The sequence below is a fragment of the Flammeovirga sp. EKP202 genome (genome assembly GCF_014534745.1).
Lineage (GTDB): Bacteria > Bacteroidota > Bacteroidia > Cytophagales > Flammeovirgaceae > Flammeovirga.
This window is the reverse complement of sequence record NZ_JACVVP010000055.1, coordinates 1-51,237: the sequence shown is the minus strand read 5'-3', so window position 1 is coordinate 51,237 and position 51,237 is coordinate 1. Positions and strand designations below refer to the sequence as shown.

General features: G+C 33.4%; 45 protein-coding genes. 9 read left to right on the top strand and 36 right to left on the bottom strand.

The window, feature by feature from the left end; all coding sequences use genetic code 11:
• Positions 1 to 607: 607 nt before the first annotated feature.
• From IC221_RS24220 to IC221_RS24075, 30 genes are all read right to left on the bottom strand, one after another.
• Entirely contained in the window at positions 608 to 1,795 is a 1,188-nt protein-coding gene (locus IC221_RS24220; protein ID WP_188171422.1) for a DUF6786 family protein, read from the bottom strand.
• Between the two features lie 162 nt (positions 1,796 to 1,957).
• Positions 1,958 to 3,985, bottom strand: coding sequence for a transketolase (locus IC221_RS24215; RefSeq protein ID WP_188171421.1), 2,028 nt, complete (start codon positions 3,983 to 3,985; stop codon positions 1,958 to 1,960).
• 165 nt (positions 3,986 to 4,150) lie between these two features.
• Positions 4,151 to 4,825 (bottom strand): fructose-6-phosphate aldolase, encoded by a 675-nt coding sequence (gene fsa, locus IC221_RS24210; protein ID WP_188171420.1) that lies wholly within the window; start codon positions 4,823 to 4,825, stop codon positions 4,151 to 4,153.
• An 8-nt stretch (positions 4,826 to 4,833) separates the two neighbouring features.
• Positions 4,834 to 6,342 carry a xylulokinase gene (locus IC221_RS24205; protein WP_188171419.1) on the bottom strand — a complete coding sequence of 503 codons (1,509 nt, stop codon included), beginning with the start codon at positions 6,340 to 6,342 and terminating at the stop codon, positions 4,834 to 4,836.
• A gap of 8 nt (positions 6,343 to 6,350) precedes the next feature.
• A complete protein-coding gene (gene xylE / locus IC221_RS24200; protein WP_188171418.1) occupies positions 6,351 to 7,772 on the bottom strand; it encodes a D-xylose transporter XylE in 1,422 nt (473 codons plus the stop codon).
• Between the two features lie 280 nt (positions 7,773 to 8,052).
• Entirely contained in the window at positions 8,053 to 9,402 is a 1,350-nt protein-coding gene (gene xylA / locus IC221_RS24195) for a xylose isomerase (protein WP_223241473.1), read from the bottom strand.
• Between the two features lie 387 nt (positions 9,403 to 9,789).
• A complete protein-coding gene (locus tag IC221_RS24190; RefSeq protein ID WP_188171417.1) occupies positions 9,790 to 10,176 on the bottom strand; it encodes a DUF4345 family protein in 387 nt (128 codons plus the stop codon).
• 61 nt (positions 10,177 to 10,237) lie between these two features.
• Positions 10,238 to 10,942, bottom strand: a complete 705-nt coding sequence (locus IC221_RS24185) for a YafY family protein (protein ID WP_188171416.1) — start codon at positions 10,940 to 10,942, stop codon at positions 10,238 to 10,240.
• 27 nt (positions 10,943 to 10,969) lie between these two features.
• Positions 10,970 to 11,248, bottom strand: a complete 279-nt coding sequence (locus tag IC221_RS24180) for a hypothetical protein (protein WP_188171415.1) — start codon at positions 11,246 to 11,248, stop codon at positions 10,970 to 10,972.
• A gap of 57 nt (positions 11,249 to 11,305) precedes the next feature.
• Positions 11,306 to 12,196 (bottom strand): tetratricopeptide repeat protein, encoded by an 891-nt coding sequence (locus tag IC221_RS24175; RefSeq protein WP_188171414.1) that lies wholly within the window; start codon positions 12,194 to 12,196, stop codon positions 11,306 to 11,308.
• Positions 12,197 to 12,302: 106 nt separating this feature from the next.
• The gene (locus tag IC221_RS24170) at positions 12,303 to 13,130 is read right to left on the bottom strand and encodes a DUF4261 domain-containing protein (RefSeq protein WP_223241472.1); all 828 of its coding nucleotides are present in this window, start codon (positions 13,128 to 13,130) and stop codon (positions 12,303 to 12,305) included.
• Between the two features lie 98 nt (positions 13,131 to 13,228).
• The gene (locus IC221_RS24165) at positions 13,229 to 13,834 is read right to left on the bottom strand and encodes a PH domain-containing protein (RefSeq protein ID WP_188171413.1); all 606 of its coding nucleotides are present in this window, start codon (positions 13,832 to 13,834) and stop codon (positions 13,229 to 13,231) included.
• Positions 13,835 to 13,908: 74 nt separating this feature from the next.
• The gene (locus tag IC221_RS24160) at positions 13,909 to 14,433 is read right to left on the bottom strand and encodes an SMI1/KNR4 family protein (RefSeq protein WP_188171412.1); all 525 of its coding nucleotides are present in this window, start codon (positions 14,431 to 14,433) and stop codon (positions 13,909 to 13,911) included.
• Between the two features lie 377 nt (positions 14,434 to 14,810).
• The gene (locus tag IC221_RS24155) at positions 14,811 to 15,038 is read right to left on the bottom strand and encodes a hypothetical protein (protein ID WP_188171411.1); all 228 of its coding nucleotides are present in this window, start codon (positions 15,036 to 15,038) and stop codon (positions 14,811 to 14,813) included.
• Positions 15,039 to 15,194: 156 nt separating this feature from the next.
• A complete protein-coding gene (locus tag IC221_RS24150; RefSeq protein ID WP_188171410.1) occupies positions 15,195 to 16,247 on the bottom strand; it encodes a DUF5685 family protein in 1,053 nt (350 codons plus the stop codon).
• A 397-nt stretch (positions 16,248 to 16,644) separates the two neighbouring features.
• On the bottom strand, positions 16,645 to 17,316 hold the full coding sequence (locus IC221_RS24145; RefSeq protein WP_188171409.1) for a hypothetical protein: 672 nt from the start codon (positions 17,314 to 17,316) through the stop codon (positions 16,645 to 16,647).
• Between the two features lie 93 nt (positions 17,317 to 17,409).
• A complete protein-coding gene (locus IC221_RS24140) occupies positions 17,410 to 17,883 on the bottom strand; it encodes a macro domain-containing protein (RefSeq protein ID WP_188171408.1) in 474 nt (157 codons plus the stop codon).
• A 91-nt stretch (positions 17,884 to 17,974) separates the two neighbouring features.
• On the bottom strand, positions 17,975 to 18,562 hold the full coding sequence (locus IC221_RS24135) for a hypothetical protein (RefSeq protein ID WP_188171407.1): 588 nt from the start codon (positions 18,560 to 18,562) through the stop codon (positions 17,975 to 17,977).
• A gap of 218 nt (positions 18,563 to 18,780) precedes the next feature.
• Complete coding sequence (locus IC221_RS24130; RefSeq protein WP_188171406.1) at positions 18,781 to 19,149, bottom strand: hypothetical protein; 369 nt, start codon at positions 19,147 to 19,149, stop codon at positions 18,781 to 18,783.
• A gap of 206 nt (positions 19,150 to 19,355) precedes the next feature.
• Positions 19,356 to 20,021 (bottom strand): energy transducer TonB, encoded by a 666-nt coding sequence (locus tag IC221_RS24125; RefSeq protein WP_223241471.1) that lies wholly within the window; start codon positions 20,019 to 20,021, stop codon positions 19,356 to 19,358.
• 86 nt (positions 20,022 to 20,107) lie between these two features.
• Positions 20,108 to 20,629: an alpha/beta hydrolase gene (locus IC221_RS24120; RefSeq protein WP_188171404.1), complete on the bottom strand. Its 522-nt coding sequence runs from the start codon at positions 20,627 to 20,629 to the stop codon at positions 20,108 to 20,110.
• Positions 20,630 to 21,257: 628 nt separating this feature from the next.
• Positions 21,258 to 21,872, bottom strand: a complete 615-nt coding sequence (locus IC221_RS24115) for a hypothetical protein (protein ID WP_188171403.1) — start codon at positions 21,870 to 21,872, stop codon at positions 21,258 to 21,260.
• A gap of 204 nt (positions 21,873 to 22,076) precedes the next feature.
• Complete coding sequence (locus IC221_RS24110) at positions 22,077 to 22,493, bottom strand: energy transducer TonB (protein WP_188171402.1); 417 nt, start codon at positions 22,491 to 22,493, stop codon at positions 22,077 to 22,079.
• A gap of 100 nt (positions 22,494 to 22,593) precedes the next feature.
• On the bottom strand, positions 22,594 to 23,145 hold the full coding sequence (locus tag IC221_RS24105) for a hypothetical protein (protein WP_188171401.1): 552 nt from the start codon (positions 23,143 to 23,145) through the stop codon (positions 22,594 to 22,596).
• A gap of 149 nt (positions 23,146 to 23,294) precedes the next feature.
• Complete coding sequence (locus tag IC221_RS24100) at positions 23,295 to 23,747, bottom strand: hypothetical protein (RefSeq protein ID WP_188171400.1); 453 nt, start codon at positions 23,745 to 23,747, stop codon at positions 23,295 to 23,297.
• A 196-nt stretch (positions 23,748 to 23,943) separates the two neighbouring features.
• Complete coding sequence (locus tag IC221_RS24095; protein ID WP_188171399.1) at positions 23,944 to 24,561, bottom strand: HAD family hydrolase; 618 nt, start codon at positions 24,559 to 24,561, stop codon at positions 23,944 to 23,946.
• 108 nt (positions 24,562 to 24,669) lie between these two features.
• The gene (locus IC221_RS24090) at positions 24,670 to 25,116 is read right to left on the bottom strand and encodes a hypothetical protein (RefSeq protein ID WP_188171398.1); all 447 of its coding nucleotides are present in this window, start codon (positions 25,114 to 25,116) and stop codon (positions 24,670 to 24,672) included.
• A gap of 91 nt (positions 25,117 to 25,207) precedes the next feature.
• Positions 25,208 to 26,380: a DUF1573 domain-containing protein gene (locus IC221_RS24085; RefSeq protein ID WP_188171397.1), complete on the bottom strand. Its 1,173-nt coding sequence runs from the start codon at positions 26,378 to 26,380 to the stop codon at positions 25,208 to 25,210.
• A 329-nt stretch (positions 26,381 to 26,709) separates the two neighbouring features.
• Positions 26,710 to 28,449 (bottom strand): SusD/RagB family nutrient-binding outer membrane lipoprotein, encoded by a 1,740-nt coding sequence (locus IC221_RS24080; protein WP_188171396.1) that lies wholly within the window; start codon positions 28,447 to 28,449, stop codon positions 26,710 to 26,712.
• Positions 28,450 to 28,523: 74 nt separating this feature from the next.
• On the bottom strand, positions 28,524 to 31,595 hold the full coding sequence (locus IC221_RS24075; protein WP_188171395.1) for a SusC/RagA family TonB-linked outer membrane protein: 3,072 nt from the start codon (positions 31,593 to 31,595) through the stop codon (positions 28,524 to 28,526).
• Between the two features lie 888 nt (positions 31,596 to 32,483).
• On the opposite strand from IC221_RS24075, the gene IC221_RS24070 reads away from it, so the two are divergent.
• The 4 genes from IC221_RS24070 (at position 32,484) to IC221_RS24055 (ending at position 39,986) form a co-directional block, all read left to right on the top strand.
• Positions 32,484 to 35,723 carry a S41 family peptidase gene (locus IC221_RS24070; protein ID WP_188171394.1) on the top strand — a complete coding sequence of 1,080 codons (3,240 nt, stop codon included), beginning with the start codon at positions 32,484 to 32,486 and terminating at the stop codon, positions 35,721 to 35,723.
• 661 nt (positions 35,724 to 36,384) lie between these two features.
• Positions 36,385 to 38,871: a hypothetical protein gene (locus IC221_RS24065; RefSeq protein WP_188171393.1), complete on the top strand. Its 2,487-nt coding sequence runs from the start codon at positions 36,385 to 36,387 to the stop codon at positions 38,869 to 38,871.
• 116 nt (positions 38,872 to 38,987) lie between these two features.
• Complete coding sequence (locus IC221_RS24060; protein ID WP_188171392.1) at positions 38,988 to 39,134, top strand: hypothetical protein; 147 nt, start codon at positions 38,988 to 38,990, stop codon at positions 39,132 to 39,134.
• A gap of 153 nt (positions 39,135 to 39,287) precedes the next feature.
• The gene (locus tag IC221_RS24055) at positions 39,288 to 39,986 is read left to right on the top strand and encodes a CatA-like O-acetyltransferase (protein ID WP_044212845.1); all 699 of its coding nucleotides are present in this window, start codon (positions 39,288 to 39,290) and stop codon (positions 39,984 to 39,986) included.
• A gap of 298 nt (positions 39,987 to 40,284) precedes the next feature.
• On the opposite strand, the gene IC221_RS24050 is transcribed toward IC221_RS24055, so the two are convergent.
• The 4 genes from IC221_RS24050 to IC221_RS24035 form a co-directional block, all read right to left on the bottom strand.
• The gene (locus IC221_RS24050; RefSeq protein ID WP_188171391.1) at positions 40,285 to 40,827 is read right to left on the bottom strand and encodes a sigma-70 family RNA polymerase sigma factor; all 543 of its coding nucleotides are present in this window, start codon (positions 40,825 to 40,827) and stop codon (positions 40,285 to 40,287) included.
• Positions 40,828 to 40,925: 98 nt separating this feature from the next.
• A complete protein-coding gene (locus IC221_RS24045) occupies positions 40,926 to 41,276 on the bottom strand; it encodes a hypothetical protein (RefSeq protein ID WP_188171390.1) in 351 nt (116 codons plus the stop codon).
• A gap of 76 nt (positions 41,277 to 41,352) precedes the next feature.
• Positions 41,353 to 42,240, bottom strand: a complete 888-nt coding sequence (locus IC221_RS24040) for a bile acid:sodium symporter family protein (protein WP_188171389.1) — start codon at positions 42,238 to 42,240, stop codon at positions 41,353 to 41,355.
• Positions 42,241 to 42,332: 92 nt separating this feature from the next.
• Positions 42,333 to 43,655, bottom strand: a complete 1,323-nt coding sequence (locus IC221_RS24035; protein WP_188171388.1) for a DEAD/DEAH box helicase — start codon at positions 43,653 to 43,655, stop codon at positions 42,333 to 42,335.
• Between the two features lie 665 nt (positions 43,656 to 44,320).
• Between IC221_RS24035 and IC221_RS24030 the strand changes: the two genes are divergently transcribed.
• From IC221_RS24030 to IC221_RS24010, 5 genes are all read left to right on the top strand, one after another.
• Positions 44,321 to 44,755 carry a nuclear transport factor 2 family protein gene (locus tag IC221_RS24030; RefSeq protein WP_188171387.1) on the top strand — a complete coding sequence of 145 codons (435 nt, stop codon included), beginning with the start codon at positions 44,321 to 44,323 and terminating at the stop codon, positions 44,753 to 44,755.
• Positions 44,756 to 44,799: 44 nt separating this feature from the next.
• Complete coding sequence (locus tag IC221_RS24025) at positions 44,800 to 45,810, top strand: alpha/beta hydrolase (RefSeq protein ID WP_188171386.1); 1,011 nt, start codon at positions 44,800 to 44,802, stop codon at positions 45,808 to 45,810.
• A 505-nt stretch (positions 45,811 to 46,315) separates the two neighbouring features.
• The gene (locus tag IC221_RS24020) at positions 46,316 to 46,849 is read left to right on the top strand and encodes a DUF3944 domain-containing protein (RefSeq protein ID WP_188171385.1); all 534 of its coding nucleotides are present in this window, start codon (positions 46,316 to 46,318) and stop codon (positions 46,847 to 46,849) included.
• Positions 46,850 to 47,048: 199 nt separating this feature from the next.
• The gene (locus IC221_RS24015; protein WP_188171384.1) at positions 47,049 to 47,507 is read left to right on the top strand and encodes a hypothetical protein; all 459 of its coding nucleotides are present in this window, start codon (positions 47,049 to 47,051) and stop codon (positions 47,505 to 47,507) included.
• Positions 47,508 to 47,589: 82 nt separating this feature from the next.
• Complete coding sequence (locus IC221_RS24010) at positions 47,590 to 49,536, top strand: acetoacetate--CoA ligase (RefSeq protein WP_188171383.1); 1,947 nt, start codon at positions 47,590 to 47,592, stop codon at positions 49,534 to 49,536.
• A gap of 227 nt (positions 49,537 to 49,763) precedes the next feature.
• Here IC221_RS24010 and IC221_RS24005 read toward each other — a convergent pair whose 3' ends face one another.
• Together IC221_RS24005 and IC221_RS24000 are read right to left on the bottom strand one after the other, a co-directional pair.
• Complete coding sequence (locus IC221_RS24005) at positions 49,764 to 50,309, bottom strand: pYEATS domain-containing protein (RefSeq protein ID WP_188171382.1); 546 nt, start codon at positions 50,307 to 50,309, stop codon at positions 49,764 to 49,766.
• Between the two features lie 239 nt (positions 50,310 to 50,548).
• Positions 50,549 to 50,842, bottom strand: coding sequence for a hypothetical protein (locus IC221_RS24000; RefSeq protein ID WP_188171381.1), 294 nt, complete (start codon positions 50,840 to 50,842; stop codon positions 50,549 to 50,551).
• Between the last annotated feature and the right edge of the window lie 395 nt (positions 50,843 to 51,237).

The following is a 51,237-nucleotide window of genomic DNA, read 5'->3' as shown; positions in this document are numbered from 1 at the left end:
AGGTTTGAAGCTGAATCTCTCAAAAAAAGATAATTATCTTTTCTGCTTAGACAGTCCGAACTACTGGGGTAACTATACATTTATGAGTATGTTTTTGAGAAACCGATTAAAAGTTAACTTTAATTTTTAAATGACTTCATACAAAAAAATGGTTCAAGGTTTATTCTATTACTACAAATAATCTGCTCACAAAATATTAACCAAAATAAGTACAAAGTCAAAAATTAATTATAGATAATTTTGAATTTGTACTTACTTTCTTAAAGTTTTATAAAAAACAAAACTCCTCAATAAAACTGAGGAGTTGAGTGCACATCTAAAAATTTATACGTTATACTAAAAAGTCAGAACTGGAAATTCTGCTAAAAAGGTAAATTGTTAATTGAATATATTTGATACCTGTTTAAATTCATCAATACAGAATAATAACACGCTCTATTCATTCTTACCTTAAGTAATGAACAGCACAAAAGTAGTAGTGCTTTATGAATCATTTATTTACTGTATATTACTATTTGGTTATAAGTATCCGACTAAAATTACCTTTAAATACCTTCTTTGCTTTTATTCTTCTAAATTCTGCTCCCTAGTATCATTATTCTATTTTTTAATAAGGCAACTGCGATAATTCTACACCTAACACTTTTTTACAAATAAGGTCTAAATCATCTTTACCTCCTTCAAAATGATAGATTGATTGCACGTGTCGTAATTTTTCATTTGGTTTTAATTCCTTTGCAGCAGAAAATGATTCAAATTCAAAAAAGGGGTAATTGCGATCTAATTCGGGATTCACTTCTCCATTAAAAATGTTCATCACATCTCCCTTATAGTTTTTAGAAGATTCCCAATCAGAACTAACGTATAAGCTGTCATTACTGAAAGAATAAGTGACGATGTTTAATAAGTTAAACTCTGGGGAGTAGCTTCCCATTATAGGTTTGATATCTTCTTTAGGCATCCCCATTTTATTTAAATATTTAGCATCTGTTTTATAAAATGCTACACCACTCTTCAAGAATACTCTGTCTTTTTGAGGTGAAAAATAATTTGTAACAGTATCCAAATCAATTGATTTAGAAGGCACAATGGCCCATTGATTATTGGAAGGGTGCATACATCCTATTTCCCAAATTGGTAAGAGACCTGTTTCTTTTTTCCATTGGTGATTGTCAAGATTTTCTAAGGTAGTAGTTGCGGAAAAGCTTACAAAAGAAACTTTTTCTGGAATCTGAATATCAAGTTTTTTTTCTATAAAATACTTTTTATTAAAAACTATTTTCCTTTCAGTTTTGACATTGAACCTTGTACCAAATGCATTATCAATTACCATTAAGTTGGATGAGATAGATTGGTAAAATGTTGTTTTGTCTGTATTAAAAGTAAGTGTATCTAGGTCAAGACTGATTTGCATATTTTCACCTGACCTTTCGACATTAGGCGGAAAAAAAATTGAAAAATCACCTACCTCTGGTCCAAACCACATTCTTGATTCTCCACCAATTTTTGACAATTTCTTTAAACCAACAGGAGATGCTATCAATTTTTTATCAAAATAACCAATACTACGACCGCTATAGCCGCTTGTTGTCGAAGTGAAAACTCTTCCTTGATATTTTGGAGAAATTGCTACAAGGTGACTTCCTTCACCAAGTATAATTAAATCATCAATGTATTTTTTCAAGAATTGAACATCTGAGCCAAATGTAGCTTCAGCGTATTTATGCTCTTTTTGGCAGCTGAAAATTGAGAAAGAAATTGCTACCAATAATATTTCTATAACATTTTTTTTCATAATAAGGTTATTTAATTATTTATCAATACCACATATAAAAAAATGGGCCCTCAAAAAAGGCCCATTTTTACAGAGTAAAACCGGAAAGGTATTTACTTGGCTTAGGTTTCGTGAATGATAAATCCCTTTCCTACATTCTTATCGCAGAATCTATTTTGCTTATTAAACCATTTCTAATTTTTGAACAATTTTCTCTGCTAAACCTTCTGGATTGAAACCAAATTTTTCGTCCAATACAGATGCTGGTGCTGAATATCCAAAGTGGTCTAAACCATACACCTCTCCCTCTACTAATTGCTCTAATGTAATTGGAAGTCCAGCCGTTAAACCAACAGATTTAACACCTTCTGAAATCACTTCATTTTGATATTCTTTTGGTTGATCTCTGAATAATCCTTCTGAAGGAACAGAAACCACTTTTGAAGAAAGATCATATTTAGATTTCAGTATTTTGGCCACTTCAGCAAGTGTACCTACTTCTGAACCATTTGCTATTAATTGAATATCTACTGATTCATTATTTTGAACAGCAATATATCCACCCTTGCTTAGTTTTGATTGGTCTTCAAGACGTTGTGCACTTGGTGCTACTTCATTGATATTTTGTCTTGAGAAAATCAAACCAACAGGACGATCAACTGATTCTATGGCAAACTTCCACGCTTCTGTTGTTTCATAACAATCCGCTGGGCGCAATGCAATAAAGCTACGTTTGCCGGAGTGATTTTTTAATTTCTCTAATAATCTTAATTGTGCTTCTTGCTCAATAGGTTGATGGGTTGGTCCATCTTCACCTACTCTAAATGAATCATGTGTCCACATAAAGATCACTGGTGTTTTCATCAGAGAGGCAATTCTTAATACCGGCTTCATGTAATCCGAGAACACAAAGAAAGTTGCACAAACTGGAATCACACCTCCATGTAAGCCCATACCTACCATAATGGCTGCCATTGTCAACTCAGATACACCAGCTTGTAAGAATGCACCAGAGAAATCACCCTTTTGGAATGCTGTTGTTTTCTTTAAGAACGCTTCCGTTTTATCACTATCTGCTAAATCTGCAGAAGCCACAATCATGTTATCTAAGCGAGTTGCCAAATGAGACATTACTTTTCCTGAAGCGGCTCTTGTTGCTGCACCATCCACTTGAGTGATGTTTGCCCAATCTACAGCTGTAGTATCTCTAGCATAGAATTTTTCTAATTTCTCCGCTAACTGAGGGTAATCGTTTTTCCAACCTTCCTCTTCTGCTTTTGCTTTCTTTGCTAAATCAGTTTTGATTTCAATTACTTTCTCATAGTATGATGCCACTTCATCAAAAATTTCGAAAGCATTTTCAGGATCGCCTCCTAAATTTTTAATCGTTTGCTCGAAACTTGCACCTGACTTTGAAAGTGGCTGACCGTGTGTAGAACACTTCCCTTCAAAATTCTCTCCTCCTTCTTGAACTGCACCTTTACCCATTATTGTTTTACCAATAATCAAAGTAGGTCTTTCAGTTTCAGCATGTGCTTTATCTAACGCCTTTCTAATCTCATTAGAATCATTACCATTAATTGTAATGACATTCCAGTGCCAAGCTTCATACTTTTTAGCTGTATCTTCTGTCGTTACTTCTTCTACAGTAGTTGAAAGCTGAATATCATTCGCATCATAGAATAATATAAGGTTGCTTAATCCTAAGTGACCTGCGATTCTACCTGCACCTTGTGAAATTTCTTCTTGAATACCTCCATCAGAAATATAAGCATAGGTTTTATGCTCCACCACTTTACCAAATCTTGAAGCTAAAAAACGCTCCGAGATAGCAGAACCAACGGCAAATACGTGCCCTTGTCCTAACGGCCCTGATGTATTCTCAATCATACGATCTACATCTACCTCTGGATGACCAGAAGTAGGGCTTCCCCACTGTCTAAACTGCTTTAGTTCTTCGATTGAATATTTCCCCAACAATGCCAATTGACCATAAAGCATGGCAGACATATGTCCTGGATCTAAGAAAAAGCGATCTCTTGCATGCCAATGTGGATCTTGTGGATCAAACTTTAAATATTCGCTGTAAAGTATATTTATAAAATCAGCACCACCCATCGCACCTCCTGGGTGACCTGATTTTGCTTTTTCTACCATTGCTGCTGATAGAATTCTTATATTATCCGCACACTTCGTTTCTATTGATGTCATTATCTTTCTAATAAAGAGTGAATAGTCAAAGTGAGAGATAAAATCAAAGTACAACTCCTCTTCATCCCTCACTTTTATTTAGTAGTAATATTTAGTATTTAATCGGCTATAAAGTATGTATAACAAGTGTTCTATGCCACATTTTATTATAGCTGACACTGTCAATTAAGCTTCAACAGTAGCGGTCATTGATTCAGCATCTTTGATAAATTGTGCTAAACCTTTGTCCGTAAGAGGGTGATTTAATAATGCCTCAAATACTTTCAATGGACATGTAACTACGTCAGCACCTACTTTTGCACAATTCAATAAATGCATTGAATGACGAACTGAAGCTGCTAAAATTTCAGTACTTAATTGCTCAGGATATTGATCAAAAATTGTTTTAATTTCTTCAATCAATAACATACCATCTTGTGAAACATCATCTAATCTACCGATGAATGGAGAAACATAGGTAGCACCTGCTTTAGCTGCTAATAATGCTTGACCTGCAGAAAAAATTAATGTACAGTTAGTTCTGATCCCTTTCTTCGCAAAATGTTTGATTGCTTTCAGACCATCTTTAATCATTGGAATTTTCACAACGATTTTTGGAGAAATACTTGCTAACATTTCACCTTCTTTGATCATTCCCTCTAAATCTGTTGACAATACCTCTGCAGAAACTTTGTCTTCAACGATATCACAGATTTTTTTGTAATGAGCAATAATATTCTCTTCTCCTACGATATTCTCTTTTGCCATTAAAGATGGATTAGTTGTTACACCATCTAAAATACCCATATCGTATGCTTGCTCAATATCGTTTAAGTTCGCAGTATCAATAAAAAATTTCATTGTTTTGTTTAATTAGATTGTAAAATATTCTGATCTATATTCAAATGCTTAACTAATTCTTTCTTCCAAAGTTGGTAAGCTTTCTTCGTTTCTTCTTGTGCCTCTTTCTGAGGGTAAATCGTCTCGATCACTTTAAGAGATTCAAACGCTTCCTCAAAAGAGTTGAAATGACCTGATCCTACGGCTGATGCTGTCGCTGCACCTCTTGCCCCATCAGTATTCACTAACTCAATAGGTGCGTCTGCAATGTTCGCTAATGTCTGTCTGAAGAGTGGACTTAAGAACATGTTGGCATGACCTGCTCTAATCACTTTTGGAGCCAATCCCATTTCCTGCATTACTTCAATACCATACTGGAATGAGAATACAATCCCTTCTTGAGTGGCACGAATCATGTCTTTTTGTCCATGTCTGTTGAAATCTAATCCAGCATAACTTGCTCCAATGGATTGATTTTCTAACACACGCTCTGCTCCATTTCCAAATGGTAAATAGATCACACCATTACTACCAATCGGAGACTGAGCCGCTAATTCATTAAGCTCTTCATAAGAACAATTGGACGCAATGTTTTTCTGCAACCACGAGTTCGCAATACCTGTACCGTTGATACATAGTAACACGCCTAAACGGTTAAGGTCTTCTCTATGGTTAACATGAGCAAAAGGATTTACACGAGATTTTAAATCGCATTTTGTATCTTCCGTTACACCATACACCACACCTGACGTACCGCCAGTAGCTGCGATTTCACCAGGATTCAATACATTTAATGACAAGGCATTATTAGGTTGATCACCCGCTTTGTAAGTAATCGGAATACCTGCATTTAACCCTAATTGAGCTGCTACTTCTTCTGTTACTAAAGAGTGTTGATCAAAAGTGTTTTTCACTTCTGGAACTAGGTTAAATGGAATACCATAATGCTCCAATAGTTCCGTATTCAGTCTGTTTTCTTTAAAATTCCAAAGAATTCCTTCAGACAAACCTCCAATTGTAGTATTAATGACTCCTGAAAGTTTCATGGCGATATAGTCACCTGGAAGCATAAATTTATAACACTTCTCCATATTCTCAGGCTCATTTTCTTTCACCCATTTCAGCTTTGATGCTGTAAAATTACCCGGTGAATTCATGAAGTTTTCTAGGCAGAATTTGTCTCCCAAAGCTTTAAAAGCTTCCTCACCTATACTTACTGCTCGGCTATCACACCAAATGATAGAAGGACGAATGACTTCCTGTTGCTCATCGACCATCACCAAACCATGCATTTGGTAAGTGATACCAATTGCTCCAATTTCGTTAGGTGTAAATTTTGCATCCTTGTGTAGCCTTGCAATACCTTGTTGAACCGCATCCCACCACATTGCTGGATCTTGCTCTGCAAAACCAGGTTGAGGTGCATCAATCTTCATTTCCTGATCAGGGTACTGTGCTGAAGCTACCACTTCACCCTTCTCATTTACTGCTGAAACTTTTACGGAAGAACTTCCTATATCTAAACCTAAAAACTGCATATCATTTGTTATTTTTTATCCCAAATTGTTTCCATTTCCTCTAATGATTTTCCTTTCGTTTCTGGAACCATTTTCCAAACAAAAAGAATGGTCACTAAACACATTGCTCCATATACCCAGAATGGAAATGCGCCGTGGAAAGTGGAGAATAAATAATCATTATCCATCATCATTGGGAATGTTTGAGAAACTATAAAGTTAAATATCCACTGGAATGCTACAGCAATTGCTAAACCTGTTGAACGGATAGCATTGGGGAAGATTTCTGAAAGCAATACCCAAGTAACTGGTCCTAATGACAGGGCAAAACAAGCAATGTATCCTAATACGAATGCTAATAACCAAACGTCAGTGTTACCAAAATACGCCGCTGTACCAATTGCTGAAATACAAACTCCCATACCTAATGCACCAATCATCATCAGTGGCTTTCTACCAAAGCGGTCTACTGAGAAGATGGCAATTACTGTAAATAATAAGTTCACTGCTCCAACCACGATAGTCTGTAACAACGCTGTATCTGTATTACCACCACCTAATTGCTTGAAAATTTCTGGTGCATAATAAAGGAATACATTAATACCCGTGATTTGTTGAAATACTGATAACGCAACACCTATACAAACAATCATCAAGAAAGGTTGCTTCGTAATACTTACTTTTTCTTGGTTTTGATCTTGATGTAAAGAGTGCTTGATTTCATTTATTTTTAATGATGCATTGGGCGAAATTTTCTCTAAAATAGTTTTCGCTTCCTGCTCTCTATTTTTCATTACTAACCAACGAGGACTTTCAGGAACTGTAAATAATAAACCTGTAAATAAGACTGCAGGAATACATTCAGAACCAAACATCCAACGCCAACCTACTGTTTCATTCCATGAAGAATCACCTTGTAAAGCGATATAATAATTCACAAAATAAACCACCAACATACCAAAAATAATGGCAAACTGATTACAAGAAACTAATCGTCCTCTGTATTCAGATGGTGCAATTTCGGCGATATACATAGGAGACAACATTGAGGCAATACCTACACCAACACCTCCAATAATTCTAAAAATAATAAAGGTTGTAAATGATTCTGGAATTGCTGAACCAAATGCAGAAATAAAGAATAAAACTCCTGCGATAATCAGTGATTTTTTTCTGCCTAATTGATTCGCTAATCGTCCGGCCATACCTGCTCCAACAATACATCCCACCAAGGCACTTGACGCGGCCCAACCTTTTTGTGCTGCTGTTAAATTAAAGAACGTTTCTAATGATCCAATCGCACCGGAAATCACAGCGGTATCATAACCAAAGAGCAGTCCACCGAGTGCTGCTACCAGAGTTACGATGAGTATAAATTTAAAGTCAACTTTTCCGTTGTTTAAAGTTGCTTCTTCAGATTCGTTGTTTTTAAGTACTAGATTCTCTTCCATTTCAGTTTCATTCTGTAGTTTAAAGTCTTTATCAGATCATTTCACGATCCTGTCTAATAAAGTGTTAATTTCTGTTTTACTCTTTGATTAAGCGTAAGGACAATTGTATTTGCAGTAATGAGTGGATATAAATGATGATTGACCACCCTTACTGTTGAACTTGATCCCATGAAAAGGGAGCTGTTTATAGTTGCTTTTGAATAGTAGTTCTACTCTGACGGAGTAGTTTGTAAAGAAAGGACAATTGATGATTGCACACCAACTGTCCTTCTAACCTTCATTAAATATACATATTAATCAGGTTCTCGAAGTATTCCTGACGACCGCTCGTAGGAACAGGTTCACCTGTTTTAATAGCAATGTTTCTTAAGTCTTCTAATGATAATTTACCCTCTTCGAATAATTTACCTTCACCACTATCGAACGACGAGTAACGATCGGTACGTAATTGGTTATATTCTGAGTTTTCTAAAATATCATTTGCAATTAATAATGCTCTTGCGAAAATATCCATACCACCAATGTGAGCGTAGAACATATCTGCAAGATCAGTTGAGTTTCTTCTCACTTTTGCATCAAAGTTAACTCCACCACCTTGGAAACCACCAGCAGGAAGGATGATTAACATCGCTTCAATGATTTCATACAAGTTGTTCGGGAACTGATCAGTATCCCAACCATTTTGGTAATCACCTCTGTTTGCATCAATAGATCCTAATTTACCAGCATCTACTGCCACTTGCAATTCGTGAGTGAAAGTGTGGTTTGCTAAAGTAGCGTGGTTTACTTCTAAGTTTAAGAAGAAGTCTTTCTCTAAACCATATTGTTTTAAGAAACCTAATACAGTTGCTGAATCAAAATCATACTGGTGTTTTGATGGTTCAGCTGGCTTAGGCTCAATAAAGAAGTTACCTGTAAACCCTTGCTTTCTAGCATAATCTTTTGCCATATGTAAGAACTGAGCCATGTGCTCTTGCTCTCTCTTCATATCTGTATTCAACAGACTCATATAACCTTCACGACCACCCCAGAATACGTAATTTTCACCACCTAAAGCGATCGTTGCATCTAAAGCATTTTTAACTTGAGTACCTGCTTGTGCTACAACGTTAAAATCAGGGTTTGTTGAAGCACCATTCATATAACGTGGGTTAGAGAATGCATTGGCAGTACCCCATAAAAGTTTTACGCCTGAAGCTGCTTGTTTTTGCTTTGCGTAATCAACAATTGCTTCTAATCTTTTCTCTGATTCCAATACAGAAGCACCTTCGTCTACTAAATCGAAATCATGGAAACAATAATATGGTAATCCTAACTTTGTGAAGAATTCAAAAGCAAAGTCCATTTTTACTTTTGCCTTTTCAACAGGATCTTTAATATCTCTGTAAGGGAATAGACGAGTACCAGGACCAAATGGGTCAGCACCTTCGCCACACATGTTATGCCAGTAAGCTCCTGCAAACTTAAAGTGCTCCTTCATTGTTTTGCCAGCAACCACTCTGTTTTCATCATAAAAACGGAATGCTAAAGGATTCTTAGATTCAGGACCTTCGTACTTGATTTTTTCAATGCCTTTGAAATGTTCTACATCACCCAAAGTTACTTTTGATTCTAAAGTCGTATTCATCATTTCTTTACTTTAAAAAAATTCTTTGAACTAATTTATTTTCTATTGTTTGTTTTTGATCTACGACTGCTATTTACCTCGAAATGCTATTTCATCACAAACATTTACACTTATTTCTGAAATGAAACCGTGTTCGCAACCGCTCCCAGAACTTTAAAAATGGTGTAAAACAAGGTTTTTTGCTTGAAAATGAAGGATTAGAGAATGGGTAAAAGTGAGGCTAAAATTAGGATGAAAAATAGGTGAAATGGCACTGCTTCTGAAACTTAGAAACATAATAAAAGTGATGTAGTGGAATTTAGATTACAATGTATTTAACACATAAAAACCACAAGTACATTCTCCAATTGAATACACTTGTGGTTCTATTATCACTTCTGCCGAGCAGCATTAAGACAAAAATACAATTAACCCCATAACATTCGCCAACCCAAAGAATATTTCAAAGGCCAATCCCTGCCCAATCTGTTTATTTGGTTTTCCATCCATTACTCTACTCACAGATCTCCCCAAGGCAAAGCCAAAGAAGAGTAGTACTCCAACAATAAAGGAAGTCATTGTTAAAGAATTAACGATAGTACCCAACCCTATAATAATACCTCCACACAACATAACTGCACTTTCTCCTCTTATTTCGTTCAACAAGTTGACGTCTTCTGAGAGTGTAATTCCTGAGTTTTTAAGAAGTGCTTTCACCGGAGAAAGTAAACGAGATGCACCAACAAAGATGAGTAATAAGCTTGAAAGAGAGAGGATGATTACTTTAAGAATTTCCATTTTATTTACTTGTTTAATGAATGATGTTGTAAAGGTAAAATGGGGTTGTGACAGCCCTATGTCAGGGGTTAGAACTATTTTTTACATATTTCTCAAAATATTCTTTTATTGTCATATCATGCGGTGTAAAATTCTCCTCTAACACCATTAGTTCTTTAATAAAATCAATTCGGAACGCTCTGAAGTCATTACGCAATCTGCAAAATGCAATCATTAAAAAGTTGCCGTTAATACTGTATACCGCAAAAGGTTCTACTGCCCTTTCTGTTGTAATATCATTAGTAGAATGGTATTTGATTTTTAGTATTTTGTAATGAATGATAGCAGATTGAATTTGCATTAAATTATCACTCGTCTTCTCTTCTTTATTATTCCCACCAAAATAAACACGTTCAGCTAGCAAGTCTGCATTTCCTTTTTGGGAATATCTTAATATAGCCTTAATTTTTTCAATAGCACTTGATACATTTTCTACAAGCGATTGGTCTTTATTTTTCAATAAAAGCTGTTCAACCGTGATCAAGGCATTGGCTTCTTCTTCAGAAAAAACCACGGGGGGAAGATGATAACCTTCCATTATAGAATACCCCTTTCCTTCTTCAGTGATAATAGGAATTCCGGATTGTTCCAAAGTACGTATATCACGGTATATCGTTCGCACACTTACATTATGTCGTTCTGCGAGGTAATTTGCTGTTACAATCTTCTTTGATTGAAGCTGAGTGATAATTGCCGTAAGCCTTGAGAGTCTTGGTTTTTCTTCCATAAAGCGAATTAAGGAAAATTTATGTAATTACAATTCTTTTTTGAATAAGCTTATAGAATCAATAACCACAATAATTGATAAAACGATAAAAACAATTGCGCTAATTGGAATCGTGATCATACATGCCCAAGGTAATACCATCCAACCGCAATTTCCTTCGTGACAATCCTGTCCAGTAATAGCTTCCGTTAATAAAGCGCCAGAAATTCCTACAAGAAATGGTGATAATCCTCCTGCAATGACCGCAAATAAAAATAGCGGTAGTCTTCTAAAGTAATCCTTTTTGGTTTTTATTATAATTCCCATTTGAATATAAATTTCAACACTAACTTAATACTATAGTTACCCCGCAACGTGTGGACTTTACAATTCTAATTTCTTGATTAATTCATCCACTTCAGAACCATATTTATTTCTAAAGCCTAATGATTTTGATTTGTATAATGATTTCAATGCATCATCTACTTTATTTAGTTCCAAATAGTATAATGCAAGATTTCGAAAAGCGTATGAATTATTGGGGTCTAATTCAATTGATTTAGAGATGTCTTTAAATGACTCGTCAAAAGCACCTATTTTTAATTGAGCATATCCCCTATTGTTATAGGCAAAGGCATAATTTGGATCCAATTTGATTGCTTTATTCAAAATTAATAATGCCTGCTGATATTCATTATTATTTAAATGTAGAAAACCAAGGTTATTAAGTGCTGTAACATTGTTTGAGTTCTTTTTAATTACAGTTTCAAGAACTTGTCTTTGGTTTTTATTTTCACCTAGCTTTGAATAACAATCAGCAATGCATAAGTTTATAAACTCACTGTTATCACTGACCTCCAAAGCTCTATAGAACATTTGTTTAGCGTCATGATATTTTCCTGCTTCAAATAACTTAACTCCGAAATATGGGAAATTTTCCTTTGCTAACTCTCCCCTATTCAATAACTGTTCAAGTTCACCTATTGCCCGTTCTAAATTACCCATTTTATCATAAACTAATGCTCTAATCATATATTGAGAACAAGCAGGTTTTTCTTCATTATTGATTACTTTATTGATATGTTGTAGAGCATCCTGATGATGACCAAGATTGAGTAAGCATATAGAAGCACCCACTAAAGAAGCTTGATAATTTGGGTTTTTAGACAAAATCTTCTTGTGAAGATCTAGTGATTTTTGGAACTCCTCTCTTGATTCTAGCTTATTCGCTTTTTTCAATAGCCTAGATAAAATAAAATTAGTGAATAGCTTCATTTGATTTTTTTGAACTAATAACTGGATTACTGAACCTCTTAACATATTTCTGCAGATGTATCGATCGATATGCAAAGAATACCTCTAACACTCTCGAATGCAGTTATTAAAATTCAATCTTTAATGTATTGCCTTCGAGAAACTTCCCCTTTGATTCACTAATTTTGAGCTTTTGGTCCGCTGACATTCCTATCGTTTCTCCGTCATTCAGGGTAACATTATATGCCAATACATAATTTGCGATGCCATACATCATATCAATTAACTCTAAATGATTTTTCGTAGAATTGATAATTTCCATTTCTTTTTTACCAAAATCAGCTAGTCCATAAGTATAAATTGACTGTTTGCCATTTTCCTGTCGTAATCCAAAATAAATCCAATTATACAATGGTAAATTGTTTTCTGACATTGAATTTGTATTTGTAAGATAAAAATCCTTTTTCAATAAAAGAGTTCTTCCTCCAATATAGAGTCCTATTGATTTGCTGTTCTTTAATACAGATGCTGCTAACTTATTAAATAGTATGTTTTCTTTGATAGGATTTTTACCAGCATCTACTATTGATAAAATAATATGTCCTTTATGTTTTTTGGTTTCTTTGTAAGCATTACTCCATAAGTAATTATATTCAGCTGTTTCTTTTACCTCGTTTCCAGGAATAGGATACGATATATTTCCAATTGCAATATGGTATCCATCTATTGTTAAAACACTAGCATCTTCTCCAGTTTCTATTGTGGTAATTTTCAGGTTCCAAGTATTCTCTAATTCATCTATCACTCCTTCAATATCTAAGGAGTTCGATTTCTCTAAAAGTATCATTCCGAGTATTGAATTACTTACATCCAATTTTTCCTTTTCTTCACCTTTAGAAAAGCTAAATAGTCCCAATAGTGATGCTAAAAGTGTAATAGTTATTATTTTATTCATAGTAATGTTTGTCTGTATTTTGATTTATGTTTAATAGGTGAGGTATTTATTAAAACTATGTTATTTGCCTAAATTATTAGCTTGCATTAATTTAATGTTTAGTTAGCTTTTTGACTGTCACTAAGATTAGTTCCAAATTTTGAAATATTTGAGTGTTGAAAATCAAACGAAATTTCTTTAACCATTTTGTAAATAGTCAATACCTCTTTTATAGAACTCCATTCATCATATAGTTTTGTTGGACTGCCTACATTATTTTTTATTCTACCACTAAAAAATTTTATTGTCCCTACTTTAAAAATTTTTCCAATAAGATTAGTTTCAACTTCTAATTTTATAATTTTATCTAAATCTATTGTCTTGAAATCAACAAAAGAGTACCCTGAACTAAACATTACTCTTTTATTTGTCAAGGCAAATGATGTATTAGAGTAATTGAATATGTTATAGAATGTTTGATATAAACCAGATAGTATTGGAGCAATAAAAACCAGCATGAAAAGCCAATAACCAGAATCCATATTTCTATCAAAATTCCCGAAATAATAAATAAAAAAAATAACAGCAGGTATAATCAATCCTAATAAAACTTGATACAAACCAACTAAGAAAAAAGGTGTAAATTCAGGTTTACTTTCCCATAAGATTTCTTCATCATTATCTTTTATTAAATCAAATTTGCTTTTGTCGTTTTGTCTTTTCATTTGTCTGTTATTCATTTGAATGATTTTGAATTTATAGTTTATGTAACAAGCTAACGAACCATGTTAGCTTAGTTTTATCTTAATAAATGTTCAATTTCATTTCCTATTATTTCTGCAAAAAACTCTTCTATACTTTCTACACATTCACAATATTTATTCAAATGGCTATACAACAATATAATTTCTCCATACTTTGAGGCATTTTTATCTAAATTGATAAACCAATGTCCACCTCCGAAGTTATAATCTGCAAAATGATAATAACTTTCACTATAGTTTATTAAATATTCATCTTTCTTCAATGTTAAATTCTTTGTTCCACCATCTGATAATATTCTAATTCTTTCTTCACTGCCTTTTACAAAAAGTAATAAATTTTGTAAATCCTTAAGTTGAAGCATTTCAAATAAACAGCCATCATAAAGTCCATTACTGATTTTGTAAAACTCTTTTAATAAAGCTGGTAATGACACGTTATGTTCTTTCTCAAACTCTAGCAATTCTTCGTCTTTAACAGGAGGCTCTTGCTCTAGTTTACAACCCTCTTCTGAATCAAGTCTTCTAATCAAGCTTTCTATTAAAAATAAAGTATTTGTCATTTTAGATATTAATTTTATCAACTTAAGAAATTCTATGAATTATTACTTTTGTATTTAATGTTTATTGCATTTAAAATTTTGAATTTCAGAAAACTTTTGACCAATTATTGCCAACATCTAATAAACACCACTGTGTCTCTTTATATTTGTGATTACACCTTGGTATTTTTACAATAGTTAAATGTGGTTTCAACGTCCCTTAAGTTTGCTGCTAGATTGTTGAAAACCGTTTCAAGGTACAGTTAAATGTATTACAAAACAAGTATAGATTGTTCGTGAGTTATCAGAGAGTGGTTCTATTTCTTTGAAGTGTGAAACTTCTCAAAACATTGATTCATTAGAGCGATGTTGAAAATTCCCCCTCTTTATCCACATCCTTATCGATATATAAAATCTCCATTACTATCTATAACATCGAAAAAATAATGCTCACACCATCTTATTAAATCACCCTTAATAACATAACTTGGTAATGAGATATTATTTAATTCAACTTCATTTTTAGTATCAAGCTTTATTGCCACAACATTAAACCTATTCCTTTTTGAATCAGTAGAAGTATTTTCAACTGACTCAAATGATATTATTTGATATTCTCTTCCCATACCATCAGTTATTTACTTTCATCTTATACGCTTTATAAAAAGTATTCAGTAATTTTCTAAACGTCATTTGAATAGCTTCAAACCTCTTGAAGGTAGCCACTATCATACTTAAACACAATCTTTTTAATCGTAGTTGTGTACTTTTTATAAATCACATTAACAATCACATCCTCCACAGTCGCATCCACCGCAATCACAACCTTCACATGAACAACAAGAATCTGTACAAAAACACGTTATCTCTGAAAAATCTAAACAACATTCCAAATCTGCAAAACCATTTGTAAACTTTGATTTTTTTGAACCCATAGCAACATAACTAATCGGTATTTCACCAATTGTTCTAGTGTAACGAGACTCTAAACTCTGTGTAAGACCTAATGATTTTAGATTTACAATTAATTCTTTTTTTGTGGATTCTAAGTAGTTTTTTACTTTCTCAAGAGAAACCTTTGAGCTTTTTATTATTGGGTTGAAATTCTTAGCTTGAATATCTTTAGGGTAATCTAATACCACATCATTAAGATAAACTAAACTACCTAGATTCCATCCAATTTTCTTCATGGTTGTCACTTTTTCTGCTCTGACATTTATCAAGTTAGCTCCAAACTCAAAACATAACTCTGTTATTCTAGCCGTTGGTTCAATATAACTATCAATAGCTAATTCAGGTATTTTTTCTACTTTTTCGTTAAGATCTAAGTAGTTGTTAACTTTCTTATTTGGAAAACCAATATCCATCAAATTCTTTATCGACTTTAAAAAAGTATCTTTATATATCAAATTTCCTAATAGAGATATTATCTTTTTAGTCCCTACACTATCATTATAATTATCTTGTAGTTTAAGGTGTGACAAGAAAATGTTCAACGAAGATGTATACCTAAATATGTCTGTCAAGTCTTCTATTTTGGGTAATGATAGACAAGATTTCTTCAATATTTGATTATTTGCCTCTGCATTATAAAGGTCATTCATTAATGATGATAAAAAGACAATATCATTATTCAAGAAAGCTCTACTCTTCAACCCATATAATTTCCCTATTGACTTACATGTACCACAATAGTTATAATGATGACTTGAAATTTGAGTATTTACCTTACATAAATTCTGTTTTAATATACCAAACATTAATTCTCGATTTTTTTTAACTTCTAAACCATATGCAGCAGATTTTTCGACTGAAGGATGGAGTGTTTCTTTCATTGATATGCATTTACTGAATACATTGTAAACTAAATTATCGTCAACTTTTAATAGACCTTTCTACAAGCATTTATAGGATCTACTTTCAAACTTCCTTCTTCTTCATTTTTGTCTTGAAACAAAAACGAAGCAAAAAATTCAAGGCTTTGAAGTCAAAAGCTAAATTCCATTTCTCTCGCCTAAATGATTTTAAACTCGCTGCGCTCAAACAACAAAATCATTATTAACGGCTCAATACATGAAATTCTTGACGCTTTTCCCTTCAAGGCCGAGGGAAGAAGTAGCAAATGAAGTGGGTAGTAAGTCCACTGGCGCGAATGTTAAGCGATAGCGTCATTCGTGTCCTACAGATCAGCAGAAATCTCCTGATTTCTAAATACCATAAATATTCGGAAACTTAGTTTACAGTGTACTGAATATCACCAGTCATTATTTTCGCAATTTCGTCAGCGTTCTTAATATTCATTTCTACTAAAATTTCACTTATTCTATTTTCAAAATGGATTTGGTCATTTCGACATATTTTAATTTCGGCCACAAGCTCTTCTTCTGATAATTTATGCTTTTCCGAGATACTTTTAAATTCTTCTAGATTTTTTTCGGTAAAATCAGATATGGAAATATACTTGTCAGTTCTTTTGAAATAAATCCAAGGATGCCCAATCCACAAGCTTGTCCATTTATTGAATGATGCATTTCCAATTTCTTCCCAATTCAGAATGTCAGATAGATCCCCACAACAGTTTGGTTCAACGATAATATTGTCATTTTCAACAATTACTATTCCGCCTGAAATACGTCCCAAGCATTCCTCAATTTCAGATGGGTCAAGATCCTGTAGTTTTTCTTCAAGAATTACCTTTAATTCAAAATCTCCAACAGTTTTCATGTCAACTAAAAATGATCCGGGTGCAATAGACTTTAGGTTTTGTAAGTTGCTATCAGAAATACATTTCAACCAATAGTTACTCCAAGCTTCAGGATCTTCAGCCTTCGTTTTAGAAGGTAAGTCATATTCATTTTTTGAATAATCCCAAGGCTCAATTTCGATTGTGTTTATTAGTTTCATATTACGTTTTAAAGCTCCAGTTCATGCTTTTTATTTCACGCAAACTCAAAGCCTTATTAATTCAATTATCCGAGCAACTTATAATCTGTTTTCTTAAAAATCGTACACAAACGTTTTTATTTCTTTATCTATCAAAGTATTCTCAATAATTGGTTCAATCTTCTCCCACTTTCCCCCTGCCAAACCACATCCAATTCTAGGCATATGAACTGAAGCGTCTAAGTCCTTTGCAACTATAGATAACTTTTCTAGGCAATCATTTACAGCTTCGTACCTTATTGGTACTCCATTACTTCCTGTTTTCATTCCTCTTTGACCAATCATATTACAGACGTATACATATTCTTCCACTTGTATTATCTGAATATTACCGAGTGCAAAATCATTTTTAGATCTTTCTCTGTGCCATTTTCGATAATTGGCTTCAGGTTCTTTCCATCTTTTGGAAATCGCTAAGACAAAACCTTTGCCCCAACCTCCTAAATCATTACAAATATGTGCTATTATCTTAACTCCTTTTGCTTGAGGAGAAGTAGCATCGCCTTTCAAATATTTTATTTTTTCCATGATGATATATTGTAGGTAACAGAAATTGGTAAACCTGAGAAAGGACAAGGTTGCCGAGACATTCTGTTTTTAGTTATTATGATAGTTTAGTTTAATAAGGAAGAATTTCCACAAGTAATTGGTTATTACTTTTCCATTTTATCCAACCGTATGTAACATCCATTTCTTCTGTAATCATGGGGTCACATTCTCTTGAAAAATAGACCTTCATCCAGTTTACATTACCAATAGATTTTAACTCTTTTATCTTTAGGTTTTCTCTTGGGCATGAATAATCAATTTTAGAATTACCATTTGGTTCATTTAAAATTGGGTTATTTGTAGATAATATTCTTTTAACTGAACATTTCTTTAACATTTCTGATAATTTAATAAATTCGAATTGTTCATTTATAGGAATAAATCCTGTCTTACTTTCACCAATATAAATCTCGTAATAACTATCTGTAACTCTAATACAAGAGAAGTGTAGTAAACCATAGTCAGGTTTATAAAAATAAGCTTCAACATTTTTAGATTCAACTGTCAATTCTTTATTATCATAGATCTTTGGCATCATTCGACCATGATATTCATAACTTTTTGTATCATAAACAAAACCAATTCCCAAAGGTGGTTTCTGTCCAAATATTTGTGTAAACTGGATTAATAAAAATAGTAAGAGCAATAATTTTTTCATGAGATTTACAACACTAATTATCTATTTCTTATAACATCTAATAAACCACGGTATTAACATTACATTTGTTATTATACCGTGACAATTATTGAATAGTAAAATGAAGTCTCAACTTTCTTTTAGTTTGCTGTTAGATTGTTGAAAGACGATTTCAATTTACAATTGAATGTATTACAAAACAAATAATTATCAACTCTTCATTTCATCATCAAATAACACTAAATTTGAGGTATTGATTCTAATGTAGAAGCCTCATGTTTTTTTCTACTATAGGTCAATCTCATTAATGGATATAAAATATTCAGTAGCTTAAAATAAGCTTTGTTGACTTTCGGATTTAAAGTCTTTAAATCTTTTGATATTACATTACTTCTCTGCCCAAACACTGGAATCCATCTGCAGCCATCATTCCTAAAACGATAGCAATTATCGTAATTCTGTGATCTGTTACAGCAGCCGATACGATGATGGAACCACCTTGACACACCTAATCCGTAAATCTCTTCTACAAATGGAAGTATACCTAAATAGTCAAAATCTAAGAATACAAACCCTCTTGCTGCCATTTCAGGTCCATAAGTGGCCATCACTGGTCCTTTCCCTGTGGAAATAGACTAGCACTAACAATCGCCTTGTGCTTTTATTAGGATCAAATCTTTCTGGAAGATATATATCAGAGATGAACAGACTGCATCACTTAAACATTTTTGTAGAAGACTGATAATTTTTGGATAAAAAAAACAGGTCATTATAACGTACTAAATGAGGAGGTAGAAGACTTTTAACCTCATTTTTAATGTAGAATTGAAAAAACAAGTACTCTAACATTTCTGCCATTATGCCGAGCAGGTTTTAAGTTCATTTGGTTCAATTCTTTTATGATATAGGGTTTAAGTTTATATGCAAAACTATTTCGAACTGAACAATTTGAAATAGATCCATCCTTTTCAATTACAAATTGAATAAATATTCTTTTGTTACTATTCTTCAACTCGCTTATCTGTAGGCCTAGTTTAGAAGTTAATTTATCACCTATTTCAACAATTTCATTTGGACTAATTGATTGATCAACAAGATTGTTTGGGTAAATTGGAATAGATTCATTTCCCGAATTAGAGTAATGTATAATATCAATAAATTTATTTTTCTTGTATAAGTAACTTACTTTGTTTCCAAGAAGATCAATTTTTTCTATTTTTCCATCAATTATTTCGGGGTTTAGAGAAAGTAATTCTCCTTTTTCTGGAAATCCATGAGATAAATCAAATAACGACCATTGTTCATATTGGTATCTTTTTGATACGTTATCATATGTAACATATCTGACGAAATAAGCAGAGTCTTTAGAAGATACAATTCCATCTAGTCCATAGTAAACCGTATCTATACTTTGACTGTTTGCTTTTGTTGCTAAGAGACTCAAAATTAATATGCAAAATTTGAAAATATGGACTCTCATAGGTTAAATCTTATGATTCCTTAAAGGTGGTGAGGTTCAATCAAGTTTTAAAAAATATCCTTCAGCTTTACGAATAGTTTAGAGTGTTATTGTTTTGATATTTTCTTACTCAAATTTCTTGCAAATTCCGCTTCCCTATAGATCTCATGACTTTTATTGGGTAAGATAGTAAATTCAAGTTGCATATTTTCCATCCATTCTATTGAAGGGCGATGCTCATCTTTTTCACCAAAATATAATTCAATTTTACCTTTTGGTCTTTTGGTCTCTTTCCTCAATCTTGTCGATGATATACTTGTTAATGATTTAATGTTTCCGGTTTTAAGTCCGAATTTCCAAGCTATAGCACCTCCTATACTAAATGCTAAAATATCAATCGGAGTTTGTTCTTTTTCTACTAGGTATTCAACTGCTAAATCGATTCCTCCATTTAAAAATTGTTGATGAAGGTGATCTTGACTATAATCTGACTTATCTACTTGTCCAATGGTGCAAGTGTCATAGAACACAACATCAAATTCAGGTTCTAAAAATCTTGTATAATCAGTTAACCAATCAGCTTTTTCTTTTCCCCATAAATCTGAAAGGATAATTAAGCGGTCTTTCATTACATCGTTTGGTTTGTTGATACTTCAATTACAGGCATTTTATGATGGAGCTACAAGGATTATTATTTTATCATTTTTTTAATCTCATTAATTTCAGACTTAAATGTAATTAACATCATATCTAAATTTGGATGAATATCATTATTTCTTGACAATTGTTCATTTGTTGTTAACCCATAAATTAATAATGTCGAATTTAATAAACTTTCTCTGATGGAATTATTCTCGTTAAGGTTTTCTACTATGCTTATAAAGAGAGTTTTAATAACTGTTTATCTTGAGTCTTCTGATATGTTTGAGACAACCCAGAAGCAGACCACCTCCTTACCTCTGTATCTTCATCAGAGTTTCTCACGAATTCAATTGCTTTTCTTCTATATTCAGGCTTATCTATCTTTAAAGCAAAAAGAAGAGAAAATACACAAGCTTTCCTAAGATACCAATCCTCTGAATCAAAGTGTTTACTAAATTCACTCTCATACTCAATCGGATTAACACCATTTTTTGCTAAATCAATTAAATAACATCCAAGACCATCAAAATCTTTGTTTGCTTCAAATTTTCTAATTTAGACAATTACTTTATTCATTATATATATATGTCTGACAAAAGTGCTGTTTTAGCTGATTTATAGATTTTGATTTTTTAATTTTTCTTTAATTATATCATACAAACCCTGATCTTCTTCATCTAACCATGTATTACTTTTAAATAGTTCTTCCTCCATTGAACGTTTCATCAATTCTTCTGCTTCAATAGGGACCCAATAGAATAATGTATCGCCTAATTCAGTTTGGAAATTCGATTTTATCATCATCCACGTATCAATAGGTGGGTTATCAAAAGTATCTAAAAATCCCTTTCCAATGTCCTCTGCATTTCCATCAATATTTGACATTCCAAGCTTTTTACATGCTATTCTACCAAAATCAAGAGGTTTTTGAAATTGTGGTAATCTTTCCTTTATTCTAATTCTAAGAGATAAGTTTAATACAGGAGTTATATCCTTTTTATTATTTAAATGTGTTGTTAACTGTCCGTAATCGTCATTATTAGAAAAATCATATAGTGGTTTTCCGTTTACTATTGGATTTGTTTTTCTTAAAACTTTGTCATTACGCTTCTTATTGAAATCATGACCTTGAATAAGATGAGATGTCCAAGAACTAGTTAAATATATTAATCCGATTAATTTATCAATCTCATTATTAGTGAGGGTTTTATTACCTTCTTTACACCACATTTTTTAAAAAAATCTACTCAAATATTCACTCTTAATTTGATTGAAGTCAGGTTCTTGAGCAAAACAACTCGTCAAAGTGACAAAAAATAAGAATATTGTTCGATACATCTTTTATTGCAATATTATTTACTAATATATATGCTACACTAGAATTAGCAGGTACGTCGACCAGTGGTTGTAGATTAGCTATTATTAGAGTATGTTTTAGTTATAAGGGAGTTTAAAGACAATTGGTAAAACTAATCTTTGCTTAACATTATGCCCTTTCTTTTTATTTTTATGAGTTCGTGCTGGAGTCCATGATGAACACACTGATAAAATTCTAATAGCTTCATTATTACATGATTCATTTAGGCCACGTACTACCTCTATAGAGTCATCAATAACTTGACCCTTTTCATCTATAATAAACCTTACATAAACTTTACCTTCAATTTTTGAATCTAGTGCATCTTTTGGATATTTTAATTCCTTACCAGCCCATTGATAAAACTTACCCATTCCCCCTTCATATTTCGCAGGAACAGCTACTTCTTCAAATATTTGATCATCCTGCCCATAAAGAAAATTACAAGCAAATAGAAGAAAAGCTATAAAAAAATACGTTTTATTAGTTCTCATTTTTGTCTAAAAGTGTTAATTTATTCTTTGTAGAGTAATGACTAATAGTACTATTAATCACTACTCTAACGTTGAGTATATGCAAAGACAGCTGGCATTATTAGTCAATCCATTGGAAAGAATTAATCGTTATACCTCTAAAGCAATCGTCCAAACATCCATCTGGCACAAATCCGCATAAAGTCATCAATCCATCTAATTCAGTCTCAAAATGCAATGTATTATTCTCCTTGTCTACTGTTAAATATTCACTTGCACACGAATGATAGAGGTCATCAATGGTTAATGGATTTGCACCTTTTTCATGACTACCCACATTAGTCTTTGTTTCAGTATACGTGTCGATAATTTCCCGTTGTCCATCTGTCTCATTTGTTTTGAATTCTTGGTAAATTCTCGAAGTCACTACGCCTTCTTCTATCTTTAATTCAGTTGTACTACCGAATCCTGTCCATGAAACGAAAGTTGTTTGGTATATATATGAGTTACCATTTTTGTCTTTGAGCTCAGTCCATTGTTCTAAACTCTCGTTATAAGACAATCCACTTTCACCTTTTAAGGTTGTCAATACTGATAATTCTTCGTCATTACTTTTTTTACAAGAAATCATGATTACTGCAAAAACCAAAAGTAAAATTCTGTTTGTTTTCATATCTTCTATTTATTATTGATTATTAGTCTAAAGACGTTTATTTATTGTATTTGATTACGTTGCTTGCTGCTAACGACTCGAGCATGGTGATGCAGGCAGATTGCGTCACATAATGCCTGTGAAATATGTCCCTTGCTGGGCTTCGTTTTCTATTTTAAATTACTCCAAATTATTTCATAGTCTTTTAAGGTAAATCTTGGTAAGAAGTTGAAGATGGAAGTAACATCAAATTCTGGTTCCATTACAATCCACCATTCAGAGTTATCTCTTTTTAAATCAATAGCAGACAAAAAATACATCTTCTGTAATTCATTTTTATCTTTTTCCCATTTCGAATCGCGAAAACATTCTTCCATGTGTTCGAATAATTTGCGACTCGTGATTTCCCATCTTTTTTCAAATTCTTTAATCAGATCAATTTGTTCATTAGAAGGTTCTTTTTGATTTTCCACTTCAATAGTTAATTCTATCGAGACTTTTGAAATTGATGTATTGATACGTCCAAACCATGCAAATCCATTTCGATTTTTATCAAGATTTAAAATACCGTATTCAGCCAAGTCAAATTGTGGTTTTTCTATTTTCCTCTTAAGCCGATCCACTTTATTAATTTAATGAGGCCCATAACATTCAATAATCACCATGTCAAATTATATATATCATACCATGGCATTTATACAATAGTAAAATGTAGTCTTAACTCTCCTTAAGTTTGCTGTTAGATTGTTGAAAGACAATTCCAATTTACAGTTTAATGTATTACAAAACAAGCGATGTTTTATTACTGTACATAATGTTTTACAGAGTTATTATATGTTTTTTTATTTCGTTTAAATCTTTTATTTCATAATCTTTTGAAATGGGAGCATTACGATTAATTTTCAAATAATTCCATCCCATATTTTTAGCTCCAATAATATCTGACTTAAAAGAATCACCAATCATCAATATCCCGTTTGGTTTATCCTCTGTAATTTTCTCAATTTCTTTAAAGATTTCATTATCGGGTTTAAGAAATCCATAATCACAAGAAAAAATCATTTTTTCAAAATACTGGTCAAGATTATTAGAGAAAACAGGTTTCTTATAGGGTGATGCCAAATTTGAAATCAAGAAAATACGAAAATCTTGTTTTAGATCTCGCAACACATCAATTACCTCAGGGTAAACAATAATAGAGTCTAACTCATTCGTTAAATCACTGGTTCTTTCATTATATAAACTAGAAAATTCAGAAGGCAAAATACTTTTTAATTCCTCAACATCATTTTTCATAACTAGTTGCAGGTATGAAGAAGCATCCATCCCAAAACCGCTTTGAGAAGTTTTAAATAATTTCAAAAAGAAATGATTCGACTTTTTTATCTCAATCAACGTATTGTACAAATCAAAAACTATTGTTTTTATATTATTCATTTTCTGAAAATACATAACCTTCAATAAACACTATATCACATTATATACTAGGCGTAGTAGCGTTTAACCACTATGGACATTTTACTCATTATTGTGCTTAGTATTTCTTTAGTCTATCCAATCTTCAGTATTTCTATGTCTATCAAGCCCAACAGTTTCGAACTCATCTTGATTCCCATTTTTTATTACACCTAATTTCTTAAGTATTTTGTTCAAAGTGTCTTTTCTAAATTCTCCTATAAATTCTCTTTTTCCATTTACCCATATCAGTCCAATGTGTCCACCTTGACCACCAAAAAATTCAGATTCGAAATAGGCCAATTTTTTATTTCCAATTAGGTCAAGAGTTTTATTTTCTATGTTTTTTGTCAAAAACTCAAATGAAGATATTTCAGAAGAATTTTCCATCTGGTTAATCTCATCAAACAGCTCATCCGTTATTGGAATCATTGAAATTTTATCGGTTAAGTCAACCAACTTTGAATTAGAGTATTTATTCCTAATGGGAGCTAAACTCTCTTTCTGTCCGATAAACGCTTTTAAGTAATATCCCATCAATTTTTTCTTATTAAGCACAACTTGATGGCTAAACTCGTGAACGGTTGCGTCAACCGTGATTGGAGTTTAGTTGATGTTTCCACACGTTTTATTCGATAATTAATTCAATTGATTTATTTACATAGTTTGAAAACCCTCCCTTTTCACCTTTCGTTAAATCGACTTTCAGTTTCAAATTAGGGTTTGTATTTATCTGTTTTGCAATTAATTGTTTTGAAAAAACTACTCTGATTTCAGTTTTATCATTTGGTTTAATAGTTTCTTTGTTCCAACTCAAATATGCAATCTGATTATCTAATTGTATATCAGAAATATAAAAATCTTTTTTACCAGTATTTTTTAGGATAAAAACATAGGGCTTAGAAAAGTCTTGCTGTAGTTTTTTAAACTTCATTTTTTTATCAGAAATTTCATAACTTATTTCCTTTGGAGGCGCATCATATTTAATTCCGAATCGGATTCTATCTCCATTATTATAATTAATACCCGATATTGAATAACTCTTGTTTTCTGCTAAATCAGCGATTAAAGTTATTTTCAAATCCCTAGTTTTTCCAACTCCTAGAGGTTTGTTACCTAAATCAAACTTTATGACTTCGTTGCTAAAAAATTTTGGATTTTGAAATTCAATTTCCTCTCCTGAATTATTTCTAACTCGAATAATTTTAGTTATGTCATTTTTGCCATCTGTTTTTCCAAAATCAATTAATAAGTCTCCGATATTATTTTCTTTATCAATAGCAAGGTCAGTAAGATTAAGTATTTGTAAACCGTATTTATCTTTAAATTCGGTTTTAAACTTTTCTTTTTCGTCAGAGGTTGATTCATTTTCACCTCTATTTTCAATTTCCTCAATAACTAAGGATCCTAAATTTTGAGACCATTGCATTAATGGTAAACTTAATTCCTCGATTATAATTGGTTGTTTTTCAATAACTAATTTTCCCGTTTGAGAACTGTAAAAGGTTATAAGGTTATCAATTTCTGCTTCAGTGTAATTATTAAAGTATATTGGTTTAACTAACGATTTAAATTCTTTTAGTGACTTCTCTGTTACTTTTTGTCCCAAAGCTTCCCAATAATTATCTGAAATTCCAAAATTATTTTGTTTTTGATAATCTATTGTTTGGGTTATTAGATTTTCAATATTTCTTATAGTCCCATCTAATTCCAATAAGTTCTCTATTTTTTTGTCTAAAGATTGAGCGTTAATTTGAAATGAAAATAATATTAGAATTGAGGTAATTAAGTTTGTTCTCATAGTTTTTCTCTCATATGTGTGGTAACATTCAATAAACACCATGTCACATTATATATATATCATAACATGGCATTTATACAATAGTAAAATGTAGTCTCAACTCTCTTTAAGTTTGCTTTTAGATTGTTGAAAGACAATTTCAATTTACAGTTTAATGTATTACAAAACAAGTGATGTTTTATTACTGTACATAATGTTTTACAGAGTTATCTTTCTAATAAGCGAGAGAAAAAATCAAAAAGAAAAAGAACCACCCGAATGGATGGTTCTTTAAATCTAACTTTAAGTTCCAATTCATAATTTTATGAATTAAAATCTAATCTATACTACTAATTATTTAATATTCTATAGTTGTCAAAGGCTTTTGTATTCCACCAAAGTGTTTTACCGTACATGGTGTTTGTGATACCTTCTGCTGCAGGAGCCCAATTAGCACCGTTTGTAGTTTGTTCTGAAATCGCGTATGGAAAACGGTACGGTAAACCTAAACCTTTGTATTGTGTACCACCTCTTACAAAAGTAAGTTGAGGGAAATTGGTACGACGAACTTCTGTAAATGCTTCAGGGCCATTTGTGAAAATCGAAATGAACTTTTGTTCTGCGATCAACTGTGCAGCTTTACCAGCATTCCAAGCAACGGCATCAGTTTCCAACGTTCTTTTATAGTGGTCTTCAAGGTTCGCTAACGAAATTTCAATCTCAGTTCCATCCTCTTCAGTAACTACTCGTTCTGAAAAAGTAGTTGCACCATTTTGAGCTACAAAAGAAGCTGTTCTGATACCGTATTGATCAGCCAATTTATACTGACTTTCAAAAGAAGCATGAATTCCTTTTTCGTAAGCTGTTTTAGCATCACCAGCACTCCCTACATTTAATAATGCAGCTGCTTCAGCTCTAATAAATTCCAACTCCGAATATGACATAATATGCGATACACTGTTGGCTGTACCTCTATACAAGACACCGATTCTTGAGATGTCAGCAATTTTAAACTCTTCTCCTTTCGGCTTACCATTTTCGATACCATCATATTGAATATCTGCCGTATTCCCAGTTGAGTCAAACAACGCAATTGATGATGATGTTGGTGTCGCAAAAATATACATACGAGCATCTTTTCTTTTTTTCATCATATCAATCATAGTATATGAAATGGCATGATCATCACGAGCATCGCGTACATAGTTTTCAAAGAAGGGATGCTCATAAGGTTGAGTACCTGCATACGTCAACATAGCATCATCCTCAATGGATGTAAAAACAGGATATTTTCCTGGGTTGCCAAAAATCAAATCCAAACCACTTGCTGCAGTCGATGCATCCACTTTTGAGATATGGATGTATAGTCTAGCCGCTAAAGAGTTCGCAAATTTTTGCCACTTTTGAGTATCACCTCCATAAATCATATCCGATTGTGGCTCAATTTTACCCCCATTGGATAATAATTCATTTGCTTCCTCAAGGCGATTAAATAGATCGTTGTAGATATCTTTCTGTGCGTCATACTTTGGTTGAGTAATGGTTGATTCATAACCTAATGCAACTGTTTTTAATGCTTCAGAATAAGGAATATCACCCCATACGTCAGTCATTACAGAGAAAAGGTAAGTACGAACCACCAACATTGCACCTTCCATCGCTTCAGCATCCGCAATGGCTTTTACATCAGGGTTTGCTTCTGCTTGTAAAGCCTCTTTTAATTCACGAATTTTCATGATAGCCAATTCCAAATCGTACAAAGAAGCTGTACCGTTTGACGAAGAACCTGAATACATGTATTTCCAGTACAAATCGATCACATTAGATCTGTATTCATAATAATCCTCGTCAATGTATTGGATCTTACCAAAGTGTTGTGCCCAAAGACCACTTGCTGTCATATTGAAATCTTCGGCTTGCACACCATACACACCACCTATTCTTGAAAATGTGGCGTTGGCAAATAAGTTTCCCGGATTTACGTCTGTAGGGTAATTAGGGTTCATTTGCATCTCCTCAAAGTTTTTGAAACATGATGTCATGCCCAAAGTCATTAGGATGGATGCTATATATATAATTGATTTTTTCATTTTTATTCAAATTGTGGTTGAGGGAAAAATCCCCCAACTTTATTTAGATAATGCTACTCGTCAGGAATGATGTATTAGAATTTCATCTTGATATCAAAACCAAAGCTTTGTGGTGATGGTAACTGTCCGAATTCAAAACCTTGACCTGATAAACTAGAACCGAAACCTGCTTGAGGATCAATATTTGGAGCATTTTTATGAATCATCCAAAGGTTATTTCCTACAAATGCAACGCTCATTCCTTTGATACCATATTTCTTCGTGAATGTAGATGGAATATTATAAGCAATCGATAACTCCGCAAGTTTTACATAGGTTGCATCGTATAAATACTCCTCGTGAATTCCGTAAAGCGATTGATAATAATCTTGTGTAGACACTACTTTAGTGTTTGGATTTCCATCCACACCAACGCCTTCTGTTACTCGGCCTGCTTCACGGTTCATGGCTGTTACATCTAACACACCAGCATATTCACCAAACATATTCGTCACTGAGAAGATATCTCCACCCACTGAAATATCAATTAAAGCTGATAATGTAAAGTTTTTGTAAGAAACAGAGTTTCGGATACCGCCTCTCCAATCAGGGTTGATAGAACCTAATTTTACTTTTTCTTCTGTCTTCATTGGGAAGCCATTTTCATCGACCATCACATTGCCCGCATCATCTCTTTGATAAGCATAACCGTAGAAAGTACCTAATTCTTCACCCGGTCTCGCTTCTGTTGAAAGTCCCCAGAAATCACCTAAGATAAATGAATCAACCCCATCAGCTAATTCAACGACAGTGTTTTTATTTTTTGAGAAGTTGAAAGATACATCCCAAGTCACTTCATCTGTTTGAACTGGTGTAGCAAATACCATCAATTCAAAACCTTTGTTATCAATTTGTCCCGCGTTGATGTAAGTATATCTATACCCTGAAGCGGCAGATACGTCGGCTGGAACAATTTGATCATACGTTGACTTTTCATAATAAGCCGCTTCAAAACCTAAACGGTTATTAAAAAAGCCCATATCTAAACCAACTTCCCAAGATTGTGTTCTTTCAGATCTTAGATCTGGGTTGGCTTGTGTCGTTTCATATTTAAACATTGGATAACCATTATAAGGCAACCCACTTGTATAGACGTTCATGGTGTTGTAAGGATCAGTATCGTTACCTACCTCTGCCCATCCACCTCTAATTTTACCTTGTGTAATCCAAGAAGGAAGATCAATATGCTCAGAGAATACATAAGAAAGGTTGATGGATGGGTACATAAACGAATTATTTTGGATCGGTAACGTAGACGACCAATCATTACGTAAAGTCACATCTGCGAATAAGTAGTCTCTGAATCCTACTGAAGCGGTACCGTATAATGAATTGATAATTTTCTCTTCGAAATAGGTTTGAGATTCTACCTGTCCTGTCGCGTTGGCTGGAGTATAAACACCAGGAGAGGCTAGACCAAAGGCTTCCATTGAATTCGACTTATACACTCTGTACATGTTATTACCACCGAAATTAGCATTCACATTCCAATCTCTACCAAAATCTTTTGAGAAGGAGAATAAGAAATCGAAGTTGGTTTCATTCACAAAGTAGTTCGATTCATAAAAACCACCATCAGGATCATTGACAGAGTACATTGCTGACTTAGACATACGGTTTTCTGTATACAAGTCCGTACCCCCTTTTACTTTAAAATTCAAGTAATCAGTGATGTTCCACTTTAATGAAGCATAGCCATTCACACGGTCTCTTAATTGAGAGTTGGTGTTTTCATTCAGGATCCAATACGGGTTGTCATGGTAGTTGTAGTTCCAGTTGTAAGGCGTACCATCTGCTTTTTTATAATCCTTCAATAGATTTGTATCTACTTGACGACCGAACCACACAAATTGTTGCATTACGTTGTTTTCACCATAACCCTGCTGAGGTAAGTTGTCTGATGCTCTTCTTGAATACGTTACTTTAGTGTCTAACTGTAACTTATCTGTGATTTTGTGTCCAAAATTTAATGAAGAAGAGTAGTTTTCAAGACCTGTATTTGGCACCATACCGTCTTGGTCTGAGTACATCAATGAGAAACGAACATTAGATTTATCAGTGGCATTTTGAACTGACAAGTTGGTAGTGGAAACATGCCCAGTTTCGAAAAAGTCTTTCACATTGTCTGGATTAGAAACCCACGGCACTGGCTCTCCATTAGAGTAAAACTGAGGGATCATTAAACCTGCATCCAAACGAGGTCCCCAAGATTCGTCTACCCCATCATAAGTACCACCATTTTTACCATCAGAAAATGAGAATTGACCATTTAAACCCTGACCATACTCGTTTTGGTAATTCGGTAAAACTAAAGGCTTTTGGAAAGTGGTTGTATTGGACAATGAAACGCCCAATCCTTGAGATCCTTTACCTGATTTTGTAGTGATTACAATAGCACCATTTTGTGCTCTAGAACCATACAAAGCGGCTGCGTTAGGGCCTTTTAATACCGACATTGATTCAATGTCATCAGGGTTAATATCGTTGATTGGAGATCCAAAGTCAGTACCTCCACTTGATGTATTACCAGAGTTGTATGTGTTGTCCATTGGCACACCATCAATTACGAATAACGGTTGGTTATTACCTGTTAAAGAGGAATTACCACGGATAGTAATACGAGAAGATGCACCAGGTGCTCCTGAAGAAGTATTGACTTGTACACCTGCAACTTTACCGTTAAGGTTGTTCAAAACGCCAGTATCTGCACCTTTTAAGTCATCACCTTTTACCTCTGATACAGAGTAACCTAATGACTTTTTGTCTTTTTCAATCCCTAATGCAGTAACAACTACTTCTTCTAATTGTTCCACATCCTCCTCCATTGTAAAGTCAATTACAGACTTCGAACCAATAGTAACATTCTGTGTTTTGTAACCAATAAGGCGAACCACTAAAACTGCTTCATTAGAAGTAGCAGAAACAGTGTAATTACCATCAAAGTCTGATACTGAACCATTTGTCGTTCCTTCGACCATTACAGTGGCACCAGGAAGGGTCTCCCCATTGGCATCACGAATGACACCTTTAATTGTTCTTTCCTGAGAAAAGGCTGTAACAACCACCCCCAAGAAAAGAAAGAGAAAATAAAGTACTCTTTTTTTCATGTTAAGTTAATAATTGATTGATTGGATATATATATTGAACACAGGTATCAGACCTCCCAATGCACTGATTATGGGCAGTTTATTCCACTGATTTTTTTGACATACAAATTAAGGGTTCATTCTAATATAAATGAACGTCTATTTTGTTATACCGTAAAAGAAATAGGTAGGCTTCCAAAGAAAAGGCCCAACTATCCGATATAGTGGAAACTGAAAAGTGAATTAATTACTCAATTCGACAGATCTACTGAATACAAATGTTCTTCTTGTTAAAAACATTCCAAATTGCTCTTACCATAAGAGGCTTTCATTCATCTTGGATGAATACAATATTATTTTCTTTAGATTACTTCACTAGACAAAGTGAATCGAAAGTTTAGCGTGTTATAAGATGATGTATCTCATATTAATGTTTGAACTAGGTTTAAATAATAAAATTAGGTTGTGCTTTATGTTATTTGCTAATACAATTCTAAGAAAGGTTTTTTGTATTTGAAAGCATTTTAACTTTTATAAAAACAAGGCATACACTACCTTATCATATTGATTTTCTGTATTGTAACACCTGTACTTTTAATTACTTATAACATAGTTTACATTACCTTCGGGATGCTATATGATTGACTATCTTGGGATTATCTATTTTATTTTAGATTTAGAGCAGGAAGAATTTAATGAGCGAAAAATAATCTTAAAAAAAAGTTGATTTATCTTATTTTAAGAGATGTTGAAAATACAATAATTGACCTTTTTGCAACTATATTGCATAAATTTTGATCCTATGATACATAAAACCACTCAATTTATTATTTCCTTTCTATTTTTTTATTAAGTTCACGTCAGTGTCAATCAAACAAACTATAAATAAATTTTTAATCAATTCAATTTATGAAAAGACTATTCAGTTTTGCCCTAATTTGTCTTTTAGGGCTATCTACTTTTGCGCAATCTCCATTATGGATGCGCTATCCTTCCATCTCGCCTGACGGTTCAAAAATCGCGTTCTCTTATCAAGGTGACTTATATGTAGTACCTACTGATGGAGGTAAAGCACAAGCTATCACCCATCATGTTGCACATGATTTTTCTCCTGTATGGAGTCCTGACAGCAAACAAATTGCCTTTGCATCGGACCGTTTTGGTAATTTTGATGTATTTGTCATGAATGCTGAAGGCGGTGCTCCTCAACGATTAACCTATCATTCAAACAAAGAAATTCCATCATCTTTCACTCCTGATGGCAAAGCTGTTTTATACACAGCTACGATTTTAGACGATCAAAAAAGTGCTCAGTTTCCTTATGCGAGGTTACCAGAGTTGTACAGCATTGCAGTAAAAGGCGGAAGACCTGAACAAATTCTAAGTACTTCGGCGGTTAATGCTACTTACAGCAAGGATCAAAAAACAATTCTTTATCAAGATGTAAAAGGGTATGAAGATAATTGGAGAAAGCACCATACTTCATCAGTAACAAGAGATATTTGGGTTTACGATGTAGCATCGAATAAACACCAACAAATCTCGACTTTTAAAGGTGAAGACCAATACCCTCAGTTTTATAAAGATAATCAAACAATTGTTTACCTCAGTGAAGAGGAAGGTTCATTTAACATTTGGACAACAAAACTAGACGGTAGTAACAAAGAAAGATTGACTTCTTTTGACAAACACCCTATTCGCTTCTTAACGGTTGCTGAAGATGGAAAAATGTGTTTTGGTTATGATGGTGAGATCTATACTTTCGTAAAGGGTGAAAAACCACAAAAAGTAAAGATTGAAATTCTGAATGATTCAAAAGTCAATAATGTCACTTTCGAAAGAAAATCAAGTGGTGGTAATCAAATTGCTGTTTCACCTAATGGAAAAGAAATGGCATTTATCTTAAGAGGAGATGTTTTTGTCACTTCAGTAGATTACAACACTACAGTTCAAATCACAAAAACACCTGAACAAGAACGTTCGGTAAGCTTCTCTCCTGATGGCAGAAAATTAGTATATGCTGGTGAGAGAAATGACTCGTGGAATATCTATACTTCTGAAATTGAAAATGAAGAAGACCTTTATTTTGTTTCTGCTTCATCATTTGTAGAAAAAGTGGTTACTGACAAAGCAGAAGAAGAATTCCAACCTATGTGGTCTCCAAAAGGAGATGAAATCGCTTTCTTGGAAGAGAGAACTACTTTGAAAGTAATTAATCTTGATACGAAAAAGGAAAGAGTGATTCTTCCAGGTACGTATAATTATTCTTATTCTGATGGAGATCAAGCTTATGATTGGTCACCTGACGGTAAATGGTTTGTCGTTCAATATTCTCCTAATCAATGGACAAGTTCAGACATTGCCTTAGTGGATGCGAAAGGTGATCAAAATATCATCAACCTTACGGAAAGTGGTTACAACAGTGGTCAACCAAAGTTTGCTATGGACGGTAAAGCCATCATTTTTTCAAATGACCGTTATGGTTTCAGAAGTCATGGTAGCTGGGGTGCTGAAGATGATGTTTTCGCTATTTTCTTAACAAAAGAAGCTTATGATGAATTCCAACTTTCTAAAGAAGAGTTTGAACTTCTAGAAGAAGCACGTAAAGAAGCAAAAAAGAAAGAGAAGGAAGACAAAGAAGACGATTCTAAAAAGAAGAAGAAGAAAGAGGATGATAAAAAGGAAGATGACAAAGAAGAAGCTTTAGTAATTGATTTTGATGGTTTAAAAGATCGTATTTTACGATTGACAATCAATTCGTCTTTCACTTCTGATATGTTGTTGACCAAAGATGGCAGCAAGCTTTTCTACATGTCACGTTTTGAAGGTGGATATGATCTATGGTCAAAAGATATTCGTAAAAATGAGACAAAATTAGTCTTAAAATTATCAGGTTACGGAGGTAACTTACAGTTCGATAAAGACCACAAAAATATCTTCTTTGTCACGAATGGCAAATTTGCCAAAATGGACGTAAAGTCAAATAAAAGAAAGAGTATTTCATATGCTGCATCTTATTATTTAGATCATGCTGCTGAAAGAGAATACATGTTTGATCATGTTTGGAGGCAAGTCAAAAAGAAGTTTTACGATTCTAATATCCATGGTTTAGATTGGGCGTACTACAAAACTTCTTATGCGAAGTTCTTACCTTATATCTCTAACAATTACGACTACTCAGAAATGTTGAGTGAAATGTTAGGTGAACTCAATGGTTCTCATACCGGATGTCGTTATTATGCTTCTAGCCGTAATGGTGATCAAACTGCCAATTTAGGTGCATTCTATAATCCTGAATACCAAAATGATGGATTAGAGATTCTTGAAGTGATTGAAGGTAGCCCGTTGACAAAAATTGATGAAGAGGTTAAGGCAGGGATGATTATCACTGAAATTGATGGTCAAAAAATCGTTGCAGGTCAAGATTATTTCCAATTATTGAATCACAAAAGAGGAACTTCTACTTACCTTACGATTTTAGATCCAACTAAAAATAAAGTGATCAAAACGGAAGTTAAACCTATCTCTCAAGGTGCTTTAAGCAATTTACTTTACAAAAGATGGGTAAAACAGAGAGAAAAGGAAACAGAAGAGGCTTCAAATGGTAAAATTGGTTATGTTCACGTCAGAGGAATGAATAGTTCTTCTTTCAGAACTGTTTACTCAGAAGCATTGGGTAAAAATTACAATAAGGAAGCCTTAATCGTAGACACTCGCTTCAATGGTGGTGGATGGCTACATGATGATCTAGTTACTTTCTTAAGTGGAAAAGTCTATGCTCAATTTGCTCCAAATAATCAGAAGTTTGGCACTGAACCTATCAATAAATGGACTAAACCTTCTGCTGTTTTAGCTTCAGAGGGTAATTATTCTGATGCACACGCTTTCCCTTATGCGTACAAAACTTTAGGAATTGGTAAAATTATCGGTATGCCTGTTCCTGGTACGATGACTGCCGTTTGGTGGGAAAGATTGCAAGATCCATCGTTGGTATTTGGTATCCCGCAAGTGGGTGTGAAAGATATGAATGGAAACTTCCTTGAAAATCAACAAATTGAGCCTGATGTAAAAATCGCTCAAGATAAAGATGTTGTAGTGGAAGGAGTTGACCAACAACTTCGCAAAGCTGTTGAAGAGTTAATGAAATAGAGCGAAGAAATTCGTCAATCATTCAATATCATTTTATTGAAAGGCTGTCTTGAATATTAGGTTTCAAGGCAGCCTTTTTTATTTCAAACAATAGCACTATTGTAAACTAAATTATCGTTAATTATAGTATTCAGAAATCAGGAGATTTCTGATGATCTTAAGGACACGAATGACGCTAACGCTTAACATTCGCGCCAGTGAGCTTTCTACTCTTTTAGTTTAGTAATACTTCCCTTGGCCTTGAAGGGAAAAGCGTTAAGAATTCCATGTAGCGAGCCGTTAAAAATGATTTTGCTGTTTGAGCGCAGCGAGTTTAAAATCATTTAGGCGAGTGAAATGGAATTTAGCTTTTGACTTCTAAGCCTTGAATTTTTTGCTTCGTTTTTGTTTCAAGACAAAAATGAAGAAGAAGGAAGCTTGAAAGTAGATCCCATAATTACTTGTAGAAAAGCTGACTGAAAGTTAACGATAATTTAGTTTACATATATTTATGACATTTAGAAATCAGGAAATTTCTACTATTACTTTACTTCATTTTTGAGGACTAATCCCCAATAAATTTGAAAAGATCAATCATTCATCTATTTTTGGTTAGATTAAGTGAAATCTAAATAGTAATAAATAATTACTCTCAAATAACAAACTAAACATGACTACTAAAATGAAATTATTACGACTGACACTTTTTATTCTTATCCCTTGTTTTTTTCTCATTAGTTGGGAAGAAATCTCAAGCATTGACCAATTGATAAAAGTGATCAACACCAACAACCGGTTGAAAACCAATGACGCCATTTATGTTCACACAGATAAGCCCTATTATATGGCTGGTGAAAATTTATGGTTCAAAGTATACCTCAGAAAAGCCTCCTCCCTTTCAAATGATCAATGGAGTAAAGCTGTTCAAGTAGAATTGATCTCTCCTACTGGAGAAATTATTGACGAAAGAAAAATTTACGGTAATGGTGAATACAGTAATGGAGACTTTAAATTAAGAACTGATTTAGAGGAAGGTAGATACCGTCTTCGTGCGTATACAAATTGGATGAGGAATTTCGGTGATAGTACATTTTTCAATCAGGAAATTCACGTTTATCAAATCAATCCAGACTCTTTAAGAGTAGAAACACCTGTATTTGAAGATGGAACTACCAATGAACAAGTTTTAAATCGAAAGCAACGTTATGATTTACAATTTTTCCCAGAAAGTGGACAGTTCATTCAAGGGCTATCAACCAAAATAGGTGTTAAACTTGTAAATCAGAACGGTTATGGAGAACAATTCAACGCCAAGGTTTACAATCAAGAAGATAAGCTAATCACGGAAGTGCATGGTAATGAATTGGGTATGAGTAACTTTTTTATTCATGCAGAAGAAGGAGATCATTATTATGCCATTCTCGATCGTGATGCAAATGAAAAGTCGCCCACAAGATATGCATTACCAAAATCGACTAAAGAAGGTACTACTTTATTTGTCGTCAAAAGAAATGATTTATATGTAAAAGTCATCTCCAGTGATAAAGCACTAGAAAATGGAGGTTACTTACTCGCTTCTACTGATAATAAAATTATTTACTCGTGGGAATGCCCTGCCGGCAAAAAGCTCATCCCAATCAAGATGCCTTTAGAAGATGTCAACAATGGCATTATAAAACTTACGTTATTGAATAAAGAATTAAAACCTGTTGTAGAAAGGGTTGTTTTCCATTATGATCCTCAAGATGTTAACATTCAAATGGATCAGCAGAACTACAAAAAACGTGAGAAAGTAGAATTAACCATCGACCTTAAAGACGAAAAAGGTACACCTATCAATGGTGACGCTTCATTGGCCATTGTCGATCAAAAATTGGTAGATGTATCACAGAAAAAAAATAATATCATTGCCCAATTAATCTTGTCTAACGAGTTGAAAGGAAATATTGAAAATCCTACTTGGTACTTCCACAATTTTGATACTCAAAAAGATTATGCACTTGATGACTTAATGCTGACGCAAGGCTACCGTAAAATTGATTGGATTGAAGAAGCAAAAGATAGTTTACAACTCAAATTTATCCCTGAACCAGGTATTTCGGTAAGAGGTAGAACGAGTAATTTCTGGAATGAAAAGAAATATCAGCAGTCAGAGATTACAATGACTTCATTGGATAAAAAGTTAATTCATGAATCAGTACTGACGGATAACCAAGGTGGATTTACTTTTACTGGAATGGTATTTTTTGATTCAACTAACTTTATTTTCCAAGCAAAAAAATACAATGAGAAAAGAAAAAAGGTAACGAATAATAATTCAGTCAAAATATCAATTTTTGAACTTGAACCACCTGTTACCTTCCCAGTTGAAGAGAAAAAAGCGATTCTTCCAAAAGGGAATTCATTAGCTCAGTTTGAAAAAGAAATTCTCAACATTGAAAAAATTGATAGGGCTTTTAATACCAAAACGATCATTTTGGACGAAGTGGAAATCGTAGATGAAGCTGAACCGGAAGAGTTTAGTCATGCCTCCAAACTTCACTCCAATTATAATGCAAGATTTGTCACTGACTCTTTAGGCTACGCCTCAGGTTTAACCGTTTGGGAGTTTTTAAATCAAGAAATGAAAACAGCTCAAGTTCTTCGTCGTTCAGGAATGTTGTCGGCAGGTGGAGGCTCATTTGATGACAATGGAGAAGCTGTTGTATCCAATGATTCCGATATTCCAGTGGTACTCGATGGATTTCAAATTGACATCACTCTTTTACAATCAATGTCCATGAGTGAAGTTGGTTTTATTGATGTCTTAGATATGTCAGAAGGAAGCATTTACACTAGTAATGCAATCAACGGCGTAATTGCAATTTATACAAGACAAGGCGGAGGCGGTTCTTATGTCGTAAAAGGGCTTGATAATATTACATCACCGGGTTTCTATACTAGTAGAACATTCTACCAACCCAAATACGATGTTCAAAGCGATGAGCACGCCAAGCCAGATCATAGAATTACGCTCTTATGGGAACCAAACGTTGTTTTTGATGAAAATGGAAAAGCCAACGTCACTTTCTTTACTGATGATAAAGCGACAGAATATCAAGTAGAAATTGAAGGTATTACAACTTCTGGTAAACCATTTTACAGTACTACTGCCTTTAAAAACAATTAATTTTGTATTGAAAACGCAATATGTTAATACTCTAAAATGTATTGAACTCAAGTATAGAATCACCGTTTGTTAAAATATAAAAAACAACTCTTTATCAATAAAAAAGAATCTATACTATGAATGATATTTTAGACATTATCAAAGGAGCTACAGTAATTATCGGTACATTAGGTGTTATATTAGTAGGTGTTCATTTTGGTCTAAACCAATCTGCAAATCCATTGCAAGAAGTGCCACAAACACATGTATATACAGGTAATTAATCAATATAAATTATAACAAAAGAGAGTCATGTTGAATTGATCAATATGACTCTTTTTTTGTTTCAATATTCAATCTCCATTTAGATTTATTCCATGTTTTAAAGTATAAATTACCATAAAATTTAAACATCTTTACGGCCTAAATTGATCAAAATGGAAAAAGAAGAATTACTCCAAAAATACGGTGGAAGAAAGATAAAAATGGACGAGGTAAGTTCTTATGAACAATGGTCGTTGGATTTTTTTCACCAAAAAGAAATAGTAAGAGAGCCTAATCTACAAATGACCCTACAAGTAGACATTACAGAGGGATATCAATACTATCAAGAAAACCTCAAACAATATGAGGGAGCCTCTTTCACTGCTTATTTAATGTGGACTTTGGTAGAAACGATGAAAAAGCATCCTTATTTCAGATATCGAAAAATCGAAGATGAATGGTATGTTTTTGATAATCTTCCTGTATTTTCTCCTATTGCGGTAGGCGGCGAAACACGATTTACGGAAATTATAGTTGAAGATCCTGCACAATCCACTATTGAAACCTATTTCAAAAACTATAAGAAGTGTTTGGATTATGCTTTTAATAGAGATGGAGATTTCGCACCTCTACCGGTGATGGTTTGGGCCACTGCACATTTTATTGGCAACTTACCCAATCTTCAATTCACAAGTTTTCAATTACATGCCTCTGCTTTGGACTCAGCAAGGCCTTACTTCTATTTTGGCAAGCGTTACCAACAAGGTGATCAGTTGTTGATTCCATTATCAATCACATTTGATCATTCTAGCTTAGATCCGTTTGTGCTTTCAGCATTTATGGCTGATTTTGAAGCCCAATTGAAGCAGTAATTCAATAATAAACAATAAGCCCATAAGAAACATGATAAACATTTCTTATGGGCTTATATCTTACTATTAATTCAAGTAATTAGCAGCAGTCAGCATCAGATGATGTACACTTGCAACCTGACTCTTCAGTTTGACTGCAGTTGCAGCAGTTACAATCACAAGTACATTTTGTATTTTCTGCGCATTTGATATCTTTTTCGTTCATCTTATTATGGGATTAAAAAGTGATTAACTTGTTTTCACCCTTATAGACGAGACTTTTTAAAAAGGACGCAAAAAAAATGACTTAATTTGAATATTAATTGCAATTACCTGATTTACAATCAAATGTAATATTACCAAAACCATCATCTACTTGAGTACAGCAAGTTTCGAAAGACTGTTTTAATTGTTCTCTCCCTCTTTGCACTCTTGATTTCACCGCCGAATAAGAAAGCTGATGTTGATGTGCATACTCTTTTTGTGAAACTCTATGGTAAGTTACCTTCATCAAAACGTCTTGATATTTTTCTGGCAACTGCAAAATAAATGGCTTTACACAAGCTTCACATGCTTGAAGGTTTGAATCAGAACCGTTAAATTCTTGAGGCAAATCCACTTGATCAACATCAAAAGTCTGATTGCTTTTTCTTTTTCTATAAAAATCGATAATTGAATTTCTTGTAATCTGATAAATCCAACTCTCTAATTGTTGTTCATCTTTCAATAAAGCTTTTTTCTCATGAATCTTTATAAAGACATCTTGAAGAATATCCTGTACCTCATCCTTCTCATTTACTTTTGAAGTAATGAAACCTTCCAGTTCATGATGAAAATTATTCCAAATATCTTTTGTATTCATATTCTAGCTTTTTGAATTGTAGACGTTCAAAATTGAAAAAGATGCATCATTCAGTGATATTTTTTTAATAATACCTACCCAACAATCACTAATACCCTTTAAACCAAACCATTATTAGTAAAGACTTGAACTTCCTCAGGTTTTGGATATTGCTGTAATTTTGAAAAATCCTTTTTCCAGAAGTCCATATCTAGTATTTCATTGTTTTCATTTTTTGTCAATGTAATCACCACAGGAATATTATCAATATCTCTGTAAACTACTTGAACGATATCTGCTTTGTAAGGCGACTTTTCAGGTGGTGTAAAATTGATACTCCCCATAACCGCATTTTCATAATCATCTACCATCATGGGTAATTCAAATTCCTCTGGGTTTTCGCCTCCTAATTGGATAAGATGCTTTGCTAATGTAAGCTCTTCCGCTCTAACTTCTCTTCTATCTGCCATAACTTTTTTTGGTAAAAATACATAAAAATAGCCCTATGATACGAATATCATAGGGCTATTCTTTTGCTATTGAGATTTATTTAGATTCCGAAAAATCTAGTGACTCTTCCGCTTTATTTTTCTTTGAGAAGATAAAGATTATCGCTCCAGAAGTAAAAAACATAATCAATGAGTAAACGCCTGCTGCAATTGATAGGTCCACTCTTCCCATGATTCCAATAGCAATTGTAATGGCCATTGTTCCATTTTGAATACCCGTTTCAATCGCAATTGAAGTCGCTTGTGGTGTTTTTAATTGTGCTAAACGAGCGACAACATAACCCAATCCCATTGTACAAACATTTAAAAGCAACGTTGCCAAACCTGCTTGTGCAAAATAAGCAACCACATTGTTTCGCTCTTTTACAACAATACCTACAATCATTACGACAAGGATCACCGCTGAAGCAATTCTTGTAGGCTTCGCCATTTTATTAGCAAAACTCGGTAAGAATTTACGGATGCTCATTCCCAAAATGATTGGGATAATACTTACAATTAAAATTTTCTTGATCGTGTCAGGCACATCCAATAAAATTGTTTGATCTTGACTCAAGAAAAAAGAAGATCCAAGATTGATCACAAAAGGAATTGTAACGATAGTCGCAAAACTACTTACTGCTGTCAACGTTACTGACAAAGCTGTATCTCCATTGGCTAAATGCGTGATTAAATTGGAAGTCGGTCCACCCGGACATGCTGCCAGAATAATTAAGCCTAATGCGATGAAAGAAGGCAATGCTAAATAATAAGCAATTCCAAAAGCGATGATCGGCAAACAAACAATTTGTAATACCAATCCTATCAGTACTGCCCAAGGCTTTTTAAGAATTCGTTTAAAATCGTTGGGTACAAGCGATAATCCCATACCAAGCATAATGATCGCTAATGCTATACCCAACAATAAGGTACTCGTTTGATTCATAGTAATAGTAGTTTATTTTCTGAGCTTATTGACTCAGTCATACAGTTAGATTAAATACTGCACTACTCTAGTATAGAATCATGCCAAAACCGTTATTTTGCTATTGCAACCCTTATTTTCAGCCTTTTTACTTTTTCCTTATTTACGATTTCTGCTACCTTTTTTGCCTTCGGTCTACTCACTGCAACAAACGACATAAAATCTTTCACTTCTATCAATCCTATTTCTTCTTTCTGCAACTTCCCTTTTTTTGCTAGAAGTCCTACAATATCAATTTTGTTGATTTTATTCTTCTTTCCTCCACTAATATAGAGCGTTTCCCATACCGGAAGTTCAGGCATTTGATCAATAGCCGGTAACGCTAAATGGGTTGGAGTATTTTCGATGTATTCCGGAAACTCGTCTTCTGAAGACATCACAAGGTATGTAACACCTTCTTTATCCATCCTCGCCGTTCTTCCATTTCTATGAATAAATGCATCCTCTTTCGGAGGCAATTGATAGTGAATAACATGTTTGATGGAAGGAATATCCAGACCTCTTGCGGCTAAATCAGTTGTTAAAAATACATGAACAGAACCATTTCTGAATTTTGTTAAAGCTCTTTCTCGCTGTTCCTGATCCATTCCGCCATGGAAAGATTCATGAGGAATATTATTTTCTTTTAAATGCTCTCCTATCCTGTCAACCGCAGCTCTATGATTACAGAAAATTAAAGTAGGTTCTGAAGCCACTTTACAAATTAATTTGAAAAGAACAGCCAATTTATCCACTCCATCTGCTTGCACAAATTTTAATTCTAATTTTGGAGGAAGTTGCCCACCCAAATGATTCAGGATTTCAGGATTTTGCATTTTTACAAAATCCGGAATTTCATCACTTTCTGTCGCAGAGGTCAGCATTTTGTAATGTATAGACCTTAATTCTTCAATGATAAATTCCATATCATTTTGAAATCCAAACTCTAATGCCTTATCAAATTCATCCAATATCAAATACTCAACACAACTGAAGTCAAAAGTTTCTTTGTCAATATGATCTGCTAACCTCCCTGGAGTTCCCACTAATACATGAGGGGGATTAGATAGATTTTTTTCTTCTATTTTGAACGAGTGTCCACCATATACACTATTAATAGAAAATGGTGTTCCCATACTTTTAAATACACCTTCAATCTGTAATGCCAATTCCCTTGATGGAGCAATAATCACACATTGCACCTCTTTTAAATCAAAATTTAATTTTTCAATTAGAGGTAATAAAAACGCCAATGTTTTACCAGAACCTGTAGGAGAAAGTAAGATTAATTCATTATGTGTTTTTGATTTTTCAATAGTTTCATTTTGGATCGTATTGAAGCTTTCAAAACCAAGATGCTTTTTGATTTGATCTAAAGATGGAATTTGACTTTTCATAGAAGGATATGTTTTTATTTGCAATATAGGAATGTACCTAGACAAAAGCCTGCAAAGATAGTATATCCTCATTGAAGTTAGTTGGGGTGAAAGAAAATAATAGGAGTTGTTAGTAAATAAGTGCATTGTAAACTAAATTTTCAACTATTTGTAGTTTTTAGAAATCAGGAGATTTCTTTTGATCTATGGGCACTAATGACGCTATCGCTTAACATTAGCGCTAGTGGAATTACGACTTTTTTAGTTTTGTAGTTCTACTTCCGGCCTTGAAGGGAAAAGCGTTAAGAATTTCATGGATCGAGCCGTTAAAAATGATTTTGCTGTTTGAGTATCTCAAAACGATAAAGTTTTGATCGAGTTATCCTTTCAATAGGCGAAAGGAATGAAATTTAGCTTTTGACTTCTAAGCCTAGATTTTTTGCTTCGTTTTTCATCAATGGAAAAATGAAGAAGAAGGTAACTTGAAAGTATATCCTATTAATGCTTGTAGAAAGATCTATTGTAAGTTGACGATAATTTAGTTTACAATGTAGTGATTTATGCTTTCTTTGAAATTCATACTCATTGGTTTGAAATCAAAATAACACTCCATACGCCTCTCCTTACATTTGTAATGTTCAAAAAATGAAAAACATTTTAATTGCATGTACAAACAATAAACTATTATGAAAACGAAATTACTACTCCTATTCTTCCTAGGGTTCTTCAGTTATTCATGTGATAATAATGATGTTGTAGCACAACAAGAGGAAATTATCGAGGACATAGTATCAACAGAAGATGGGGACATTCCACCTGCCATACTCGCTTATCAAACAGGTGCAAATAGCGAGGACATTGACACCTATATGTACGCTTTTGCTGAGGAAATTTCTATTCTTGATGTCTCAAGAGAGATCACTGGAAGAGAGAACGTTAGAGCATGGGCCTTACGGGAAGTGATTGCTAGTGGTGACACATTTAGATACCGAGAAACTTTAGAAAGTGGTGAAAGGTATGCTAAAGCCGAAGTAAACTGGCTCTCTTGGGTAGTTCACTATCACTTCTGGTGGGATGAAAACGACAAAATCACTCGTATGTCACTACAATACGCTGACTAAAATAATTATCAATTTTATACATCTAATTTTAATTGAACAACAAAATGAAATTAAGAACATTAACACTCATCTTTGGCTTATTTATCAGTCTTACAGCTTTTTCAAAAGACATTAAACCTAAAGTGCTTAAAGGAAAAAGTGATGCTTTTGAAAAAGTAGTTTTTAAAAGTGAAGGTTTGAAATTGGTTGGAAACCTGTATTATCCTGAAGGGTATCAAAAAGGTAAAAGTTATCCTACAATTATAGTAGCAGGAAGCTGGACTACAGTCAAAGAACAAATGGCAGGTTTGTATGCTCAAAAATTAGCGGACAATGGATTTATCACCTTGACATTTGACTTCAGAAACTATGGTGAAAGTGAAGGAGAACCTCGTTTCTGGGAAAACCCTACCATGAAAGTGGAAGACATCAAAAATGCCGTGACGTATCTTGAAACATTGCCAGAGGTAGATGAATCCAAAATAGGTACTTTTGCCGTATGTGCTGGATCAATGTATACGCTGATGGCTGCTGCTGAAGATCAAAGAATCAAAGCCGTTGTAACTGCTGCTTCATGGTTACAAGATGGTGAAGCAGTGAAACTTTTCTACGGTGGTGAAGAGGGCGTAAATGCTAAAATCACAGCGGCACAAAAATCAAAAAACAAGTATAAATCAGAAGGTAAAGTAGATTATATTGAAACGATCTCTACAACCAACCCAAGTGCGGCAATGTATGGTCCTTTCGATTACTACTTGAACCCTGAACGTGGTGCAGTGAAAGAGTGGAGTAACGACAAATTTGCAGTCATGAGTTGGGAAGATTGGTTGACACTTGATCCAATGCCTTATGCTGAAAAACTAAATACAGCCACTTTAATGATCCACTCAGATGGTTGTGTTTTACCGCAATACACTAAAAACTTCTTTGAGAAAATTGCAACTGATGATAAAAAATTAGAATGGGTAGACACTGATTTGGCATCACCAATGCAACAATTCAGATTCTATGACCAAGACGAAGAAGTAAACTTTGCAGTGAAGGAAGCCACTGCTTGGTATAAGATAAAATTATAATGTCTATATGAGCTATAATAATAGGTAAATATGAAAACAAAAAAAGCCGTTGCCTTTTGGTAACGGTTTTTTTGTTGCTGATCGCGGCACGCTGTAAACTATGTTCTCGGCTATTTGTGGTTTTTAGAAATCAGGAGATTTCTGATGATTTACAGGACACGAATGTCGCTATCGCTTAACATTCGCGCCAATGGAATTTAGCTTTTGATTTCAAAGCCTTGACTTTTTTGCTTCGTTTTTGTGTTAAGACAAAAATGAAGAAGAAGGCAACTTGAAAGTTGATCCTATAAAAGTTTGCAGAAAGGTCGAATGAAAGTTGAAGAAACATATTTCACTGTGTAATGATTTTCATCTTAACTATTCGCATTCCTTTAGATAAAAGCCCTTAAATGATGTAATTAGACGTTAACCTACTACAACAAACCCAAACAAAAACATCTCCTCTAAGCCTCATTCAGTATATTAAATAGGTCAGAAGTAATTATCGAAAAATATAATGGAAGTAATGTCGAAGGTATTGGACAAAGATTTACAGTTTTTAGGAGAATGTACAAACGAACAGCTGGGTATTTTATTTAATATTTTGTGTTTTGAACAAGATCAATCCGTAAGAAAGAGGAGTAGATTACTTCATTCTATCGAGGCACTTGTCTTTGAAGAAGATTACTTTAAATATTCAAACAGAATTGGACACGAACTACAAATACTTGCCAATACAACAATCGCAGGGTTATTAAGGGAGGAAAAAGTACCTTACAATCAGATATTACTTCATCTGCTCAATCAGTTGGAAATACCTTACCATTCAAACTCTAGTAGCGTAAAGCTAGAAAAAAAGCTAATACAAGGTCTGAATGATAAAGCATTAGGTTTAGAGAATACAGGAATGTCTTCACTTCCTTTTGAAATTTTAGTAGAGGAAGGAATGACCGACAATATCAAAGGAAATCCAAATGATAGATGTATTTTACCTGCTGTAATTTATATCTCATTGTTAAGAGCAACTCGCAGCAAAAAGATGATGGAAGCTAATTATTAAAGCATATAGTTGGTGTCAAAACTTCACTTTATCCCTAAAAAATTGAAGCTTAAGTATAATTAACTTTTCATCATTAAATATTAACAATTAAACTCCAACCTTTAAAAAATAAAGTGGCTCATTGTATATAGAAATAAAATTTGTGTAGAGATTGTATTGTGTTGAAGAACAATTCAACTAATTATTTAGGTTGATTTATATGAAAAGAATTTTACGAGAGAAATTAATATATATATTCGCTTTTATTTTTGCTTCAAGTGTCATTTATTCATGTGCACTCCCTGAAGAGAAGGTTCAACAAAATTTAATGAATATTCATGAGTTGAATACAAGCGTAAAACCATATGACGAAACAGCTCAGTTTCTTGAAGTAACGGCTCAATTGAACTATGTTGATTTGGGTTACCTAAAAGTGGATATTCACCCGGTAGATGTAGGCACCGAAAATGCATGGAGATCTTCTTATATTTATGACGATTTTGAAGGTGATGTTTTCCATGGTCAATTTAATATTCCATCAAAAACAGTGGGAGATTATGAGATTGTTTTCTACTTAGTAGATCATAATAATATAGAATCAAAAATATCCACTGAAATATACATTGATAAGTATCCGATAGAAAAAATTATTCCTGAAGGAAACAGTAACGAGAAGTAAATACTTCTCGTTTTTTTTGTGCAAAAAGAGATTAAATAGCTAAATTCAAGGAAGTAAACACACACAACTGCACATATAACACATGAACAATAACACTCAGGCTTTATGGAAACCTAGCAGGGAACATATTGCTAAAACAAATCTGTACTCTTTTCAGCAAACCTATTATCCCAATCAGGAATACGATTATTTTAAATTGTTTGACGAAAGCATCCATGATTTAGAAGGCTTTTGGTCAGCTGTTTGGGACTTTTCAAAAATAGAAGGAAATAAAGGAAACCCACCTTACTTTGTTTCTAGTGATCACATCTCTGAAAGTCAATTTTTTCCTAATGCAACACTGAATTACGCTCAAAACCTTTTAAGAAGAAGAGATGATAAAATAGCACTGGTTGGGAGATTAGAAGATGGTAGAAAATACAGTATTTCATACAAAGAACTTTACCAAAAAGTAGCTCAACTGTCCCATCAACTCAAAAAAGATGGTCTTCAAATTGGTGACCGAGTAGCTGGATATACTCCAAATGCTCTCGAAGCAATTATTGGGATGCTTGCCACAACAGCTATTGGAGGAGTTTGGACGTCTTGCAGTCCCGATTTTGGGTATCAAGGGGTATTGGATCGGTTTGGACAAGTGGAACCCAAATTTTTAATCTCGGCGAATGCTTACAGTTATAATGGGAAAGTCCACTCTTGCATTGAAAGGTTGAAATCACTTTCAGAAAGTATTCCTTCCATCCAAAAAATCATTGTATATCATTACTATGATCATATTCACACTGCCTCCGAAATTCCTATTGGGGTAACATGGGAAGAGTACATAAGTAATGAACAGACAGAGATTGACTTCGTACAACTCCCTTTTCATCATCCATTATTTATAATGTATTCTTCTGGCACAACGGGTAAACCCAAGTGTATAGTACATAAAGCTGGCGGAGTGTTATTAGAGCATCAAAAAGAACACTTATTACATACAGACCTAAAGGAAAACGATGTTTTTTTCTATTATTCCACTTGTGGATGGATGATGTGGAACTGGTTAGTCAGTGGTTTAGCATGTGGCTGTACGCTAATTGTATTAGATGGAAGTCCTTTTTACCCAAACCCCAATTATTTATTGGATCTGATTGATGAAGAGAAAATATCTATTTTTGGTGTAAGTGCTAAATACCTATCGGCTTTGCAAAAAGCGGATATTGTTCCTAACGAAACACATAAGTTAGAACAACTTCGAATGATTCTTTCTACGGGATCTCCCCTTTCAATGGAGAGTTTTCATTACGTTTATAACACATTCAAAAAAGATCTTACACTTTCTTCTATCTCTGGAGGTACTGATTTGATTGGTGCTTTTGCTTCTGGAAACCCTACACTTCCCGTTTATGCTGGTGAATTACAATGTAAAGGTTTAGGATTTGATTTAGATGTGGTAGATGATAACGGTAAACACCTTGAAAAAGGCAAAGGAGAGTTTGTCTGTAGAAACCCCTTCCCTTCTATGCCAATTGGCTTTTGGAGCGATCCTGATAAGGAAAGATATCATAACGCTTACTATTCAAGATTTAAAAACATTTGGGCACAAGGTGACTTTGCTGAAATTACACCCCATGGCGGCTTGATTATTTATGGTCGTTCAGATGCCGTTTTAAACCCAGGAGGGGTTCGTATCGGAACTGCTGAAATTTATAGACAAGTATTAAAAGTAGATGCAATCAAAGAATGTATCGCTGTAGGACAAGAATGGAATGATGACTGTCGGGTGATATTATTTGTTGTATTAAAAGAGTCCCAATCCTTATCTGAAGCATTAATCAATGAAATAAGAACGGTAATTCGAACTAATGCCACTCCTCGTCATGTTCCTTCTAAAATAATAGAAGTTAATGATATACCTAAAACCAGAAGTGGTAAAATGGTGGAAATTGCTGTAAGGAATGTCATCCACGGCAGAACGGTCAAAAATACAGATGCTTTACAAAATCCTGAGGCTTTAAAGCAGTATGAAAACCTAGAAGAATTGAAATAGGAGTGTAAAAGAAAAAATCAAGTTAAAAATCAATTCTTTTCTTTTTTATTCATACACAATCATTACTTTAGGTTTCAAAGTAGAATTCAACAATAAAAAAAGAGAATTGTAATTTCAAAGCTCACCCTAATTTCTATTCAGGGAATGCATGCATGGTAACCAAAACCGTATGTTTTCAAGGTGGGCTAAATTTTTGAATCTTAAGATCTATTTATTGTGCTTTGTTGTTAAATTCTGGGCCCAGAATCCCATAATGTAATATATCTTTCTAAAATAAATGGAAACTCAATATCTTTCATGAAAACTTTGGCCGACATAACATACTCACCATATGCTAATTCTTTTAATAAAAAGTTATTGTTTATATCCACCGATGTTCTAATTGGGTTTTCATAACTTGAATGTAAATAGTATTCAATTTTTTCTAATGCCCCAGTATAATATGAAAATATTTTAACTTGTATGTCATACAGTTTATATCCTTCAAGTCCTGTTGTTTTTTGCAATTCAGTCTGTTTATTTGTTCTTAAGAAAGAAGTATGATTAATATAAAAATAATCTGAAGGTAGTTTCAAATTTTCTTTTGTAGAGTAATTTAACTTTTCCCCTTTCTTTTCTATGTTAAATTTTGAAGGTTCAACCTCAAGTTCCAATCCAAATCCTTTAAACGATTTCAATTTCCCTGAATATATTAACGATAATAAGATTGGTAAAACTGATACTGCAATCCATCTTGTTTCTAACTTAAGAATACTTGATTCGAATAATTGCAAAACAAAAAATAAAAAAAAATCCAAGTGATATTAATATCCCCAACTTTAAGTGCTTTACACTATTTTCTTTAACTCTTTCGATAAATTTTTCCATGAGCATTAAATATTTTGTTTATTCAAGAAAGCCGTAAAGTAGAGTCTTATAGCCCTCTTAAATTAAAAACAATAAATGTAATATTTTTAATAAACTAACATCTCCCCTTCATCCAACTGTAGTAGGCCTTTATCAAGGGTCGTTGTTATTTATTAGTTACTTTCCAGTTAAAATTTAAAGCACCACACTTTGGACAATTTACATATTCATCGACAAGATCATTAAAGCTACAACGATTACATTTACCGTATCTATCATTAATGTGTGCAGTAATATATTTAGATTCTAAGTGACTTAATTTATAATTGTCCATCAAAAATTTAACCGTTTTAATTGAAGATTCTTGTTTTATTTCAAACAATCTATTCTTATCAGACAGTGAAAAAGCTGGAACCTCAATCCCTTCTTTCGGTAAACAATGTTTGCATTTTACTTTCATATCCTGGTTAATTGCTACTTAAGTTAAACCAAGTAGGCCTCTCAAATTAATAACAATAAATGTAATCATTATAAATAAACTATCAGTACCTACTTACTCAAATGATACATGAATTTCCTCATAATATGGTTTTACTTTTCATTGTTTCTAATTGTTTTAGCAGAATAAAGTCGTACAACCCACTAAAATTAAATAGGATAAAAATAATTATCAATTTAGATTTCGGTTCGGTTTGAGAGGGAACTACACTTTAACCTAATTGAATAAAAGAATTCGGGCTACTCTTGTTGTAATTCAATGTTTTATAAAACTAAGTACTAAGTCAAAAATATATCATAGTTAATTCTAATTTATTTTTTGTGAGTACAACGCTAAAAAACGTATGAATAGTGGTT

Coding starts and splice junctions, on each gene's coding strand:
- fsa (WP_188171420.1), bottom strand. CDS start 4,825: ATGAAATTTTTTATTGATACTGCGAACTTAAACGATATTGAGCAAGCA.
- IC221_RS24125 (WP_223241471.1), bottom strand. CDS start 20,021: ATGAGAGTCCATATTTTCAAATTTTGCATATTAATTTTGAGTCTCTTA.
- IC221_RS24185 (WP_188171416.1), bottom strand. CDS start 10,942: ATGGAAGAAAAACCAAGACTCTCAAGGCTTACGGCAATTATCACTCAG.
- IC221_RS24155 (WP_188171411.1), bottom strand. CDS start 15,038: ATGGGAAGAGAATATCAAATAATATCATTTGAGTCAGTTGAAAATACT.
- IC221_RS24175 (WP_188171414.1), bottom strand. CDS start 12,196: ATGAAGCTATTCACTAATTTTATTTTATCTAGGCTATTGAAAAAAGCG.
- IC221_RS24050 (WP_188171391.1), bottom strand. CDS start 40,827: ATGAATACAAAAGATATTTGGAATAATTTTCATCATGAACTGGAAGGT.
- IC221_RS24150 (WP_188171410.1), bottom strand. CDS start 16,247: ATGAAAGAAACACTCCATCCTTCAGTCGAAAAATCTGCTGCATATGGT.
- IC221_RS24015 (WP_188171384.1), top strand. CDS start 47,049: ATGAAAAGAATTTTACGAGAGAAATTAATATATATATTCGCTTTTATT.
- IC221_RS24060 (WP_188171392.1), top strand. CDS start 38,988: ATGAATGATATTTTAGACATTATCAAAGGAGCTACAGTAATTATCGGT.
- IC221_RS24070 (WP_188171394.1), top strand. CDS start 32,484: ATGAAAAGACTATTCAGTTTTGCCCTAATTTGTCTTTTAGGGCTATCT.
- IC221_RS24190 (WP_188171417.1), bottom strand. CDS start 10,176: ATGGAAATTCTTAAAGTAATCATCCTCTCTCTTTCAAGCTTATTACTC.
- IC221_RS24170 (WP_223241472.1), bottom strand. CDS start 13,130: ATGAATAAAATAATAACTATTACACTTTTAGCATCACTATTGGGACTA.
- IC221_RS24065 (WP_188171393.1), top strand. CDS start 36,385: ATGAAATTATTACGACTGACACTTTTTATTCTTATCCCTTGTTTTTTT.
- IC221_RS24120 (WP_188171404.1), bottom strand. CDS start 20,629: ATGAAAGACCGCTTAATTATCCTTTCAGATTTATGGGGAAAAGAAAAA.
- IC221_RS24140 (WP_188171408.1), bottom strand. CDS start 17,883: ATGGAAAAAATAAAATATTTGAAAGGCGATGCTACTTCTCCTCAAGCA.
- IC221_RS24030 (WP_188171387.1), top strand. CDS start 44,321: ATGAAAACGAAATTACTACTCCTATTCTTCCTAGGGTTCTTCAGTTAT.
- IC221_RS24055 (WP_044212845.1), top strand. CDS start 39,288: ATGGAAAAAGAAGAATTACTCCAAAAATACGGTGGAAGAAAGATAAAA.
- IC221_RS24040 (WP_188171389.1), bottom strand. CDS start 42,240: ATGAATCAAACGAGTACCTTATTGTTGGGTATAGCATTAGCGATCATT.
- IC221_RS24025 (WP_188171386.1), top strand. CDS start 44,800: ATGAAATTAAGAACATTAACACTCATCTTTGGCTTATTTATCAGTCTT.
- IC221_RS24020 (WP_188171385.1), top strand. CDS start 46,316: ATGTCGAAGGTATTGGACAAAGATTTACAGTTTTTAGGAGAATGTACA.
- IC221_RS24165 (WP_188171413.1), bottom strand. CDS start 13,834: ATGAAAAGACAAAACGACAAAAGCAAATTTGATTTAATAAAAGATAAT.
- IC221_RS24220 (WP_188171422.1), bottom strand. CDS start 1,795: ATGAAAAAAAATGTTATAGAAATATTATTGGTAGCAATTTCTTTCTCA.
- xylE (WP_188171418.1), bottom strand. CDS start 7,772: ATGGAAGAGAATCTAGTACTTAAAAACAACGAATCTGAAGAAGCAACT.
- IC221_RS24135 (WP_188171407.1), bottom strand. CDS start 18,562: ATGAAAAAATTATTGCTCTTACTATTTTTATTAATCCAGTTTACACAA.
- IC221_RS24010 (WP_188171383.1), top strand. CDS start 47,590: ATGAACAATAACACTCAGGCTTTATGGAAACCTAGCAGGGAACATATT.
- xylA (WP_223241473.1), bottom strand. CDS start 9,402: ATGATGAATACGACTTTAGAATCAAAAGTAACTTTGGGTGATGTAGAA.
- IC221_RS24105 (WP_188171401.1), bottom strand. CDS start 23,145: ATGAAAACAAACAGAATTTTACTTTTGGTTTTTGCAGTAATCATGATT.
- IC221_RS24080 (WP_188171396.1), bottom strand. CDS start 28,449: ATGAAAAAATCAATTATATATATAGCATCCATCCTAATGACTTTGGGC.
- IC221_RS24160 (WP_188171412.1), bottom strand. CDS start 14,433: ATGACAAATACTTTATTTTTAATAGAAAGCTTGATTAGAAGACTTGAT.
- IC221_RS24115 (WP_188171403.1), bottom strand. CDS start 21,872: ATGTGGTGTAAAGAAGGTAATAAAACCCTCACTAATAATGAGATTGAT.
- IC221_RS24130 (WP_188171406.1), bottom strand. CDS start 19,149: ATGGCCACTTATGGACCTGAAATGGCAGCAAGAGGGTTTGTATTCTTA.
- IC221_RS24095 (WP_188171399.1), bottom strand. CDS start 24,561: ATGAATAATATAAAAACAATAGTTTTTGATTTGTACAATACGTTGATT.
- IC221_RS24180 (WP_188171415.1), bottom strand. CDS start 11,248: ATGGGAATTATAATAAAAACCAAAAAGGATTACTTTAGAAGACTACCG.
- IC221_RS24110 (WP_188171402.1), bottom strand. CDS start 22,493: ATGAGAACTAATAAAACGTATTTTTTTATAGCTTTTCTTCTATTTGCT.
- IC221_RS24000 (WP_188171381.1), bottom strand. CDS start 50,842: ATGAAAGTAAAATGCAAACATTGTTTACCGAAAGAAGGGATTGAGGTT.
- IC221_RS24215 (WP_188171421.1), bottom strand. CDS start 3,985: ATGACATCAATAGAAACGAAGTGTGCGGATAATATAAGAATTCTATCA.
- IC221_RS24090 (WP_188171398.1), bottom strand. CDS start 25,116: ATGGGATATTACTTAAAAGCGTTTATCGGACAGAAAGAGAGTTTAGCT.
- IC221_RS24035 (WP_188171388.1), bottom strand. CDS start 43,655: ATGAAAAGTCAAATTCCATCTTTAGATCAAATCAAAAAGCATCTTGGT.
- IC221_RS24085 (WP_188171397.1), bottom strand. CDS start 26,380: ATGAGAACAAACTTAATTACCTCAATTCTAATATTATTTTCATTTCAA.
- IC221_RS24075 (WP_188171395.1), bottom strand. CDS start 31,595: ATGAAAAAAAGAGTACTTTATTTTCTCTTTCTTTTCTTGGGGGTGGTT.
- IC221_RS24045 (WP_188171390.1), bottom strand. CDS start 41,276: ATGGCAGATAGAAGAGAAGTTAGAGCGGAAGAGCTTACATTAGCAAAG.
- IC221_RS24205 (WP_188171419.1), bottom strand. CDS start 6,342: ATGCAGTTTTTAGGTTTAGATATAGGAAGTTCTTCCGTAAAAGTTTCA.
- IC221_RS24145 (WP_188171409.1), bottom strand. CDS start 17,316: ATGAAACTAATAAACACAATCGAAATTGAGCCTTGGGATTATTCAAAA.